At 69.4% G+C, this 56,065-nt stretch carries 57 protein-coding genes and 2 pseudogenes (2 of these 59 running past the window's edge); 23 read left to right on the plus strand and 36 right to left on the minus strand.

Going from position 1 to position 56,065, the window contains the following annotated elements; translation table 11 throughout:
- The 9 genes and pseudogenes from H4W31_RS31685 to H4W31_RS31725 all read right to left on the minus strand — a co-directional run.
- Positions 1–97: the 5' end (the start) of a PadR family transcriptional regulator gene (locus H4W31_RS31685; protein ID WP_192769980.1), read on the minus strand. It extends 488 nt beyond the left edge of the window; only the first 97 of its 585 coding nucleotides appear in the window; it begins with the start codon at positions 95–97; the stop codon falls past the left edge of the window.
- A 43-nt stretch (positions 98–140) separates the two neighbouring features.
- A complete protein-coding gene (locus tag H4W31_RS31690; protein ID WP_225945774.1) occupies positions 141–464 on the minus strand; it encodes a hypothetical protein in 324 nt (107 codons plus the stop codon).
- A gap of 360 nt (positions 465–824) precedes the next feature.
- Complete coding sequence (locus H4W31_RS31695; protein WP_192769981.1) at positions 825–1,547, minus strand: hypothetical protein; 723 nt, start codon at positions 1,545–1,547, stop codon at positions 825–827.
- A 161-nt stretch (positions 1,548–1,708) separates the two neighbouring features.
- Entirely contained in the window at positions 1,709–2,620 is a 912-nt protein-coding gene (locus H4W31_RS31700) for an NAD-dependent epimerase/dehydratase family protein (protein ID WP_192769982.1), read from the minus strand.
- Between the two features lie 47 nt (positions 2,621–2,667).
- Positions 2,668–2,904: pseudogene (locus tag H4W31_RS31705) on the minus strand (zeta toxin family protein); the annotation flags it as partial.
- An 11-nt stretch (positions 2,905–2,915) separates the two neighbouring features.
- Positions 2,916–4,886, minus strand: coding sequence for an ABC transporter ATP-binding protein (locus H4W31_RS31710; RefSeq protein ID WP_192769983.1), 1,971 nt, complete (start codon positions 4,884–4,886; stop codon positions 2,916–2,918).
- 727 nt (positions 4,887–5,613) lie between these two features.
- Entirely contained in the window at positions 5,614–8,211 is a 2,598-nt protein-coding gene (locus H4W31_RS44915; protein WP_404825638.1) for an endo-1,4-beta-xylanase, read from the minus strand.
- Between the two features lie 318 nt (positions 8,212–8,529).
- Positions 8,530–9,804 (minus strand): extracellular catalytic domain type 1 short-chain-length polyhydroxyalkanoate depolymerase, encoded by a 1,275-nt coding sequence (locus tag H4W31_RS31720; protein WP_192769984.1) that lies wholly within the window; start codon positions 9,802–9,804, stop codon positions 8,530–8,532.
- A gap of 113 nt (positions 9,805–9,917) precedes the next feature.
- Positions 9,918–11,528, minus strand: coding sequence for a glucuronyl esterase domain-containing protein (locus H4W31_RS31725; RefSeq protein WP_192769985.1), 1,611 nt, complete (start codon positions 11,526–11,528; stop codon positions 9,918–9,920).
- A gap of 641 nt (positions 11,529–12,169) precedes the next feature.
- On the opposite strand from H4W31_RS31725, the gene H4W31_RS31730 reads away from it, so the two are divergent.
- Positions 12,170–13,312, plus strand: coding sequence for a GDSL-type esterase/lipase family protein (locus tag H4W31_RS31730; RefSeq protein WP_318783518.1), 1,143 nt, complete (start codon positions 12,170–12,172; stop codon positions 13,310–13,312).
- A 67-nt stretch (positions 13,313–13,379) separates the two neighbouring features.
- Positions 13,380–15,068, plus strand: coding sequence for a glycoside hydrolase family 30 beta sandwich domain-containing protein (locus tag H4W31_RS31735; protein ID WP_318783519.1), 1,689 nt, complete (start codon positions 13,380–13,382; stop codon positions 15,066–15,068).
- A 197-nt stretch (positions 15,069–15,265) separates the two neighbouring features.
- Here H4W31_RS31735 and H4W31_RS31740 read toward each other — a convergent pair whose 3' ends face one another.
- Both H4W31_RS31740 and H4W31_RS43935 read right to left on the minus strand, forming a co-directional pair.
- The gene (locus H4W31_RS31740) at positions 15,266–15,637 is read right to left on the minus strand and encodes an ArsR/SmtB family transcription factor (protein ID WP_192769986.1); all 372 of its coding nucleotides are present in this window, start codon (positions 15,635–15,637) and stop codon (positions 15,266–15,268) included.
- A 39-nt stretch (positions 15,638–15,676) separates the two neighbouring features.
- A complete protein-coding gene (locus H4W31_RS43935; protein WP_264084279.1) occupies positions 15,677–15,889 on the minus strand; it encodes a hypothetical protein in 213 nt (70 codons plus the stop codon).
- On the opposite strand from H4W31_RS43935, the gene H4W31_RS31745 reads away from it, so the two are divergent.
- Entirely contained in the window at positions 15,821–15,970 is a 150-nt protein-coding gene (locus tag H4W31_RS31745; RefSeq protein ID WP_264084233.1) for a hypothetical protein, read from the plus strand. The two genes, H4W31_RS43935 and H4W31_RS31745, sit on opposite strands and share 69 nt — an antisense overlap.
- On the opposite strand, the gene H4W31_RS31750 is transcribed toward H4W31_RS31745, so the two are convergent.
- Both H4W31_RS31750 and H4W31_RS31755 read right to left on the minus strand, forming a co-directional pair.
- Positions 15,961–16,938 (minus strand): transposase, encoded by a 978-nt coding sequence (locus H4W31_RS31750; protein ID WP_318783520.1) that lies wholly within the window; start codon positions 16,936–16,938, stop codon positions 15,961–15,963. The genes H4W31_RS31745 and H4W31_RS31750 overlap by 10 nt on opposite strands.
- Before the next feature lie 128 nt (positions 16,939–17,066).
- On the minus strand, positions 17,067–18,161 hold the full coding sequence (locus H4W31_RS31755) for an IS630 family transposase (protein WP_192769988.1): 1,095 nt from the start codon (positions 18,159–18,161) through the stop codon (positions 17,067–17,069).
- A 116-nt stretch (positions 18,162–18,277) separates the two neighbouring features.
- On the opposite strand from H4W31_RS31755, the gene H4W31_RS31760 reads away from it, so the two are divergent.
- Both H4W31_RS31760 and H4W31_RS31765 read left to right on the plus strand, forming a co-directional pair.
- Complete coding sequence (locus H4W31_RS31760; protein ID WP_192769989.1) at positions 18,278–18,994, plus strand: hypothetical protein; 717 nt, start codon at positions 18,278–18,280, stop codon at positions 18,992–18,994.
- Positions 18,995–19,040: 46 nt separating this feature from the next.
- A pseudogene (locus tag H4W31_RS31765) lies at positions 19,041–19,533 on the plus strand (IS5 family transposase); the annotation flags it as partial.
- A gap of 87 nt (positions 19,534–19,620) precedes the next feature.
- Here the strand turns inward: H4W31_RS31765 and H4W31_RS31770 are convergent.
- The 4 genes from H4W31_RS31770 to H4W31_RS31785 all read right to left on the minus strand — a co-directional run bounded on the left by H4W31_RS31770 (position 19,621) and on the right by H4W31_RS31785 (position 23,345).
- The gene (locus H4W31_RS31770) at positions 19,621–20,076 is read right to left on the minus strand and encodes a response regulator (RefSeq protein WP_192769990.1); all 456 of its coding nucleotides are present in this window, start codon (positions 20,074–20,076) and stop codon (positions 19,621–19,623) included.
- 2 nt (positions 20,077–20,078) lie between these two features.
- Positions 20,079–21,479 (minus strand): PP2C family protein-serine/threonine phosphatase, encoded by a 1,401-nt coding sequence (locus H4W31_RS31775; protein WP_192769991.1) that lies wholly within the window; start codon positions 21,477–21,479, stop codon positions 20,079–20,081.
- A 2-nt stretch (positions 21,480–21,481) separates the two neighbouring features.
- Positions 21,482–21,817 carry a type II toxin-antitoxin system prevent-host-death family antitoxin gene (locus H4W31_RS31780; RefSeq protein WP_192769992.1) on the minus strand — a complete coding sequence of 112 codons (336 nt, stop codon included), beginning with the start codon at positions 21,815–21,817 and terminating at the stop codon, positions 21,482–21,484.
- 421 nt (positions 21,818–22,238) lie between these two features.
- Positions 22,239–23,345, minus strand: a complete 1,107-nt coding sequence (locus tag H4W31_RS31785) for a COG1361 family protein (protein WP_192769993.1) — start codon at positions 23,343–23,345, stop codon at positions 22,239–22,241.
- 96 nt (positions 23,346–23,441) lie between these two features.
- Between H4W31_RS31785 and H4W31_RS43940 the strand changes: the two genes are divergently transcribed.
- Positions 23,442–23,573, plus strand: a complete 132-nt coding sequence (locus tag H4W31_RS43940; RefSeq protein WP_264084098.1) for a hypothetical protein — start codon at positions 23,442–23,444, stop codon at positions 23,571–23,573.
- 27 nt (positions 23,574–23,600) lie between these two features.
- Positions 23,601–23,753: a hypothetical protein gene (locus H4W31_RS31790; protein WP_192769994.1), complete on the plus strand. Its 153-nt coding sequence runs from the start codon at positions 23,601–23,603 to the stop codon at positions 23,751–23,753.
- Here H4W31_RS31790 and H4W31_RS31795 read toward each other — a convergent pair.
- Complete coding sequence (locus H4W31_RS31795) at positions 23,746–24,249, minus strand: SigE family RNA polymerase sigma factor (RefSeq protein WP_192769995.1); 504 nt, start codon at positions 24,247–24,249, stop codon at positions 23,746–23,748. The genes H4W31_RS31790 and H4W31_RS31795 overlap by 8 nt on opposite strands.
- A gap of 201 nt (positions 24,250–24,450) precedes the next feature.
- Between H4W31_RS31795 and H4W31_RS31800 the strand changes: the two genes are divergently transcribed.
- From H4W31_RS31800 to H4W31_RS31815, 4 genes are all read left to right on the plus strand, one after another.
- Positions 24,451–25,422, plus strand: a complete 972-nt coding sequence (locus H4W31_RS31800; protein WP_192769996.1) for a hypothetical protein — start codon at positions 24,451–24,453, stop codon at positions 25,420–25,422.
- Positions 25,423–25,454: 32 nt separating this feature from the next.
- A complete protein-coding gene (locus H4W31_RS31805) occupies positions 25,455–25,697 on the plus strand; it encodes a hypothetical protein (protein ID WP_192769997.1) in 243 nt (80 codons plus the stop codon).
- Complete coding sequence (locus H4W31_RS31810) at positions 25,694–25,876, plus strand: hypothetical protein (RefSeq protein ID WP_192769998.1); 183 nt, start codon at positions 25,694–25,696, stop codon at positions 25,874–25,876. Before H4W31_RS31805 ends, H4W31_RS31810 begins: the two co-directional genes overlap by 4 nt.
- Before the next feature lie 171 nt (positions 25,877–26,047).
- Complete coding sequence (locus H4W31_RS31815) at positions 26,048–26,206, plus strand: hypothetical protein (RefSeq protein ID WP_192769999.1); 159 nt, start codon at positions 26,048–26,050, stop codon at positions 26,204–26,206.
- Positions 26,207–26,265: 59 nt separating this feature from the next.
- Here the strand turns inward: H4W31_RS31815 and H4W31_RS31820 are convergent, their stop codons facing one another.
- The gene (locus H4W31_RS31820) at positions 26,266–26,946 is read right to left on the minus strand and encodes a lytic polysaccharide monooxygenase auxiliary activity family 9 protein (RefSeq protein WP_192770000.1); all 681 of its coding nucleotides are present in this window, start codon (positions 26,944–26,946) and stop codon (positions 26,266–26,268) included.
- Positions 26,947–27,452: 506 nt separating this feature from the next.
- Here H4W31_RS31820 and H4W31_RS43290 point away from each other — a divergent pair.
- On the plus strand, positions 27,453–28,184 hold the full coding sequence (locus H4W31_RS43290) for a carbohydrate-binding domain-containing protein (RefSeq protein ID WP_225945775.1): 732 nt from the start codon (positions 27,453–27,455) through the stop codon (positions 28,182–28,184).
- A 347-nt stretch (positions 28,185–28,531) separates the two neighbouring features.
- Here H4W31_RS43290 and H4W31_RS31830 read toward each other — a convergent pair whose 3' ends face one another.
- The 3 genes from H4W31_RS31830 to H4W31_RS31840 form a co-directional block, all read right to left on the minus strand.
- Positions 28,532–29,347 carry a YwqG family protein gene (locus H4W31_RS31830; protein ID WP_192770001.1) on the minus strand — a complete coding sequence of 272 codons (816 nt, stop codon included), beginning with the start codon at positions 29,345–29,347 and terminating at the stop codon, positions 28,532–28,534.
- A gap of 202 nt (positions 29,348–29,549) precedes the next feature.
- Positions 29,550–30,290 (minus strand): ABC transporter permease, encoded by a 741-nt coding sequence (locus H4W31_RS31835; protein ID WP_192770002.1) that lies wholly within the window; start codon positions 30,288–30,290, stop codon positions 29,550–29,552.
- 164 nt (positions 30,291–30,454) lie between these two features.
- The gene (locus H4W31_RS31840) at positions 30,455–30,964 is read right to left on the minus strand and encodes a hypothetical protein (protein WP_192770003.1); all 510 of its coding nucleotides are present in this window, start codon (positions 30,962–30,964) and stop codon (positions 30,455–30,457) included.
- Between the two features lie 169 nt (positions 30,965–31,133).
- On the opposite strand from H4W31_RS31840, the gene H4W31_RS31845 reads away from it, so the two are divergent.
- Positions 31,134–31,799 (plus strand): ABC transporter ATP-binding protein, encoded by a 666-nt coding sequence (locus H4W31_RS31845; protein ID WP_192770004.1) that lies wholly within the window; start codon positions 31,134–31,136, stop codon positions 31,797–31,799.
- 9 nt (positions 31,800–31,808) lie between these two features.
- On the opposite strand, the gene H4W31_RS31850 is transcribed toward H4W31_RS31845, so the two are convergent.
- Positions 31,809–32,468 (minus strand): response regulator, encoded by a 660-nt coding sequence (locus H4W31_RS31850; RefSeq protein ID WP_192770005.1) that lies wholly within the window; start codon positions 32,466–32,468, stop codon positions 31,809–31,811.
- Entirely contained in the window at positions 32,465–34,024 is a 1,560-nt protein-coding gene (locus tag H4W31_RS31855) for a HAMP domain-containing sensor histidine kinase (protein WP_192770006.1), read from the minus strand. Before H4W31_RS31855 ends, H4W31_RS31850 begins: the two co-directional genes overlap by 4 nt.
- Positions 34,025–34,255: 231 nt before the next feature.
- Here H4W31_RS31855 and H4W31_RS31860 point away from each other — a divergent pair, with 231 nt between their 5' ends.
- The 3 genes from H4W31_RS31860 to H4W31_RS31870 all read left to right on the plus strand — a co-directional run bounded on the left by H4W31_RS31860 (position 34,256) and on the right by H4W31_RS31870 (position 36,775).
- A complete protein-coding gene (locus H4W31_RS31860) occupies positions 34,256–35,365 on the plus strand; it encodes a peptidoglycan-binding protein (protein WP_192770007.1) in 1,110 nt (369 codons plus the stop codon).
- Positions 35,352–36,548, plus strand: a complete 1,197-nt coding sequence (locus H4W31_RS31865; RefSeq protein ID WP_192770008.1) for an ABC transporter permease — start codon at positions 35,352–35,354, stop codon at positions 36,546–36,548. Before H4W31_RS31860 ends, H4W31_RS31865 begins: the two co-directional genes overlap by 14 nt.
- 65 nt (positions 36,549–36,613) lie before the next feature.
- Positions 36,614–36,775 carry a hypothetical protein gene (locus tag H4W31_RS31870; RefSeq protein ID WP_192770009.1) on the plus strand — a complete coding sequence of 54 codons (162 nt, stop codon included), beginning with the start codon at positions 36,614–36,616 and terminating at the stop codon, positions 36,773–36,775.
- 324 nt (positions 36,776–37,099) lie between these two features.
- On the opposite strand, the gene H4W31_RS31875 is transcribed toward H4W31_RS31870, so the two are convergent.
- Both H4W31_RS31875 and H4W31_RS31880 read right to left on the minus strand, forming a co-directional pair.
- A complete protein-coding gene (locus tag H4W31_RS31875; RefSeq protein ID WP_192770010.1) occupies positions 37,100–37,762 on the minus strand; it encodes a response regulator in 663 nt (220 codons plus the stop codon).
- Positions 37,750–38,919 carry a sensor histidine kinase gene (locus H4W31_RS31880; RefSeq protein WP_318783521.1) on the minus strand — a complete coding sequence of 390 codons (1,170 nt, stop codon included), beginning with the start codon at positions 38,917–38,919 and terminating at the stop codon, positions 37,750–37,752. The genes H4W31_RS31875 and H4W31_RS31880 overlap by 13 nt, the downstream gene beginning before the upstream one ends.
- A 131-nt stretch (positions 38,920–39,050) precedes the next feature.
- Between H4W31_RS31880 and H4W31_RS31885 the strand changes: the two genes are divergently transcribed.
- From H4W31_RS31885 to H4W31_RS31905, 5 genes are all read left to right on the plus strand, one after another.
- Entirely contained in the window at positions 39,051–39,476 is a 426-nt protein-coding gene (locus H4W31_RS31885; protein WP_192770011.1) for a DUF6069 family protein, read from the plus strand.
- A gap of 220 nt (positions 39,477–39,696) precedes the next feature.
- On the plus strand, positions 39,697–40,698 hold the full coding sequence (locus H4W31_RS31890; RefSeq protein WP_192770012.1) for an aldo/keto reductase: 1,002 nt from the start codon (positions 39,697–39,699) through the stop codon (positions 40,696–40,698).
- Positions 40,699–40,884: 186 nt separating this feature from the next.
- On the plus strand, positions 40,885–41,325 hold the full coding sequence (locus H4W31_RS31895; protein WP_192770013.1) for an SRPBCC domain-containing protein: 441 nt from the start codon (positions 40,885–40,887) through the stop codon (positions 41,323–41,325).
- Positions 41,303–41,665 carry an ArsR/SmtB family transcription factor gene (locus tag H4W31_RS31900; RefSeq protein ID WP_192770014.1) on the plus strand — a complete coding sequence of 121 codons (363 nt, stop codon included), beginning with the start codon at positions 41,303–41,305 and terminating at the stop codon, positions 41,663–41,665. Before H4W31_RS31895 ends, H4W31_RS31900 begins: the two co-directional genes overlap by 23 nt.
- Positions 41,662–42,069, plus strand: coding sequence for a VOC family protein (locus tag H4W31_RS31905; protein WP_192770015.1), 408 nt, complete (start codon positions 41,662–41,664; stop codon positions 42,067–42,069). Before H4W31_RS31900 ends, H4W31_RS31905 begins: the two co-directional genes overlap by 4 nt.
- A gap of 47 nt (positions 42,070–42,116) precedes the next feature.
- Here the strand turns inward: H4W31_RS31905 and map are convergent, their stop codons facing one another.
- Positions 42,117–42,935, minus strand: coding sequence for a type I methionyl aminopeptidase (map, locus tag H4W31_RS31910; RefSeq protein WP_192770016.1), 819 nt, complete (start codon positions 42,933–42,935; stop codon positions 42,117–42,119).
- A 90-nt stretch (positions 42,936–43,025) separates the two neighbouring features.
- On the opposite strand from map, the gene H4W31_RS31915 reads away from it, so the two are divergent.
- The gene (locus H4W31_RS31915; RefSeq protein WP_192770017.1) at positions 43,026–43,292 is read left to right on the plus strand and encodes a helix-turn-helix domain-containing protein; all 267 of its coding nucleotides are present in this window, start codon (positions 43,026–43,028) and stop codon (positions 43,290–43,292) included.
- A gap of 21 nt (positions 43,293–43,313) precedes the next feature.
- Here the strand turns inward: H4W31_RS31915 and H4W31_RS31920 are convergent, their stop codons facing one another.
- The 5 genes from H4W31_RS31920 to H4W31_RS31940 all read right to left on the minus strand — a co-directional run bounded on the left by H4W31_RS31920 (position 43,314) and on the right by H4W31_RS31940 (position 52,131).
- Positions 43,314–46,088, minus strand: coding sequence for an ABC transporter permease (locus tag H4W31_RS31920; RefSeq protein WP_318783522.1), 2,775 nt, complete (start codon positions 46,086–46,088; stop codon positions 43,314–43,316).
- Complete coding sequence (locus H4W31_RS31925; protein ID WP_192770018.1) at positions 46,085–49,279, minus strand: FtsX-like permease family protein; 3,195 nt, start codon at positions 49,277–49,279, stop codon at positions 46,085–46,087. Before H4W31_RS31925 ends, H4W31_RS31920 begins: the two co-directional genes overlap by 4 nt.
- Before the next feature lie 16 nt (positions 49,280–49,295).
- On the minus strand, positions 49,296–50,000 hold the full coding sequence (locus H4W31_RS31930; RefSeq protein ID WP_192770019.1) for an ABC transporter ATP-binding protein: 705 nt from the start codon (positions 49,998–50,000) through the stop codon (positions 49,296–49,298).
- Positions 49,997–50,920 carry an ABC transporter ATP-binding protein gene (locus H4W31_RS31935; protein WP_404825738.1) on the minus strand — a complete coding sequence of 308 codons (924 nt, stop codon included), beginning with the start codon at positions 50,918–50,920 and terminating at the stop codon, positions 49,997–49,999. Before H4W31_RS31935 ends, H4W31_RS31930 begins: the two co-directional genes overlap by 4 nt.
- Positions 50,921–51,111: 191 nt before the next feature.
- A complete protein-coding gene (locus tag H4W31_RS31940; RefSeq protein WP_318783523.1) occupies positions 51,112–52,131 on the minus strand; it encodes an alpha/beta fold hydrolase in 1,020 nt (339 codons plus the stop codon).
- 137 nt (positions 52,132–52,268) lie between these two features.
- Here H4W31_RS31940 and H4W31_RS31945 point away from each other — a divergent pair, with 137 nt between their 5' ends.
- The gene (locus H4W31_RS31945) at positions 52,269–53,084 is read left to right on the plus strand and encodes a helix-turn-helix domain-containing protein (protein ID WP_192770020.1); all 816 of its coding nucleotides are present in this window, start codon (positions 52,269–52,271) and stop codon (positions 53,082–53,084) included.
- 125 nt (positions 53,085–53,209) lie between these two features.
- On the opposite strand, the gene H4W31_RS31950 is transcribed toward H4W31_RS31945, so the two are convergent.
- From H4W31_RS31950 to H4W31_RS31965, 4 genes are all read right to left on the minus strand, one after another.
- Positions 53,210–53,560, minus strand: coding sequence for a hypothetical protein (locus H4W31_RS31950; RefSeq protein WP_192770021.1), 351 nt, complete (start codon positions 53,558–53,560; stop codon positions 53,210–53,212).
- Between the two features lie 173 nt (positions 53,561–53,733).
- Complete coding sequence (locus H4W31_RS31955; RefSeq protein ID WP_318783272.1) at positions 53,734–54,936, minus strand: IS110 family RNA-guided transposase; 1,203 nt, start codon at positions 54,934–54,936, stop codon at positions 53,734–53,736.
- 352 nt (positions 54,937–55,288) lie between these two features.
- Positions 55,289–55,684, minus strand: coding sequence for a hypothetical protein (locus tag H4W31_RS31960; RefSeq protein WP_192770022.1), 396 nt, complete (start codon positions 55,682–55,684; stop codon positions 55,289–55,291).
- Positions 55,685–55,716: 32 nt separating this feature from the next.
- Positions 55,717–56,065, minus strand: partial view of a hypothetical protein gene (locus H4W31_RS31965; RefSeq protein WP_192772551.1) — the end only. It continues 1,661 nt past the right edge of the window; only the last 349 of its 2,010 coding nucleotides appear in the window; its start codon lies beyond the right edge, outside the window — the gene reads right to left on this strand; the stop codon is at positions 55,717–55,719.

The following is a 56,065-nucleotide window of genomic DNA, read 5'->3' on the forward strand; positions in this document are numbered from 1 at the left end:
GTAGGCGTGTCGTGATGTCGTAGCCATGCGCCGGCTGCTCGACGAGGAGTCCGAGGATCGGCAGCACCAGGCTGTTCCGTGACGCGTCCAAAGGCACCCAGGCAACCTATAGGCGTATACGTCTAACTGCAAGGCCGAGGTCAGTTCCCTGCAGCAGTGCGTCGGCCGCTACGCCACTTGGTGCCATACGGCAGCAGGAACAGGTACAGACCGGTGAGCAGGAGCAGGACGAGCGGGAGCAGCGGCATGTAGAACACCCATGCGGCGGGCTCCTCCTGGACCAAGGCGACGAAGGTGCCAATGATGGTCAGCGTGAAGGCGATAGACAGCCAGCGATGGACCTGGCGGACCGATTTGCTCCAGTTCCGATGAATCCCGATCTCCATGGCGGTCACGCTAGTCGCGGCGATCCGAACCGAGCTTCTCGATTCCTGATCGATCTGGCTGCCTTCCTCGCCACTCATGACGGTGTCCCAACCGTCGGGCGGGTTGTCCGGTGCCAGTAGATGCCGAGCCACGTTCGACCAACTCGACGGAACGCTTGTCGGCACGGCGTAACAGCGCCACCGCACGCTCGGTAGGCGGTCATCGGACAGGCGTACGGCTTCTGCCGCCGTAGGCACGGTCCGGCGAAGACCAACCGCGGCTGGCCCGAATCCGGCGACGTGGCACCGCAACCTCACGCCGCAGCGCGAGGACCTCGACCAGCAGCGCCCTGCCGCCCGCAGATCAGCGGCCCTACGCCGCTGGATCGGCCGGCGAGCCGCCCGACTCGTACGACGTCGAGCCGGCCACCGAACTGATGGTGCGCGCGTCGACGGCGCCTACCGCAGCGCCGCGCAGCCGGGCTCGTCCGGCAGCAGCGGGCGGATCACCAGGCTGACCTGCCGATCCCCCGCCCGCCAGCTCGTCTGGTGATCGGCCGACCGGGCGGCGGCGAGCAGGTCCCCGGCGGCGGCCGCATCGATCTCGAGGCACGGCCGTGCGGGCCAGCCGGGCACCTGCTCTGGTGGCACGGGCAACGGCCAGGGTCGCACCGGTTCCCGCCCGGCGGCCTCCGCCAGCACGACCACCGCGTACCGGTCCGGCGCGTACTCCCCCGCCTCGGTCCCCACCTGCTCCGCGGCGGCGGCGAACTCGACGATCCGTCGGCGATCGTCGCCTCCCGTCTCGGACTGCAGGCCGGCTTGAGTCCGGAAGGTACCTTCGGTGGACCGGATCCGCACGCTCAGCGAGGCGGCGTCCAGGACATCGAGACCGTACGCGTTGTCCTCGAAGAGGTTCGCGCGGGCCGCCTGCTCGAACAGTCCCGACAGTTCGCCGTCGGTCAGCATGCGGCGCCGCGCGGTGAACACGGCACCCTGGTCCTGGCCGGCGACGATTGCCGACCCGTCGCCGTAGACGACCAGCGCCGGCACGCGGTACCGAGCGGACAACGGCCCGAACCCGCCGCTCCGATCGATCCGCAGCACCGCGGTCGCCGGATCGTCGGGCCGGTCCGGAGGGGTGGCCACACAGCCGGCCACCGACCCGACCATGACCAACACGAGGCATCTCCGAAGTCGCATCACGACGGTTGGACGTGGGTCGGTCACGGGTCGTTCCGTCAGGTGCGGGTCATCGAAGATCGATCCACGGGCAGGGCTGGGCGTCAGGCGTCGAGTCGGGTGCCGCCGGCAGTGGGGACCGTTCGGTGGCGATCGATGCGTCAGCCGCCGGTGGGGTCGACGTGGTCCCGCCACGAGTGCTGGGGCTGGTAGCCCAGCAGCCGTCGGGCCTTGTCGATGCTCAGCAGTGTCTCGTGCTCGCCGAGCTTCTTGCGGACCTCGACCCCCGGATGGACCTCGCCCATGAGGCTGGCACTGGACCTGCTCATGACGGTGTCGGCGTTGGCGATGATGAAGACGTCGGCGCCGGGCCGATCGTGGGCGAGCGCCCGCTCGACCGCCTGGGCGCCGTCGCGAGCGTCGATGTAGCCCCACAGGTTCCATCGGCGCAGCTGCGGGTCGGCGTCGAAGGACGGGAACTGGGCGTAGTCCTCGACGTCCATCACGTTGGAGAAACGCAGGCCCACCATGACCAGATCGGGGTCCCATCGGCAGAAGTGGCGCGCCATTTCCTCCTCGAGCGCCTTGTTCAGGGAGTACGTCGATTCTGGGCGCGGTGGATACTCCTCGTCCACCGGAACGTACGGCGGCGGGGTGTCGAACGGCAGCCCGAGCACCGTCTCGCTCGACGCCCACACCACCCGCTTGATCCCTGCGGCCCGAGCTGCGGCGAAGACGTTGTACGTCGCCGCGGAGTTGTTCGCGAACGTGGTCGCGTTGGGCAGCAGCCCAGGGGCGGGGACCGCTGCCAGATGCACCACCGCCTCGACGTCGCCGGCGTGCTCGTCGGCGCCGCCGGTGAACGCCTCCACCACCTGCCCGTAGTCGGTGAGATCCACGAGGAGGAACTCGCCGTCGACGTCGCGGGGATCACGTCCGCCAGCGCGGTCCACCGCCAGCACGTCGACACCCACATCGCGCAGATGCGCGACCACCGCACGACCGAGCTTGCCGGTGGCCCCGGTGACGACAACGCGCCTGGGGAGTGCGGATTCGAGAACAGGGTCGGTCATGGTCACATCCTCTCCGGCGGTGCGCCGCGCCCCGCAAGGGGGGTGCAGCCTGGATCGAGCGCGGTGCGGACGGTCGCGGTGATGAACACTGGCGCGACCGGCTGGATGTGGGCGCTGTCGTGCTCCCGGAGCACGGTCCTGCGGAAGTAATCCTGTTCCACGAGGGCGGCACCACGTCCGAGACGCCGGGCCTCGCGGGCGGCCGTGGTCTTTCCGCTGCCGGAGTTTCCCCGGATGATCACCAACGTGGGCGAAACGGGTGTTGTGGGAGTCGACGTCGTCATGGACTGCTCTCTCAGGCGGTTGTGCTCTGTCGGGGCATCTGCGCGGTGGGCGCGGTGGTGTCGTAGCCGGCGGCTTGGAGGGTGAACAGTTCGGCGTACCGGCCGCGGGCGGTCATGAGGTGATCGTGGGTGCCGGCCTCGACGAGGCGGCCGTGGTGTAGGACGTAGATGCGGTCGGCGTGACGGACGTTGGCCAGCCGGTGGGTGATCAGGATGGTGATGCCGCGCCCGTGCCGGTCGCGGATGGCTTGGAACAGGGCGTCCTCGGCGCGGGGATCGAGTGCGGAGGACGGCTCGTCCATGATGAGCACGTCGGCGTCGCGCAGGAACCCGCGGGCGGCGGTGACGCGTTGCCATTGCCCACCGGAGAGGTCCTGGCCGCCGGCGAAGGTGCGGTCGAGCAGCGTCTCGTACCCGTGGGGCAGGTCGTTGATCATGTCGTGGGCGACGGCGCGGGCGGCGGCTTCCTCGATGCGGTCCTGGCCGGGTGTGGTGGTGATGTCGCCGATGGCGATGTTCGTGGCGGCGGTGAACGGCCACTTGTGGTACTCCTGCGTAACGACGCCGATCCGGCCCCGTAGCGCGGCCATGCCCCAGTCGTCGATCGTGCGGCCGTTGTAGTGGACGCTGCCGCCGGAGGGGGCGCGTAGGGTGGCGATCATCATGGCGAGGGTGGACTTGCCGGAGCCGTTCTCCCCGACGAACGCCACCGTCTGCCCCGCTTCGACGGTCAGGCTGACCTGGTCGACCGCCGGTGTGTCGCGGTCGGGGTAGCGGAGACTGACCGCCTCGACGGTGATCTCCCGCAGCCGCTGCGGTGTTCCGGCGCGGCCAGTACAGGTGCGGGGTTCAGGGAGATAATCGGCGGCGCGGGCCATGAAGCCGGTGTAGTCACGGAAGTGCTGCCCTTCGGTGTAGACACGGTCGATCTGGAAGGTGACCACGGAAAGGGACCGTTGCGCGGACTGGACGGCGATGACGCAGGTCGCGGCAGCGGCGAGGGGGATCTGACCGTCGATGAGCAACAGGCCGAGCAACACGTAGACGGCAGCGGTGGCGATCCCGCCGATCATCGCGCCGACGGTGGTGGTCGTGGTGACCCTGCGGGCAAGTGCGAGTTGGATGCCGGTCTCGACGCCCATCACCCGGTCGTACTGGTCGAGCAGGAAACTACGCAGGCCGTAGGAGCGTAGTTCGGGGGCGGAGTCGCGTTCAGCCATCAGCCGGTGAAGCAGCCACAACCGGCGCCGCCGGACCGATCCGGCCGCGTAGGTCTGATAGCGCAGGTGCCCGGCCCGCAGCGACGCCCACCCGTTCGGAACGGTGGCGACCAGGAGCGCAGGCAGCAGTAGTGGATGGACCACCACGACAGCGACCGCGACCGCCAGCACGCCCGCGAGGCCGGCGAGCAGGTTCATCGACGCCTGCACAAGCCCGGTGGTGGAGTCGGCACCACGGGAGGCGCGTTCCATGTCGTCGGCGAACGCGTCGGCATCGAAGGCTTCAAGTCGTACGGCGGTAGTCACCTCGAACAGCCCGCGTTCCACCTTCTGGTCGACCTTCGGGCTCAGCCCGTTCTGTGCATATCCCATCGCGGTGGCCATGCCGGCGCGTAGCGCCGTGACGGCGGCGAGAGCTGCCAAGGCGGGCAGCGCCGCGACGACCTTGTCGGCGGTCGGCCCGCCGGCGAACAGTTCCACCAACACCCGCTGCACCGCGAGGAGCCCGAACGCCGACATGACCCCCGCGCCGACCGTCGTCACCCCCACGATCAAGGTACGGACCCGGTCAGCGTGCCAGCTCACCCCGAGGGCGGCCCAGACCAGTCGGGGCAGCTCGGACAGCACGGCGAACGGGCCCGCCTGCGCCCGCGCCCGCACCCCTGTCTCCCACCACATCTCCCGTAACTCCGGCAGCACCGACTCCCCCTGCGTCGACACGGGCAGGTCGGGCGTCCGGTCTGGCTGGTCGGTTGTGGGCATGCAGGTACCTCCCGAAGGTGAGCAGGGTTCGCCGCCGTGGCGGTACGTCGACGGCGGACAACGCGGGGCGTCGCCTCCGGCGGTGACGCCCGGTGTCGCTGGCCGGGGATCCGCCGGAATGCTTCGTCAGTCGGCTCGACCGGTAGGACCCGCCGGTTCGGGTCGATAGGTTGCGGAGCCCGTCCAGCCGCCCGCGGGGCAGGTCAGCGGTGATGCCCGAGTGTCCGCAGAACATGGACTCGACCGTAGGACGCCTGCCGTCCGACACGCCCGTAGCGGCTCTGTCTCACATTCGGGATGCTGTTGGTGATCTTGGTTCATTGATCGGTCTGGGCGGGGCGGTGCCTGCACCGGAGGCGCCTCGGTGTTGAAGTAGTGAAATGTCGATGAGTCGTGGTTTGGGTTCGGCTGTTCCGGTGGAGACGGCTCCGGGCAGCTGCGATGGCGGGAGGCGAGGGTGTCCAGAGCTCGTAAGAGCCGAAAGGGCACCACACGGCGGCGTTCGGGCGGCACGACGGCCGACGACGATGCGGAGCCGCTCGAGTGCCGTGGTCTCGGGTGAAGGTCATGTCGACGCCAGCCGGGAGCTGAGGAAGGCCGTCGAGGCCTACTGGGCCGAAAAGATCGACGCCTCGAAGTGCCTTCGACTCGAGCAGCGACCCGCCCCAAACATCCACAGACCCCCGCGACGGAGGGGTTCCCGCCGCGGGGGTCTGTGGTGTGGGCGTCAGTTCGGGGCGTGTACCCCGTTGGCCGCATAGTCCCTGGTGGCACCACGGACGTACATCTGGGTGGATGACTGGTTGCCGGAGAGGTACTGCTGGATGGATCCGGCGAATGGCGTGCTGGAGGCGTTGCGGCCGTACACGTCGGTGTAGACCGTGGTGGGGCCGCTGTTCTGCACCGAGAAGGTGCCCGTCCGGTACTCCCGCAGGGTGCCCTTGAACGGCGAGCGTGGGTCGTCCCAGGCGAGGTTCTGCCCGGCCTGGCGGGCCTGGTTGCAGTAGTCACCACCGGCGAGGTTGGTGTAGCACAGGTCCACGATCCGGCCCAGGTTGTTCGGCTTGGTCGGGTCGTAGTAGCGCGACGGGTTGACCACGTAGAACAGTGGCGCGAGTCGGAAGTTCAGCCCGGGACCCGTCACCTGGACGTCGGAGAACCAGAAGTCGTCCATGTCGGAGACGGTGAACGGCACCGGGTTGGGGTAGAGCGGGTCGTTGTGGGTACGGCCTTCCCGGATCGCCTGCACGCAACCCGGCTCGGTGATCAGCCGGCCCAGCGACCGGGTCTCCGAGGGTGAGTCCGCCGGCACCGGGGGCGCGACGTTGATGAACTGGCCGCCGAAGCCCGGGCATTCGCTGGGGCTGAAGCCCCCGGCCCGCCCGAGCGGGATCATCGCGTTGTACCGGGCCTCGACGACCTGCCCGTTGGTCTGGGAGCAGCGCTGGTTGAAGAGCAGCTCGTGGACGTTGTTGGTGAAGGCGTCCGGCGAGTGGGTGCCCTGGTGGAACTTGAGCAGTACGTCGCAGGTCGCGATCGTGGTGCCTTGCGGCGGGAAGAGGCTGCTGCCGTTGTCACCCTGGATCACGTTGACGTTGTTGACCGAGAGCACCTTGTGTCCGACGTGGTCCTCGTGCCGGTGACTGTGCTCGGGCATGCTGTCCAGCATCACTTCGCTGGTGTAGCCGAAGGCCGGCCAGCCGGCGGTGGAGAACAGGTCCGATGGACGGGGGTCGTCACCGTGTTCGTGGCCGAAGTTGCAGCCACTGGGATCCCGGTTCGGGTGCCAGGTCGGGTAGACCTTGCCGTCCGGTCCGTACGTCCAGTAGCGGGCGTGGATCTCGACGGAGCACTCCCCCGACCGCGGCAGGTAGCCCTTTTCGTTGGCGGTGGCGATCAGGGTGTACGCCCGGCTGGCGGCTGCGCCCGCTGGCGGCAGCGCCGTTCCCCAGGTGGGGTTCCCGGGCGGTGCCGAGGTCGGCGGCGAGGTGGGCTGTTGCGTCGGCCCGGTGGTGGGGTTGGGACCCGACTCTCCGGCGCAGGAGCTGATCTGGGGTCGGGCGCTGGAGTTGCCGTTCGTCATCGTGGTGAAGCCGAACGTGTTACCGCTGCCGTTGGAGCGCATCGTCAGCACGGTGCCGTTGCTGTTCAGGCTGGCGCTGCCGCTCCAGGTGGTGCTGATCCGCTGTGGCGCGGTGACGGCCACCACCACGGTCCAGCTGCTGGCGCCGCTGACCGTAACCGAGGTGTTGTACCGGTCACCCCAGACCGTGCCGGCCGCCGTCGACGCGGTGCAGCTACCGCCCGGCGGCGGGGTCGTCGTGGGCGATGTGGTCGGCGGCGTGGTGGTGGGGTTGGGGGTGCCGCTGTTCAGTGCGGCGAGTACGGCGTCGTACGCGGCCTTCTTGCCGCCGCTGCTGTTGAACAGCAGTGGGCTTTCGCCGGAGCGCCAGGAGTCCGAGTCGCGGATGCCCCAGACGGTGATTCCGGTGCAGCGGGGCACGGCGAGGCAGTCGTTGGTCGTGTTGCGGTACGCGTCGCTGGGTGCGTTGCGGATGTCCAGTTCGGTGATGTGGACGTCGACGCCGAGGGCCGCGAAGCTGGACAGGGTGGTGCGGAAGTTGCTCGGGTAGTTCGAGCCGCCGGTGAAGTGGGCCTGGAAGCCGACGCAGTCGATCGGTACGCCGCGCTGCTTGAAGTCCTGGACCATCCGGTAGACGCCCTGGGTCTTGGCCGCGGTCCAGTTGTCGGTGTTGTAGTCGTTGTAGCAGAGCTTGGCGTTCGGGTCGGCGGCGTCGGCGGCCCGGAACGCGGCTTCGATCCAGTCGTTGCCGGTGCGTTGCAGGTTGGAGTCGCGCCGGGCGCCGCTGCTGCCGTCGGCGAAGGCCTCGTTGACGACGTCCCACCAGGTGACCTGGCCGCGGAAGTGGCTGGCAACCTGGGTGACGTGGTTGAGCATGGCCGAGCGCAGGGTGCTGCCGCTCAGGCTCTGCATCCAACCGGGCTGCTGGGAGTGCCAGGCCAGGGTGTGTCCTCGGACCTGCATGCCCTGGCTGCGGGCGTGTTGCACGATCCGGTCGGCGTTGCCGTACGAGAACTGGCCGCGTTGCGGTTCGGTCGCGTCGATCTTCATTTCGTTCTCGGGCGTGACCTGGTTGAACTCGCGGTTCAGGATCGTCGTGTACGCGCTGTCGCCGAGCTTGCCGGCTGCCACGGCGGTACCGAAGAACCGGCCCTGCTCGGCAGCCGACGCACCCAAGGTGGTGGCGGCCTGCGCCGAGGTGGTCACCACCACCGCGGCGCCGGTAGCGAGTAGCAGGCTCATAGCGCCCAGCATCAGCCGGGACGGGCGGATCCGTCTCAACGTGAGGCGCTCACGCGTCCCAACCGTCTGGTTCATCATCCTTGTGTGCCTCTCTCTGAGGGCTGACAGGATCCACGGATCAAACATCGACGTTGACGACTCGGGCGTAGTCGGTCTTGGTTCTCCTGGCGTTGCTGGGAGAGAACCACGCCATTGGAGTCTCGCGGTTGGAACAGCTCAGGACCGGTCCGCCACAGGATCGTCGGTTCTCCTCCTGCTGCCGGCCGTGCACGGTTGTCTGGAGGGGCCGTGCACGGGGCAGCGGTTGTTCCTTGCGGTCTAGCCGGTGGTGCAGGATCTGATCTGGGGGCGGGCGCTGGAGTTGCCGTTTGTCATGGTGGTGAAGCCGAAGGTGTTGCCGCTGCCGTTGGAGCGCATTGTCAGTACGGTGTTGTTGCTGCTCAGGCTGGCGCTGCCGCTCCAGGTGGTGGTGATCTGCTGTGGTGCGGTGACGGCTGCTACCACGGTCCAGCTACTGGCGCCGCTGACTGTCAGCGAGGTGTTGTACCGGTCGCCCCAGACCGTGCCGGGTGTTACCGACGCGGTGCAGTTTCCACCGGGCGGTGGCCCTGTGGGCGACGTGGTCGGCGTAGGCGTAGGCGAGGTGGTCGGCGTGGGCGATGTCGTCGGCGGCGTGCTGGTGTTCAGGCCGAAGAAACGGATCGCCTCGGCGGCGTTCACCGGAAGATTGTGCGGCACGCCCTGCAAGCTGATCGCCTCGACCGGGGCCTGCCCGCCACTGCCCCCGTACCGGGTGCGGGTGTAGCCGGACTGCGGGGTGTCGGTGAAGGTGGGTGTCTGGCTCAGCCCGTGCAGGTTGGTCCACTGCTTGATCTCTTCACCGAAGTTGGGATAGCGCAGCGTCTCGTCGTTCGTGCCGTGCCACAACTGCATACGCGGCCGGGTACCGGTGTAGCCCGGGTACGCGTTGCGGACCAGGTCACCCCACTGCTGGGCGGTACGGGTGATCTGGCCGTTGGCGCACTCGCTGTTCCAGGTCGAGCTGCCGGTCGTCGCGAAGCAGCCGAAGGGCACGCCTGCGAACGCGGCGCCGGCCTTGAACACGTCCGGATAGAGCCCGAGTAGGACGTTGGTCATCATCGCGCCGGACGAGGTGCCGGCGGCGAAGATGCGGTTGGGGTCGGCGTTGTAGCGCTGCTGCACGTAGCTGACCATCGACCTGATCGAGACCGGGTCGCTGCCGCCGTCGCGTCGTAGTGCCTGTGGGGAGTAGACGTCGAAGCACTGGCCGCTGCGGGTCGCCGACGGGTATATGACGATGAAGCCGTACTGGTCCGCCTGGCGGGCGAACTGAGTGCCGGAGTAGTAGGCAGGCCCGGTGCCGGTGCAGTAGTGCACGGCCACGAGGATGCCCGGATTGGCTTGGACCCGGTCCGGTACGTACAGGTGCATGCGCAGGTTGCTCGGGTTGGTGCCGAAGCCGGTCACCTCGGTGAGCGTGGCCGCGGATGCCGGTGGCGCGATCGTGAGCGTGGCGGCCACGAGCGCGATCGCGAGGCCCGCGGCGCCGGTCAGGAATCGTCTGAGTCTCATATGGGTTGGTCCTCCCGAACCGTTGGGTGCCGGTTGGCTGAAGGGGTGCGCTGGCCCGCTGGCCGTGCGTGGTTACCGAAGGGCCGCGCACGGCCAGCGGCGGTTCTTAGGGTTTAACCGGCGGTGCAGGAGTTGATCTGGGGTCGGGCGCTGGAGTTGCCGTTCGTCATCGTGGTGAAGCCGAACGTGTTACCGCTGCCGTTGGAGCGCATCGTCAGCACGGTGCCGTTGCTGTTCAGGCTGGCGCTGCCGCTCCAGGTGGTGCTGATCCGCTGTGGCGCGGTGACGGCCACCACCACGGTCCAGCTGCCGGCGCCGCTGACCGTCACCGAGGTGTTGTACCGGTCACCCCAGACCGTGCCCGGGGAGGTCGACGCGGTGCAGCTGCCACCGGGCGGTGGTGTGGTCGGCGGCGGCGTGGTCGTGGGCGGAGGGGTCGTGGGCGTGGGGCCGGTGGGCGGTGGGGTGGTCGGTCCGTCGGTGAGGACCGGGGTCTGCCAGTCGCGCCACTCGGCCAGGTTGCCCTGTTTGCGGCTGGAGATCCGAATCGTGCCGGCGGCGTTGCCGGTCTTGAGCAGATGCTTCTGGATGTTCTGCTGCAACGGGGTTCGCCACTCGGAGCGGCTGGCGCAGTGGGTGCCGTCGGAGACGTCCGACCAGTAGGTGATGTTGTCTCCCGCCCCGAGTGCCTTGTAGATCTCGGCGCCGGCGAGGGCGGCGTTGCTGCCGGAGCGGGCGGCGAGCCAGTCGATGTGTGGGTTCTCCATGACGAACAGGCCGCGGGGTGCGACGAGGCCGATCATTTGGTGGGTGTCGACCGGCAGCCCGCTGGGGTTGCTGGTGTAGGCGCTGAACGCGTCACCGAGCCAGGGCTGCTCGCCGTAGGCGCTGGACAGCGGTTGGGAGCCGGACTCGCCGGGGATGCCGCGGAAGATCGGGGCACCGCCGGAGCCGGACTCGATCGGCATGGTCAAAGCGATCCGTTGGTCGAACGCGCCGATCACGAACGCGCCCTTGCCGTAGCGGGAGCAGCCGGTCACCCCGGTCGCGTCGGGGCGGAGGATGGTGCCGCCGGACTGTTCGATGACGTCGATGATCCGGGACACCCCCCAGGCCCAGGCCATCAGGATTCCGGTGCTGCTGTTGGCGCCATAGAGCGTGTAGAAGGCGCCCTGCTTGTTGTTGCGGGGGGTGCCTTCCCGGCCGACGGCCAGGGGGTCGTAGTTGATGACCGCGGCGCCGGCGTTGCGGATGGTGGCGGTGTCGGCGCCGAACCCACCCAGGACGACGACGGCCGGGAACGGGCCGGTGCCCGACGGCAGTTGGACGCTGGCGGAGAAGCTGGCGTTGCGGCCCTGGTCGGACACGTTCACCTGGATGCTCGTGTTCGAGACGGTGCCGCTCACGGTGGCCGGTTTAGCGGGCTTCTGCCCGTACACGGTCCGCTCGGCCAGTTCCCGGGTCTCGGCCCGCCGGCATCGCCATTCGGCTTTGGTGGTGATGCGCGTGCCATCCAACTTCCGGAACGGGTCGGGCAGCCGGGAGCTGGCCGGTACGGACGTGTTCGGCACCGGGCAGTCGGCGCCCTCGTCTTCCACCGTGGACGCGGCGTGCGCGGGTGTGGTCCGGCCTATCACGGTTACCGTCCCGGTGACGGTGAGCGCCGCAACCGCGAGCGTGATGACCGCTGAACGTAGCTTCGAGCGGCCTGGGCGGAGTGTCATCGTGGCTCTCCTTTCAGGGTTGGCAACGGACGTTGAAATTGACCTTGAGGTACGTGGTGGGGGTAGCTGCGCCCGACCGCCGCAGCCGACACGTGCGCGGCTGCGGCGGGTAAAGCAGCGGGCCCGGCTGGATCCGGTCCGCCGCCGAGCGGTACGTGGTGCCCAACGCGGCCTCCTTGGGGTGACAGTCGTGGGGTGCGGGTGGGGCCCGACGCCGGTTGAGCTGAGGCATTGACCTCGCGCCACCCGTAGGCCGGAAGGTTACGGAAAGGTTTCGTGAAATTCAAGAGTATAGATTTGGGTGTTGACCTGGTCTTCCGCTACGAAAGACCAGGTCAGGCGTCGATCCTGCGGAGTCAGATGGGGCGATAATTTCCGCTACTCACCCGCAAAGGTCGGCTGCCTCGACAGCGAACACCGACCTCCCGAGGTTTCGTGACTATGTCCGACACGATCGCGCCTACGTCGACCCGTCGACACATCACTAACTGCCGGTGGTCTCGCCAGCGCGTTGAGCAGCTTAAATCAGTTGTTCAGCGTGATGTTCTTCGATGCCTGCGGCGGCCGTCGGCTGGACAAGCCACCGGAATCCAGGGTCTTGGATATTTCGGAAAAGTTTCGTAACCTAGGCCCCAGATGGCTTGGCACTCCCTCGCGACGGCCGGACCTGGCACACCCCCGACGGCAACATGAGCCGGCCCGCCGCCCGCCCCGTTGATCCGGAGGAGCAGATGCGCAAAAGATCGACTAGACCGCTACTGGCCGTTCTCACCGCGGTGGTGGTGGCGCTCGGTGGAGCCGTCCTCGCCGATGGCGCGGCCAGCGCCGAGTCCAACGGCGGCGTCCGCGTGATGCCGCTCGGTGACTCCATCACCGACGGGCTCACCGTGCCCGGTGGCTACCGGATCGGTCTCTGGCAGAAGCTCGTCGCCGGCGGTCACACCGTCGACTTCGTCGGCTCCCAGTTCAACGGGCCGGGCAGCCTCGGCGACCACGACCACGAGGGCCACTCCGGCTGGCGCATCGACCAGATCGACGCCAACATCGTCAACTGGCTGCGCACCACCACACCCCGCACCGTGCTGCTGCACATCGGCACCAACGACATGTTCGGCAACGCCGCCAACGCCCCCGCGCGGCTGTCCGCATTGCTCGACCGGATCACCAACACCTCACCCGGCATCATCGTGTTCGTCGCGACCATCATCCCGTTCCCCGCCGCCGACTCCGCCGTGCGCACGTTCAACGCCGCGATCCCCGGCATCGTCCAAGGAAAGGTCGCCGCGGGCAAACGCGTCCACCTGGTCGACATGTACCGCGCGCTGACCGCCGCCGACCTCGCCGACGGCGTCCACCCCAACGCGGGCGGCTACGAGAAGATGTCCACCGCCTGGTTCAACGCGCTGCGCTCCGTCCCGGACAGCCTCACCAACGGCACACCCTCGCCGACCCCCACCACCTCGCCTACGCCTACGCCGACCACGTCGCCCACAGGGCCACCGCCCGGTGGCAACTGCACCGCGTCGGTAACACCCGGCACGGTCTGGGGCGACCGGTACAACACCTCGCTGACAGTCAGCGGCGCCAGTAGCTGGACCGTGGTAGCAGCCGTCACCGCACCACAGCAGATCACCACCACCTGGAGCGGCAGCGCCACCCTGAGCAGCAACAACACCGTACTGACAATGCGCTCCAACGGCAGCGGCAACACCTTCGGCTTCACCACCATGACAAACGGCAACTCCAGCGCCCGCCCCCAGATCAGATCCTGCACCACCGGCTAGACCGCAGTGCACGCGCTGACCATCGACCCGTTCAACGCTGGTGCCGCACGACCCACTGGAGTGAACCGTGAAGAAATCCCAGATTATGGTGGTGGCCGCAGCGACCGCGCTGGTCAGCGTGGCGGGAGTTCTGACCGCCCCTCCCCTGTTGGCCGCAACGCCCGACATCACCGTCAACACCGCCTCGTCGTACCAGACGATCGACGGGTTCGGGGCCGCGACCCCGATCTTCAATGGCTCCGGCAGCCCGTGGACCACCGGCGAAACTCAGACACTCGTCGGTACCGGCCAGGGGCAGCTCGGCCTGTCGATCGTCCGGACCGTGGTGTCGCCGGTATCGAGCGAGTGGGGCCTGTACGCGAGCAGCCTGCAGACCGCGAAGTCCTACGGCTCCGACGTCAAGATTCTTGCCTCGCCCTGGACAGCCCCGGCAAACTTCAAGACGAACAACAGCAGAGTCAACGGCGGAAAACTCCGGACCGACTACTACGACGACTACGCGACACACCTGAACAACTACGTGCAGTACATGAAGAACCAGGGTGTCACAATCGACGTGACCTCGGTCCAGAATGAGCCGGACTGGCACCCTGACTACGATTCGATGGACTGGACCGGCGCCGAGATGCGGAACTTCGTCCGCGACCAGGGCACCAAGATCACCGATACCAGGCTCATGGTTGGCGAATCCTTGAGATTCGCCCGCCAGTACTCCGACCCCAGCCTGCAGGACGCCACCGCGCGCAACAACATCGGCTACGTCGGCGGCCACCTCTACGACGCCGAGAACAGCGGAAACCTCTCCCCGTACCCGCTCGCGGCCCAGTACGGCAAGAACCAGTGGATGACCGAGTGGAACCTGCACGCGGCCGACGGGAATGGTTCGAACATCTGGGGCAACCCCAGCAACACGACTGTCTGGAACGAGACCCTGGACGACATCATGCGGACCGTACACAGGTCGATGGAGTCCGGTTGGAGCGCCTACGTCTGGTGGTACGGCCGCCGCTTCTACTCCTTCATCGGCGACGGCGAGTCGCAGTACGGGACCACGAAGGGCGCCGTTCTCAGACGCGGTAACGCGTTCTCGCAGTACTCCAAGTACGTCCGACCCGGCGACAAGCGGGTCGCCCTCTCGAAAAGCTCAAGAGCTTCCTCCCTGGAGGTCACCGCCTACCAGGGCAGAGGCAAGGTCACACTGGTGATTCTCAACCGCTCGAACAGCGCGGTCAACAATGCCGTCATCCAGACCCCGCAGAGCATCTCGAACGCCGAGTACACCGTCACCTCACAAAACCTGGGCGCCGCGTCACAGCCGGCGAATCTCGACGACGGACAGGCGACCATCAGCGTCCCTGCGCGAAGCATCTCCACGATCACCCTCACCAACGGCCCGACCACCCCGCCGACCGGCCAGCCCACGACCAACCCGACCACCCCACCGTCGACCACACCCCCGCCCACCACCCCACCGGCCGGCGGTAGCTGCACCGCGTCGGTCACCCCGGGCACCGTTTGGGGCGACCGGTACAACACCTCGGTAACGGTCAGCGGCGCCAACAACTTCACCGTGGTCGTAGCCGTCACCGCACCACAGGCGATCACCACCAGCTGGAGCGGCAGCGCCAGCCTGAGCAGCAACAACACCGTACTGACAATGCGCTCCAACGGCAGCGGCAACACCTTCGGCTTCACCACCATGACAAACGGCAACACCAGCGCCCGACCACAGATCAGATCCTGCACCGCCGGCTGACCACACCAGGCCCTGTCCCACCCGGATCGCCGAGCTGCCCCGAGTCTTCTGACGTCATCCTGGACATGTCCGTGCGACCCGGGCCCGAAGATCCGGGCCCGGGCGTACGTTACCTACGCTTCGTGACTCGTGTTGATCACAGTGCGTCGGGTCGGTGCCGGGACAGAGTTGGCGGCACCGGTCTTCGACGCTGCCGGTCAGCGAATCTTCTTCGTCGCCCGCTTGCGGGGCGGCGTCAACAGCTCGGCGATCGCCGCGATCGCCGACGGCACCAGGCGGTAGTACGCCCAGACGCCGCGCTTCTCCCGCTCGAGCAGGCCGGCCTCGGTGAGGATCCGAAGGTGATGACTCACGGTCGGCTGGGAGAGCCCGAGCGGCGCGGTGAGATCAGACACTGACGCCTCGCCCTCCGGAGCGGCCTGGATCAGACTGAGCAGTCGCAGCCGGGCTGGGTCGGCAAATGCCTTGAGCACTCCCGCGAGCCGCTCGGCATCGGCCCGCTTGATCGGTTCGCCAGCGAGCGGCGAAATGGCAGGCGTCGTAGTTTTCGCAGTTCCCACGTCTTGCATCGTTGCAGCAACGCCACCGGTGGGCCGGTGAAACGAGTGCTAAATCACCGTCAGCTCGGTTGGGAGCCTCTGCATCCGTTCGGGCTGGGCCGGCATGATGAGCTGCGGATCGAGGGCGGTGCCGGTGTGCCCGGGTTGGTGGTCGTCGGGGTTGGGCAGGCTGGCTTGGCGGCGGGCTACTACCTGCGCCGCGCCGGCCCGGCTCTCGTCATCCTCGATGCGCAGGCGCGGCCGGGCGGCGCGTGGCGGCATGACTCACGTTCGACCCAGCACCTGCCCGGCGCAACTTGCACAGACCGGGAGAGGGTCGCGAACCCGACAAGCTACCGGTAGCCGTCAAGGCCGAGTAGCGGTCCGAGCGCCTGGGCGGCCATGACGACGCCGACGATAAGGACCAGGGTCGCGGTGGCCCATGGGGTGACGGCGGCGAGCCTCGCTGAAGCGGTGCCGATCCGGTGGGCGAGGCGTCCGTTCAGGTGGACGAGGAGGAGTCCGGCGGCGGTGAGGGCGGTGGCCATGCCCAGGCCGTAGGCGATGACGAGCAGGACTCCGAACCAGGTACGACCCAGCGCGATCGCGCCGAGCAGCGCGATCAGGGCGGATGGGCTCGGTACGAGGCCGCCGGCGACGCCGATGCCGATCAGTCCTCGGAGGATTCCGATGACGAGTACGCCGATGGTGTGGGTGGCAGTGACGGTGATGCCGACGGTGATCGCGTCGCGGTAGGTGCCTTGGCGGCCGGCGATGTAGGCGGCCATGACGGTTTTGCCGTGCCCGGGTAGGGCGGCGTGGGCGGCGCCGAGGAGGAGGGCGAGCAGGATGCCGAGTAGTCCGGCCAGCGGGGTGAGCTGGTCCGAGCCGACGAGGGTGTTGAGCCGGTCCCCCGCTGCGCTCATCGCGCGGGTCAACGGCCCTGCGATCGGGACTAGTGGTGGGGCCATGGCATCGGTGCCGGTGGTGCCCGGGGTGGTGCGGAGTTCGACTGTTCGCTGGTCCAGGGGCGAGGCGAGCAGGTCATCGGGGTGGCTGCGGAGTTCGTCGCTGATGCTCGTCGTGGGAACCGGGGGATCCCTGATCGCTACCGCGTGGCTGGTGGCAGTGATCTCGTGCCAGCCGATCCGGTCCGGTTGGTAGCTGTCCCGGAGGGTCACCGTGGTGGGACTACGTAGTACGGCGGCAGGCGGAACGACGACCGGCAACTGCCGCCAGGAGCAACCGGTCCGTCGCACGTACAAGATCGCGTCCACGACCGACCGCCGTGAGTTCTCCTCCGACCGGCCGAGCCACCTGGGCAGCGGCACTTAGGCTTTCGTTGGTCTTGATCTGGCTCACTTGGTGGCCGTCGACCGTGGTACGTTTCACGCCGAGCAGGGTGAGATCCGGTCGTGGTCCACTTCTGTACTGGGCCCCGCGATGTACGTCCGGTGCCCTAGTGTCCTGAGTCTTTGATTCGTTTGCAGTACGTCGCGAGGCTGGTCAGGATCTCGTCCGCGGTCTTGGTCCAGACGTACGGACGTGGCTGCTCGTTCCACACGGTGAGCCACGCCCGGATGTCCTTCTCCAACGCCACCACGCTGCGGTGGACACCCCGGCGAATGAGCTTGTTGGTGATCTCGGCGAAGAACCGTTCGACGAGGTTGAGCCAACTCGCGCTGGTCGGGGTGAAATGCAAGTGGAAACGCGGGTTACGCAGCAGCCACCGCTTCACCGCCGGGGTCTTGTGGGTGGCGTAGTTGTCCAGCACCAGATGCACGTCCAGGTCTGCGGGCACCGAGGCGTCGATCTTCCGCAGGAACCTCAGGAACTCCTGCTGCCGATGCCGACGGTGCACCGACCCGATCACCGTCCCGCTGACCACGTCCAACGCCGCGAACAGACTCGTCACACCCGCCCGCAGATAGTCGTGACTACGCCGCTCCGGGACGCCGGGCTGCATCGGCAACACCGGCTGCGACCTGTCGAGGGCCTGGATCTGCGACTTCTCATCAACACACAACACCAACGCCCGCTCAGGAGGATCGAGATACAGGCCCACCACGTCACGGACCTTGTCGACGAACAACGGATCCGTGGACAACTTGAACGACTCGGCCCGCCACGGCTGCAACCCGAACGTGCGCCAGATCCGCGACACCGTCGACTGCGACAACCCCGTCGCCGCCGCCATCGACCGACTCGACCAGTGCGTGGCATTACGCGGCATCGACTCCAACGTCTCCACGATCACCCGCTCCACCTCAGCATCACCGACCCGCCGTGGCCGACCAGGCCGAGGCTCGTCATACAACCCATCAACCCGATGAACGACGAACCGCGACCGCCACGTGCCGACCGTCGGCAACGAAACACCGAGCAGCCGCGACACCTCACTGTTCGACAGACCCCGCCCGCAAGCCAAAATGATCCGCGCCCGCATCGCCAACGCCTGCGCCGTTGACCGCCTTCGCGTCAACGCCTCCAACGCATCCCGCTCCGCACCCGTCAACTCCAGCAGGGCCAACTTCGGCCCACGACCATCACCCATACCAGAACTAACAGGAAACTACGGACTCAGGACACTAGGCCGTGTCTGACAAAGCCTAGAGCTGAGCAGCATCCCCTTCAGGACTGGTCCCGGTGTGATTCAGGGATACTTCGCGTATGCGCCGCCATGCCTTCGCCTTGATCCCCTGCCTGCTGCTGGCGGGCTGTTCCGCGGGCGAGGCCGCCGCACCGTCGGCGGCTCCCGCCACGACCGCGTCACCGGCCCCATCGCCCGCCACGTCGGCGCCGACACCCGCGACGACCGCGATTCCGACCGAACCGCTCCGGCTGACTGTTGAGATGACCCGGCCTGGGGCGCGACTGCGGTTCGGCGAGAAGGCGATCGTGCCCGTCCGCCAGTATTACCCCCTGCTGAAGACCTACGCCGAGGGCGTGCTCGGCATCGTGGTGCAGCGCATCCAGACGACCCCGGGTTCGGAGGTCCAGGGCAACTTCGGCGGAGACAGCAGGGCGGTACTGAAGCGCCACACCGCGTACTACGCCAAGATCATCATCACCAACGAGAGTGGCAATGCCTTCTCGCCGGACACGCCGCGCTTTACCGGCGAGTTCGGCGACTTCGGTCCCGCCGTCACCGTGACCGGCGAGATGCGGCTGCCGAGCTGCCGAGCTGGGCACCCACCCGATTCCGACGAGTTCGATCGCAAGGGCGCCGAATGGAAGACCTGCTTGCTCGCCGTGTCATCACGTTCCCGCCCCATGACGGAGGTGCGGTACGACGACCCACCGTACGGCAAGGAGATTCAGTTCGAACAAGACCCGTCACCGGACTTCAACAAACACTACGACCTCGGAGCGATCGCCTGGTCCTAGGCACTGTCGGTTAAATGATCATAGTGGCGAGAGCTGGTCCCGCTGGATGATCGTTGTGGTTCGTCGTGGAGAGTTGACCGACCGGGCATGGGCGCTACTGGAGCCGTTGATGCCCGTTGTCGATGGCAGGGGTCGTAGGTGGTGGGATCATCGGCAGGTGATCAACGGGATTCTGTGGCGGTTGCGGACCGGCTCGCCGTGGCGGGACGTCGCGGAGCGGTACGGGCCCTGGCAGACCTGTTACGAGCGGTGGAAACGCTGGGACCAGGACGGCACCTGGGCCCGTCTGCTGGAGGTCATGCAGGTCAAGGACGACTCGCTCGGGACGTTGGGCCTGGAGGTGATCTCCATCGATTCCTCGATCGCCCGCGCTCACCAGCACGCCGCTGGGGCGCGGAAAGAGAGGGGGCCGGCCCTGCGTGGGGACGACCGGACAGGTTGATCAGCAAAGCGGGCAGGACGCCCAGGCACTGGGCCGATCCCCTGGTGGAGCGCTGCTTCTCCAAGTTCAAGCAGTTCCGAGCCATCGCCGCCCGCTTTGACAAACTGGCCAGCCGCTACCGCAGCGGGCTACTGCTGGCCAGCCACATCCTGTGGCTCCGCCACACCGAATTGCCAGACACCGCCTAGGTCGAGGCGGCGTCGGACGTACGGCGGGGTAGGGACGCGATGTGGCCGTAGAAGTTGCGGATCTCGATGACGACGCGGTCGAAGTCGTCCAGGTTGATGGGTTTGGTGACGTACGCGTTCGCGTGGGCGGCGTAGCTGGAGACGATGTCGCCGGTCGATGACGAGGTGGTGAAGACGATCGCCGGGATGGAGCTGAGGTCCTCGTCGGCCTTGATCTGGTGGAGGACCTGCCGGCCGTCGACGCGAGGCATGTTCAGGTCGAGCAGGATGAGGTCCGGTCGTGGCGCGTCGGCGTACGGGGCCTCGCGGCGGAGGAAGGCCAGGGCGTCGGCGCCGTCGGTGACGTGGTGCAGGGTGCTCGGGATGCTGTGGTCGGCGAAGGCGTTTTCCACGAGCGCGAGGTCGCCGAGGTCGTCTTCGACCACGAGTACCTGCAGGAGCGGAGGATTCATGGTTACGGCCTCGCTTCCTTGCTGTTGATCGTCCCCGGGTGCGGCGGTGATCCCTGGGTTGCGGTGTCGCCGGGCATCGGAACGTGGATGACGAGGATGGCGGTGTCGTCGCTGACGTGGCCGTCGGTGAATGTCATGACGGCGTTGTCGATGGCGGTGGCGAGCTGTTCACCGAAGGTCGCCTGGGTGTCGGCGAGCACCTGGTGGAGGCGGTCGGGGCCGAACATGTCCCGGTCACCGGCGCGGTGGCCCTCGGTGACACCGTCGGTATACAGCACGAGGCTGTCACCGGGCCGGAGCAGGGTCCGCTGATCGTGCAGGGCCGGGTGGGGCAGCCAGCCGAGGATGAGGCCGTGTCGGCCCAGTGGCTCGACCGTACCGTCGGCGCGGCGGATCAGCGGGGCGTCGTGGCCGCCGCAACTGACCCGGGCGGTTACCCCGTCCGGGTGGGGGCGCAGAGTGGCGTAGACCGCGGTGAGGTACTGGCTGCTGTCGGTGTACCAGGCGCGTAGGGCGGTGTTCAGCGTGGCGAGGTTGGTGCTGGGCGTGGCGCACCGTACTGCGGCGGCGCGCAGCGTGTAACGGGCCAGGGCGGTGGTTTTGGCTGCTTGTGGGCCTTTGCCGGAGACGTCGCCGACCACAGCGGCCCACGCCCCGCGTACCGAGGGGAACACGTCGTAGAAGTCGCCGAGCACATCTGTGCCACCGGCACCGCGCCGGTACCGGACGGCAACCTCGACGCCGGGCACCTGCGGCAGGTGCGGCGGTAGCAGGCTCTCCTGAAGCGTGTCGGCGAGTTGGCTCGCCTGCGCGCCGACCTCCTCGGCCAGGGCTGTCGCCGCCTCGGCGATCGCGGTGGCGTGCTCAGCCTGGGCGGTCGCCGCCCGCGCCACGTCGACGGCCTCCCGTAGGGCGATCTCCCCGGCCGCCGCCTGCGCCAGGGTGGACAGCACATCGACGTCGCGCCGGGTCCACTGCCGCACGGCGGTGTCGACCGCGCAGAACGTGCCGAGGACCTGCCCGTCCGGGGAGTGGATCGGGAAACCGGCCCACGCGGCGACGCCCATCAGCTCGATCGACGGGTTCCCTGCCGTGCGCACGTCTGAGCGGGCGTCCGGCACGATCAACTCCGTGCCGGAGCCGATGACGTACTGGCAGAACGACTGCTCGACCCTGTTCTGCCGATCGGCGGGATCGTCACTGTCCACCCCGACGCAGCTCTTCCAGAACGACCGCGTGTCGTCCGCGATCGTGACGAACGCGAACGGCGTACCGAGCAGCGTGGCCGCCAGCCGGGTCAGCCGGTCGAACGCTTCCTCCGGCCCGGTGTCCAGCAACCCCGTCCGGCGCACGGCGGCCAACCGGCCGCTGTCGAACACCAACGCCGGTACGTTCGTCGACACCGTCACCGTCCCAGCCGTTCCACCCGCGCCGGCCCGATCACGAGGCCGGCGGGGGCGCCGGAACGGATGCGCGTCCGAGCGTCGTCCACCGTCGAGTCCTGACCACGAGGGCACACCCGGTCCAGCAACTCCCACAGCTGCCCCACCGTGGCCCGCGCACCCGCGAGGTCGGCACCCACAGCGGCAGGCACGATTGCCGCAGCCGGCCGACCGTGCTTGGTCAGCACCGTGACCTGACCCAGCAGATCGGCGCGGGCGACCAACTCCGAGAAACTGGCCTTCGCTTCCCGTAGCGGCACCCACACCATCGCACCGCTGTCACGATCACCGCTCGCCATGTGGTCAGTATGACCCCAACCGAAGAACACCCAAGGATCACTATCTGCACCTCAGTCAACACCGGGTAGGAAGCTGACCCCTATTGCCTCAGCGGCGAGAGATCCGCCGCCCAAGGATGTGCCGAAAGCACACCAGACGTACCTTTGAGATCGCCTCCGAGGACTTTCGATCTGAGCGAAAAGTCCCGCCGCCGCCGGGCTGCTGCCCCCGCCGTCGCCGGGGCACACGCGCGGCGCGGACACTATGAACTCGGACACGACGCGCCACCGGCGCTAGGGATCGCCGCGGCGTCCACCGAACTCGCCCGAGCGATCTGATCCCCATCGGATACCGAACTCAGCGTGTCCATCGAACTGAGAATGCAACAGCGCCTCGCGAAGAGGCTACGACCGCGCGCCACGACGTGCAGCCCCGCCCGGGCTAGCAGGTCCGGGCAGGGCTGTGTCCGGCAGCGGGGCTGCCTCCGGGTGGATCGATCTGCCAGGTGCGCTCAGGAACCGAACCTGACCTGGTACGTGGTCTCGGCGCCGCTGCCGGGCATGACCCTCCCCTCCTGGTCCGAGGCAGCGTCGACCGTACGGTCACCGGGCCGGACGGGACCGCCGACTCGGTCGAGAACATGAACGTGATGGCGCGGTTGGCACCGGGCAGGAGCGGCTCCGAGATGCAGAGGATCTTGTCCGGACGGCGCAGCACCATCGGGCATGGCCAGGTGGCCGACCAGTCCTGGTTCTGGCCGTCGACCGGGAAGGTGATCATCGGGCTCGCGGCGGTGGCGTCACCGGTGTTGGTGATGGTCACCGTGGTGCTCCCGGTGCGGGAGCCAGATCCGCCCACTGGTCCGTAGACGAGGTCGGTGGCGGCGATGCCGAGTGTGGTGAACCCGGCCGGCGGCATCGCCGGTCCGGAGATGTCGATGTCGAACGAGAGGTTGTTGTTCGCGGGCGTCTTCTCCGGCACCACTCCCGTGCCCTCCCACCGGGTCTCCAGGTGGCCGCTGGCCCGCACCACGCCCGGCTCGGCATCGGCCGGCGCCTCGAAGAGCAGGTCGAAGGTACGCTCTTCGCCCTGCATGAACGATCCGCCCGGTACGTCGCAGCTGTCATGGCAGGCCACGGTTACAGGGTCGGTGCCGACGAACCGGACGCCGGGTGCGGACGCGTCGACCGAGAGCCGGTTGTTCGCGGCGTCGCCGTCGTAACGGACCGTCGCCCGGACGCGGCCCTCGAACCGGCTGTTGGACTGGCGGACCAGGGTCACCTCGTCGTCGGCGAGCGTGATGGACGCCTTGGCGACGGTGTCCTGCTTGTACGTGCGCGGGTTGTGCAGGCTACCGGTGGTCGACCGGAACAGCGTGGAGAAGTTGCCCCACCGGCTGTACGGCGCGCCGACGCCGTCGGCGATGGCGACCCGTCCGCCGTCGACCTGCATGGCGTACGGCCGGGTCTTGGTGAGGGCACGGAACTTGATCTGGAACGTCTGGCTCGACTTCGGCGCGATTCCGCTGAGAAAACAGTCGTAGGTCAAGCGCGATCCGGCGGAGTCGAAGTCGGGCTGACAGAACGGCTCGAGCGCGAATGTGTCGTAGGACCCGGCGACCGGCTCCTGGAAACACAGCCGGAAGTGCCCGGCCTCCGTACCCTCGTTCTTGACCGTGATCTGCAGGGCGGGGTGGACGCCGCGATCGCCTCCTCGGTGACGGCGATGGCGGCGATGGCGGCGTACTCGTGGTTGGCCGATGAGTCGGTGGCGTGATCACCGGCAGGTCATCAATACAATCTGTTGGATGGAGTGGACTTCGACAAACTCGCCGTCCGGTACCAGGCCACTGTCCACCTCCTCGCGATCAACGAGTGGTTCCACCACCACTTCACCCCCATATCCGCAGCCCACGCCTGCGGCACCCGGCAACGCCTGGATGCCGAGTTCAGTTGAGGTCGGCGAGGATGTCGCGCAGGTTCTTCATGGCGTGGTGGGTCTGACTGGTCACGGTGCCGGCAGAGCAGCCGAGCATGAGCGCGGTCTGTTCGACGCTGAGATCCGCCCAGAACCGCCAGGCGATGATCGCCCGTTGTCGCGGCGCCAGCTGGTTGACCGAGTCGATCAGTGTGCTCCGGTCGACCACTGCCTGGTCGAGATTGCGGTCACCCGGCACCGCCGCGACATCCTCCGGCAGTTCGCCCTGCGCGATCTCGTATTTCCACCGCTGTAGTCGACGTTCGCTGACATAGGTGTTCCGCAATGCCTGCCGGAGGTACCCGGTCAGCTTTTCGTGCTCGGTAAGCCGGTCCCACCGACGATAGAGCTTGTGCAGGGTCACCTGCACCAGGTCTTCGGCGAGGTGCCAGTCGCCGCACAACCGGTAGGCCTCCCGGTGGAGCCATGGACGGACGGAGCGGGCATACGAGTCGAAGTCAGCCTGGCTACTCATGATCTCCCCGTGGCGCCAGTTATGAGGTTCTAGGTGGCGCGATGCAGTGTTTTCGGCATCGACCGCGTGTAGGTGATTAGAAGGGCGTAAGCGAAGCCGGCTCACATAGACGTTATTGGGGAAGGCCGGCGTTTTGGTCGATGTGTCTGCTTCGCGACGCCACGGTCAAGTACTCCAACAAGCACTCACGGGGAGGGCTAAGTGACAACAAGATTGATCATGGCTGGTGGGTTGGTCGCCGCGATGGTGGCCGTCGGCACCGGGCTGACCGCCGCGCCCGCGATGGCCGCCGCGAACGACCCCGCCGCCATCACCTCACTGGCTGCGGCCGCGGCCGACCGGGCCGCCGCCACGGAGGGTATGAAGGCCGCCGCCACGCCGGGCACCAAGGTGGAATTCGCGGTGCCGGTCGTCGAGGGCCGGGTGGACGTGCGGTTGCCGAAGGACGCCACGGCCGCGGTGACGATCCAGGTCGGCTCCGCGACCATCGCGATGGAGTTGCCGAGCGTGGGGGCCGCCAAGGCACACCGGACGTCTGCCGACACCACCGTCCGGGACGGCCGTAAGACGGATCTCGTCCTGCGCCATGCGGCCGACGTCGCGCAGGTCATGACCGTCCTAACCGACGACACCGCGCCGACGTCGTACGTCTACCGGTTCCGCGGTGCCGAGCTGGTCGCGCTGCCGCAAGGCGCCGTCGCGGTGTTCCAGGACAACCAGGCCGCTGGCGTCAGCGGCCACGCCGCACTGGTGCGCGCGCCGTGGGCGACCGACGCCACTGGCAAATCACTGCCCACCAGCTACGCCGTCGAGGGTGAGTACCTGACCCAGCGGATCGACACCACCGGGGCGGTGTTCCCAGTCGTGGCGGACCCGAGCGTCGACGTCGAGTCGGTGCTGCCGCCGGTGGCCGTCATCACCCTGAACCCGGCGGATCAGCGCATCATCCTGTCCTCCGGCGGGGCGGCGGTGGGCGCGGGACTCGGCGCCCTGATGTGCTCGTCGTTCCCGGTCGTCGGCCAGGCACTGTGTGCTGCGGCGGGCGCGCTCATCGTCACGGCCGTCAGTGAGGCGTTCAAGGAGTACGGCGTCCACGAGGGCTGCGACTGGAAGGTTCGCTATGAACTGCTCGGCGGCGGCGTGACCGACCTCTGGCGCGAGGGCAGCTGTTAGTGTGACAAAGGTCCGTTTTTCTGGAGGTGCACATGCGCATCAGTGAAAGGCAGAACCCAACCGTCAGGTCGCGATCCATGGCGAGGTTCGTGGGCCGGTTCGTGACGATGCTCGGTGTCGTGATCCTCTTCAGTGGGATTGCCGCCACCGCGGCGTATCTGTCACAGGCGTACCGGGAACCGAACCCGCGCGGTCTCGTCACACTCACGCTGGTCGCCCTCGCCACGACGATTTTCGGCCTCTGCGTTCGCCAGCGCCTCCAGGACAACCGATGAAGCTCAACCGGACACAGATCTTTGGTTTGTCCTGGATAGGCTTCAGCCTGTTCTTCGTCTTCCTGCAGTACCTGTTCAACGACACGACAAGCGGTTTCGCGATCTTCCTCAGTGCCGTGGCGGCGATCCCGGTGGCGGCTCTGTTGGCCTACCGGGCGCGCCGGGCACGCCAGCGCTAGTTGGTGACCGAACCGACGGAACGCAACGGTCCCTAGGGGAATACTCCCCTAGGGACCGTTGACGTCGGACGATTTCCTGCCGACCACCGCGCTGCATCCCCATGACCACGCGCCTTCGCGAAGTGGGTCAGCTGTAACGAGGCCAGCAGACCCACGGCCAGCGGACCGAAGATGGTCGCCTCCACCTCCTGGGTGGGAGCGCTTGCCAAGGCCGCCGGCGCCACCGACATCATCGTGGTGGCACCGGGCAATGCGCAGCACCCGCCGGATTACGACCCAAAGCCGAGCGCCCTGGCCGCCGTCACCGACCCGGCTTCGCCGCGAAACTGATCCAGCCCAGGACGCCAAGGTCCTGGGCCGGAGTAGTGCCACGGCTGTCGGCCGTGCGATCAGGAGATGTTGATGTCACTGCACCACATGTAGGCCTGGTCGAGGTGCGACGCCTGCCAGATCACGAACAGAACGTGAGCTCCAGTGCGTCCGGAGGTCGAGACGTTGAACGAGATGTTCTGCGCCGGCGCGTAGCGCCCGGTCGTCGTGATCAGGTCGAGGTTTCCCCAACCGACGCTCTGGGTGGCCGGGTTGAACCCCTGCTTGGTGACGTAGACCCGGAAGTAGTCGGCACCGTGGCTGGCCTGGTCGTACAGCTGAACCGTGAAGCTGCGGCCGACGTTGCTCCTCTTCCACGCACCGGCCCGGTTCACGCTGTTGTTCCTGGACAGGCCGTTGCTGCACAGCTGTCCGTCGGGGGTACGGGCTTGGAACTGTCCACCGAGACCATCCCGCAGCGCGCTCATCCAGTTCCACATGGTGTCCGGGTTGGCCTGGAATGCCTGGTAGCACATGGGGTCCTGTTGCTGCATGGCAGGGTTCGTGTGGTTGTTGCCCCAGTCCTGCCAACACTGGTAGGCCCGAGACCTTGGGTTGATGATGGTCCCGTGGGCTTGGGCTACGCCGGCCCAGGGCAGTACGCCCACCGTCATGGCGAGTACCAGGGCAAGCACTCGGACGGGCTGGCGGACGGCCGACCGGAATCGCCCACCGGGTTGATCGAGGTTGCGTGAACGCATGATGCCTTCTCCGTTCTTCGGCGGCGGGAATCGCCGTGGGAGCGCTTCCGTGAGTATCACATCGACGGACTCCGATATCAAGAATGATCTGATTGATATACGTGTGCGTTGAGTTGCCGGAGTCACCGTTACGCCGATGAGCCGGCTCGCCGAGGTGCCCGTTGCGCTCACGTGCCGATCACCCCGGAATACCGCCTGGACCGCTCCGGCACAGCCGCGCACCTCCGGTCGGTCCGCTCGTCGCCGACCTCTCGGGCGATGCCGGCCACACCATCAAGCGGGACGCAGCCACGAGCAAGGGGTCGAGGACGCACTCTAGACTGAACCGTTTCACACAGTGGACGCCGAGCAGCCCGACCGGGTTTCATCTCTGCCGACCTTGGGGTGTCGCCGACACTTCCGGTGCCCGGAAGTGCCGACATCACCCTCTTGACTTAATCGGTTAAGCAAGGCAGGCTGCCGATCCATGACATAGATGTCTCTGGATCTTTTCAGGGAGGTTACGGATGGGACATCGAAAGCTGCTCACCCTCGGCGCCGTGGCGACCGCCTTCGGGCTGGCCCTGGTCGCGGGTCCAGCTCAGGCGGAACCCGCGCCGAATGGGTACCCGTACTGCAACAACGGCAGCGCCAGCGATCCCGACGGGGACGGCTGGGGCTGGGAGAACAACCAGTCCTGCGTCGTCCGCGGAAGCCGCGCCGATCCCGCCGCAGGCACCGGCGGCGGCAGCAGCGCCGCCTGCCCCTCGGGTGCTACCTGCGGGTCGTACACGGTCAGCGGGCTCGGCAACCGCAAACGGGCCATCACCGGCGCCGGCGGCGACACCCTCGACCTCGCGATCGCCATGCTCGAAACCGAGAACATGACCACCAACTACCCGTACGGCGACAACAAGAGCGGCGACGCGGCAAACTTCGGCGTCTTCAAGCAGAACTGGCACATGCTGCGCAACGCCTGCTCCCGCTTCCAGGGGCAGTCCTCCGGCAACTACAACAACGGCGCCGCGCTCAACAGCAACCTGAGCGCCGACATGCAGTGCCTCAACCAGGCGCAGGGTTACTACGGCATCGACCACTGGTTCGCCGGACACCGCAACGGCGAGACCGGGTTGAACAACCCCAACACGGCGGACATCCAGCGGTACCGCACCGGCGTCCACTGGATCCGCGACCAGATCAACGCCAACGGTGCGCAGGGCAACGACACCCGCTACTGGGTGAACGTTCCCCCGATCTGACTCCACGATTCTGCTTCCCATGATGGCGGCCCGGGCGAACTCGACCTCGCCCGGGCCCTTCGCTGCCCACCAGGAGTTCCCGCACGGCTGTACAAGCAAGGCACGTGGCGACGGCCACGACAACGGTCGGTGCGGTCCTCTCCGCCAGCGCCATCTTCGCCGCCTCGGCCTGTGCGGCGCCGGGATGCCCGCTACCGGCTCGGCCGCACATCCGCCGACCTACTGAACGGCTCCCGGGCCTGCCGGACCGGTCCGATCCGCCCAGGTCCGGCGGGCACCCTTTCGACCGGCGAGCCCGGTTCGGCGTTCGCGATCGCCGCGCCTCTGCCGTCCTGCCGATCCGAACCTCAGGGGTTCCAGTCCACGAGAACCTGCACGCGGCCGAAGCGTTGCGCGATCAGGTCATCGCGTTGGATCGCCCAGAAGATGCTCGCGCCCGCGCCCGGCCTGCTGACGTTGCACTCGGCCAGTAGGACCCAGTCCTCGGCGTTGGGTGATGTCGTGCCGGCGGGTCGGTAGCCCGACCGCTCCGCCCTGATCGCCACGCTGGCGGCTGTCCCGACAGGATCGCCGCCGTTGTAGTCCGTGCCGTATCCGCCCAACAGCATCGGCGCTCCGCCCCACTGGTTCTCCCACACTTCGGCCAGTTCCTCGGAATGGGGATGTCCAGGGACCGGTGCCGCCCACGGAGGTGCCTGGAGCTCGACCGTGCCGACGAAGGGCAGCGAGACATCGACCGTAAGGTGCAGCTCGCCCTCTGGAAGCTCCCGGTAGACCCCGGCATACTCCGGCTCGTCGGGCGGGAAGGCGGAGGGGTACTTCTGTCGCTCCTCGACGGCCGCGCCGGCCGGCACGTACACCACGTCGCCCATGCCGTCCTCGTCAGGCCAGCCGAAGAAGAGCAGCCGGCCGTCAGACGGCAGCGGAAGATCCGTCACGCCCGTCGGAAGGGCCGCGCAGTCGATGGTGGCGAGAAGGGGGCACTCGGGGTCCTCGGCGTCGGCAGGCAGCATTACCGGACCGCCGAACCGCCCCACGACCGGGCCATCCCCGCCCTCCGTCAGGAGCGCGCACGGGCGGACGAGGTCCATCCATCGCTCCACGTCGGCGGCCGGGATGTTCCTCCGCAGCGCCTCGGCGCGAATCTGGTCGAGGATCTTCACATTTCGCGAAATCACGGGAGAACGATAGAGCAGAGGCGCGACACTTTTCGGTGCCCTGCAACGGCTACGGCGACGAGCGGCGCTGTTGCGTGGCGGATGGATGGCAGCGCTGAGCCGCGTCGGGAGTGGGGTCAGGTCGCTCGGGCCGGGTCACGGGCTTCGGCTCCGGCGGGATCTCGGTACCGACGGCGGACCGCCCGACCTAACGGCGGAGCACACCTCGGGCGATCAGCTCGACCGTGGCCGCGATGGCGGCGGTCTCCACCGCCAGCAAGGCGATGAGGATCAGCAGCTGCGTTGCCCCGGCCTGGATCGGGCTCGCGCCTCCGAGCAGCACCCCGACGAACGCACCGGGAAGCGTGACAAGCCCGACTGTCCGGGTCTGGTCCAGCGCGGGAACCAGCGCCTGACCGGCGGAAGTCCGGCAGACCTCCAGGACAGCGTCCCGTTCACCGAACCCGAGCGCGAGTCCCGCCTCGTACTCGCCATGCCGGGCATGCAACTCGTCGAGAGCGCGTCGACCGGCCAGCGTGGTGGCGGTCATCGCCCCGCCGGTCAGGATTCCGGCCGTGGGTAGCACCGCCAGCGGTGTGGCGGGCAGCGCGTGACTCGCCACGAGCAGACCGAGGGCGGGAAACACCCCGAACCCGATCGGCACGGCCGCCGCCCACCGGGCACGCCTGGAGTTGATCCTTCGAGCCGAGGTAACCGAGGCCACGACGTACATGACGGCGATGAAGGCACCCGTGCTCCACCACGACGCGAGGACGGCAACGATGATGAGCGAGACCACGCCGAGTTGCAGGACGGCCCGCACCGCCGCCCGCGCGACGGCCGGGCCGGACCCGAGCCGGGTCAGCCCGAACACGGTCGCGGCGAACAAGGTCAACGCGGCCAGGACCAGGAACAGGACTGGCCCGACGTCGATCACGGTGCTGTCCATCGGCGCATTCTCGCCCATGACGAAGCCGTCACGCGGTGACGGCCGGCACCTCGGTGACGGGACACGGATCCCGGCGAGGGCTGGTTGGCCTCCGCGTCGCCGCCGCGACCGCCACTTTCACGCACCCCCGCAACGCTGCGGCCGGTCGTCTGATGTCGAGGACGTCAGGAACCCGTACCCGGGCCCGGCGATCCCTTGTCGGCCCTCGGCGGCTCGTACTGACGACATGCTTCTCGAGCGCCACGCATCGCCGGCCCGTTCTCCGCCGCTCGCAGCTGGTCCGACAGCGGGAAGTTCCCGTCCTCGTCCGGGTCGGGGAACTCCGGTACGCCCTTCTCACGAACGCACGCGGAGTACCGACGCCGTTGCTGCATCTCTTCGGCCGTCCGCCCGTTCTCCTGGTCACCCGCCTTCTGGTTCCTCACCAACCGCGCACACGGCTCCGGCACCTCGTAGTTGCGCAGAGAGTCGGGGAAGGTCCAGTTGTCCTCGTCGTCCCGGACCGGATCCGGAAAGTCGGGATAACCGTTTGCCCGCATACAGTTTGCGACGTCGAGGGCCGTGGGGCCCTCAGCGGTGGGTGAAGCGGTCGGCTGGCCGCCGGAGGCGCCAGTGCAGCCGGTCAGGGCGACCATCGCCACTCCGACCGCGACGAGCGTACGTAGCTGATTCATGTGCCCAGGCTCCCGACCAGGCACCCCAGCCCGCTCCCCCCAAATGTGGCGACCCCGCACCCCCATTGTGGGGACCGGTTGGCAGCCTCCCGCACACCCCCGAAAGTGGGCGGCCGGAGTCGACCGTGGAGGGAAGCATGACGCGGTCCGGCGTACCAGCATGAGGGCCATGACGGTGCTGGAGCTGCACGACGTACGCAAGACGTATCCCGGTGAGCCCCCGGTCGAGTCGGTACGTGGTGTGAGCCTGACCGTGCAGCCGGGCGACATGCTCGCCGTCCGGGGGCCGTCGGGATCAGGCAAGTCGACGCTGTTGAATCTGATGGCCGCCCTGGATCGGCCGACCGGCGGCTCGGTCCGGCTGGCCGGGCAACCCGTCGAGCAGTTGACCGACCGGCAGTTGGCCGGGCTGCGCGCCCATCGGGTCGGCGTCGTCTTCCAACAGTTCTTCCTGCTCGAATCGCTGAACGCGGTGGAGAATGTGGCCACCGGACTGCTCTACCGAGGGGTGCCACCCCGGCATCGCCGCGCGGCGGCCACCGAGGCGCTGCGCCGGGTCGGTCTCCGCCATCGGACGCAGCACCGGGTCCCCAAACTCTCCGGCGGGGAGCGTCAGCGGGTGGCCATCGCCCGCGCGCTGGTCGGCAGACCGGCGATCGTGTTCGCCGACGAGCCCACCGGCAACCTCGACTCGAGCACCGGCGCGGAGATCCTCGCCCTGATCCACGAGCTGAACGCGGACGGCACCACCTTTGTGATCGTCACCCACGAGGAGGCGGTGGCGAAGGCGTGCCGGACCCGGATCACAATGAGCGATGGCCGGATCGTGGCGTGACCGCTCGCGTCACTCCTCGTTGCGCAGTGCCTCGCCAAGCGGCACCAACCCCTGCTGTAGTCCGAAGATCGCCGCCTGGGTCCGGTCCTGGAGATCCAGCTTGGCCAGGATGCTGGACACGTACGATTTCACCGTCTGCTCGCCGAGTGAGAGCGCGCGGGCGATCTCCCGGTTCGACCGCCCCCGGGACAGCGCGGCGAGCACGTCCCGTTCCCGGGCCGACAGCCTCGCGAGTGGTCCGGTCCCGTCGTTGGCCCGGACGCTGCGGACCAGCATCGCGGCAACGTCCGGATCGAGTACGCTGCCGCCGCTGGCGGCGGCCCGTACCGCCGCCACGACCGTGTCGACGGCGGTGGTCTTCGACAGGTAGGACGCGGCACCGGCGCGGACCGCGTCCATTGCCCGGTCCTCGGCGGGGAACGAGGTGAGCACGATGACGGCGGTCGGGTCCGCCCGTTCGCGCAGGGCGTGCAGCACGGCCATCCCGTCCAGACCCGGCATCACCATGTCCAGCAGGACCACGTCCGGCCGCAGCGCGCTGATCCGGGTGAGCGCCGTCTTCCCGTCGGCGCACTCACCGACCACCTCGAAGTCGGGCTCCTGGTCGAGCACGAACCGCAGCCCCTGGCGGACCACCTCGTGGTCGTCCACGACCAGGATCCGGATCATCCGGCACCCGCCGGCAGCAGCACCCGTACCGTCGTCCCTCGTTCCGGCGCGCTGACCAGGTCCAGCGTTCCACCCAGCTCGCCGACGCGTTCGCGCATCAACGTGAGGCCCATCCCATGCCTGTCAGCCGTCGCCGCTGGGTCGAAGCCCCGCCCGTCGTCCTGGACCGTCACCGCCACCTGCCCGCGGATGGCGGCGACCCGCAGCTCTATCGTGCCCGGCTCGGCGTGCCGTACGGCGTTGCCGAGCGCCTCCTGGACCACCCGCAGCACGGCGTGCTCGACCGGGGCGTCGAGCCAGGGCGGCTCGATCGAGGTGGCGATCGTTATGCCGAGCCGCACCTCATACGCCCGGCACAGCTCGGCCAGCGCCTCGGCCAGACCGGCGTCCTCCAGGGCGACCGGCCGCAGCTCCAGCAGCATCGCCCGCATCTCCCGCATCGTGCGCTCCAGGGACCGCTCCAGGGACTCGGCCTGCGGTCGCAGTTCGGCACTCGTCCGCAGCGCCTTGCGCAGACCGCCCGCCAGCAGGCTGGCGGAGAAGAGCTCCTGTGTCATCGAGTCGTGCAACTCCCGGGCGATCCTGGTCCGCTCGGCCCGCCGCGCCTCGGAGCCCGCCGCCCTCCGTTCCGCCTGCCGGGCCGCCTCCAGCCGTTCGGCCATCGCGTTGAACGCCTGCTCCAGTCGACCCACCTCGTCGGCGCCGGAGACGGGGAGCCGGGCCCCCAGGTCGCCGCCGGCCATCGCCGAGGTGGCCCCGGCCAGCCGTCGGATCCGTCGAATCAGCCGACCGGTGCTGAACAGCCCGAACAGCGCGCCGACCGGAAGCAGCAGGACCAGGACGACCGCGCCGGGTAGGACCAGGGAACCGATTCCCGGAACGATGGCGTCCTCGGGTTTCCGTCCACCCTCTCCCGCCGCGCTGGTGGTTCCGTTGACCGGCTTGCTCGCGTCGCGCTTTCGAGCCGGGTCCGGGTCCCACAGCAGGGCGTACGCGATCCCGATCACCCGGCGGGTTCCCGTCGGGTCGGTGATCTCCACCGGCTCGGCGGCCCAACTCGCCGGCCGCCCGTTCGCCTCCGTCCGACCGCCGCGCGCCGAGTCGCTGATCGCCTCGGCGGGCAGCCGGAGGTTCCGGGCGACGTGGCCACCAGGCCCGCTGCCGACGACGCGACCGTCCACGGTCGCCAGTGCCCGCAGGTGGTCGCTTACCCCGTCTCTGTGTTGCTCCGGCTGCGACGGCCCGGCGACGACGGTCGCCGCCGCGACGAGCAGTTTCTCGTCCGAGCTGCCGAGCAGTCTGCCGGCGGCGGCCACGCTCGCATCGTCGCCCGCGGCGGCTGCGGTCTGCAACGCCAGGAACTCCGCCTTGCCCTGGCGGGCGGTGTCCTGGGCTTCGATCGCGCGCTGCCGCGCCTGCTCGAGGGTGTCGTTCGCGGCACCGATCCGCGGCACCATGACCGCCAGCACGGCCGTCTCGACGACAAGTACGGCGGCCGCCGAGACGAGCACGTACGACACGGCCATCCGGGACCGGAGACCGAAACGGGAGAACATCGACCGCCTCCAAGGGAACGGAGTCGTTCCGCGATCCAGGCTACCGAGCGGAGGCGGCGCTTCCAGTGCTCCGACCTCCCCGAATAAGAGGGGGCCCGGACACCTCTTCCGGGGGAAGTGCTCACCCGGCGAGGCGGGCCATCGTGGGCGGATGAACGGACGCAGCGATCGTGCCCGCCCGGCACGCGGCCACACCCCTACCCCGCGCCGACGACGCGAAGGGTCGGCGAGATGAGCCGCAGACGTACGACGGTGGTGACCGGGGTGGCAGTCGCCGCCGGCCTGGCCGGAGCAGCGGGCATCCTGGTGACGAACAGCCGGGCGCAGGACGTCGAGGGGCCTCCGGCGACCACCGTGAGCACCGGAACCGCCGAGGTACGCACCGCCGACCTGTCGGAGCGTACCCAGGTCAACGGCACGCTCGGCTACGCGGGCGCGTACCAGGTGATCGCGCCGGGTCCCGGAATCCTCACCCGGTTGCCGGCCGCCGGCCAGACCGTACGTCGGGGCAGGGTCCTCTACGAGGTCGACGGCAAGCCGGTAGTGCTGATGTACGGCAGCCGCCCCTCCTGGCGCACTCTCGAGATCGGCATCGACGACGGCGCCGACGTTCAACAACTGGAGGCCAACCTCAAGGCTCTCGGGCACGGCGATCGGATGACCGTGGACCGGCGTTTCAGCCTCGCTACCCACTACGCGCTCCGCCGCTGGCAGCGGGACGCCGGCCTGGCGGTGACCGGTGCACTACCACTCGGGCGGGTCGTCTTCATGCCCGACGCGATCCGGATCGCCGGCCACGACCTCGGACTGGGTACCCAGGTGCAGCCGGGCGTGCCGGTGCTACGCGGCACCAGCGAGCAGTCGGCGGTCACCATGGCGCTCTCGCCACAGCAACTGCCCAGCGCGAAGGTGGACGACCCGGTCCTGGTGACCCTGCCCGACGGGGCGACCCGGGACGGGAAGATCACCCACATCGGTGCGGTCGCCGCCACGTCCAGCGGGTCGGACGGCAGCGCCAACTCCGCCGGTGGCGACATCTCGACCGGGCCGACGGTGCCGGTGACGGTGCGGATGACCGGAGCCGTCAGCGGCTTCCTGGACCAGGCCCCGGTACGCGTCGCGATAACCGTCCAGTCCCGCCGCGGCGTGCTGACGGTACCGATCACCGCGCTCAACGCCGTACCCGGCGGCCAGTACGAGGTCGTCGTGGTCGACGGCGGGACGAGCCGGCGGGTGTCGGTACGGACCGGACTGTTCGACGAGACCGCCGGACTGGTCGAGGTGAGCGGGCACGATCTGACCCAGGGCCAGCAGGTGCGGGTGCCCCGTGACAACGCCTGATTCGCCGCGTAGCCGACTGCGCACCCGAGACCTGCTGCCGACCGGCACCCTGGGACTCCGCTCCCGCCGAGTACGCGCCCTGCTCTCCGGCCTCGGCATCGCGATCGGCATCGCCTCGGTCGTGTCGGTGATCGGGCTGACCCGGTCCAGCCAGTCCCATCTACTGGCCCAGATCGACCAGCTCGGCACCAACCTGCTGACCGTCGGCAACGGCACCGACTCCAACGGTGCCGAGACGCGACTCCCGACCAGCGCGACGCCGATGATCCGGCAGATCCCCGCCGTACGGTCGGTGGCGCCGACCGCGAAGCTGAGCAGCAACATCTACCGCAACGACCGGGTGCCCGCCGGCCGGACCGGTGGACGGGCGGTACGCGCCTGCGACGCCTCGCTGCTCGCCACGCTCGACGGGTCACTGCTCACCGGCACGTTCCTGGACGCCGGCCCGTACCCGGTCACCGTGCTCGGCTACCAGGCCGCCACGACGCTCGGCATCGACGACGTCAGCGCGGGTCCCCGGGTGTGGCTCGGCAACCACTGGTACACCGTCGTCGGCATCCTCACACCGTTCCCGCTCGCGCCGGAGATCGACCAGTCCGCCCTGGTGTCGTTCGCCTCGGCCGAACACCTCCTCGGGTACGACGGTCACCCGAGCCGGCTCTACCTGCGTACCGACCCCGAGCGGGTGACAGACGTCGCGGGGCTGCTCGCCGGCACCGCCAACCCGGTCGACCCGGCCCGGGTGGAGGTCAGCCGACCGTCGGAGGTGCTCACCGCCCAACTCGCGGTGAAGGAAGCCGGCGCCGGCCTGTTCCTCGGACTCAGCGCCATCGCGCTACTGGTCGGCGCAATCGGGATCGCCAACGTCATGGTGATCTCGGTGCTGGAACGGCGTACCGAGATCGGGCTGCGTCGGGCGCTCGGCGCGACACGCGGCCACGTCGCGGCGCAGTTCCTCACCGAGGCGCTGGTGCTCTCCACTCTCGGCGGGGGCGCCGGCATTGCCGTCGGCACCGGCGTGACGACGGCGATCTCCGTCCACCAGGGCTGGATCGTCCTGATCCCGCCCGGGGCGCTCTGGGGCGCGACCGCCGTCTCAGTCGCCGCCGGGATGATCGCGGGGCTCTATCCCGCGCTACGCGCCGCCAACGTCCCTCCCACCGACGCCCTACGGACATCCTGACCCACCGGATCAGCCGGATGCGGTGTTGCTCCCACCGGTCGTCGCGGCCACCGCCGCAAAGCTTGGTGCGGACCCGGTCTGCCTCCGGGATCCTGGACATCATCAGCCTCGTCGGCAAGCTCGACTCCCTGACGTCCACATCGAAGAGTTCCGCCAACGGCTTCGGCGAGATCAGCGGCGACTGCCCGCTGCCCGAACTGCCCACCGTTCCTGCCCTGCCCCACTGACACCGCGAGTCCCCGTCCCGCCGAGCTGCGAATTGGATCAACGTAGAGGTGACCCGATGAACGAACGACCGGCCGACGTCACGGTCGAGAGCCTTCTCGCCAAGTTCTCCCAAACCTCCTACGGCGAACTGCTGCACGACGACCAGCGCCGCCGGCACCTGCTGGCCACGATGATGGCGGACAGCACCAACCCGATCTTGAAGGAAATGGGCGAGCAGCTACGGGACGGAGTGACCACCCCGGGGCAGCTCATCTCCGTACCGGCGTACTGGGAAGAGCTTCAGCACGGCTACCGGGGTCTCGCGGAGGTCCCACAAACTGCGGTCAGGCGAGGCCGGCGTCGTGGGCGAGAAGGGCGATCTGGGTACGGTTGTCGAGGTCGAGCTTGGTCAGGATGTGCGAGACGTGGGTCTTCACGGTGGCCAGGGTCATGTTGAGTGCCTTGGCTGTCTCGTTGTTGTTCCGGCCCTGGGCGATCGCCACCACGACGTCGTGTTCGCGCGGGCTGAGCGCGGCGAGGGTGGCCCGGGCGCGGGCGTAGCTGCCCGCCTGGACGGCGACCCGGTCCATCAGGCGACGGGTGATCCGTGGCGACAGGATCGGCTCACCCGCGGCGACCTGCCGGATCGCCTCGGCGATCCGGGGTGGCGGGGTGTCCTTGAGCAGGAAACCGCTGGCTCCGGCGCGCAGCGCGTGCAGGATGTTCTCGTCGGTGTCGAAGGTGGTCAGCACGATGACCTCGGGCGGGCGCGGGCGGGCCCGCAGGCGGCGGGTCGCGGTGATGCCGTCGACCCGGGGCATGCGCAGGTCCATCAGTACGACGTCGGGGCCGTGTGCGTCGGTCGCGGCGGGGGCCTCGTCACCGTCGGCGGCCTCACCGACCACGGCGATGCCCGGGGCGCCGTCGAGCATCATGGTCAGCCCGGCGCGGACGAGCGCGTCGTCATCGACGACGAGCACGCGTACCGGCGGGGTCATGCCGGCCATGGTAGCGCCGCGTGCAGCCGGAACTCGCCGTCGATCGCCTGGTGGTCGAGCTGCCCTCCGGCCAGCTGCACCCGCTCGGTGAGCCCGACCAGGCCGGCGCCCCCGGACCACCCGGGCAGCGTCGTACGGTGCGGTGCCAGCGTGTTGCGGACGTCGATCTCCAGTCCCGCGCCGGGCCCGCCGCGCAGGTCGACTCGAACCTGCTGGCCCGCGGCGTGCTTGCGGGCGTTGGTCAGGCCCTCCTGGATCACCCGGTACGCCGTACGGGCCACCGCCGGCGGCGCCTCGGTCGGCTCGTCCACCGCCGCACGCAGCGACACCTCGGTACCGGCCTCGCGGGACTCCTCGACCAGGCGCGGGACGTCGGCCAGCACCGGCTGCGGGCGGATGCCCTCGCCGTGCGGCGGGTCGTCGTCGCGCAGCAGCGAAATCACCTCGCGCAACTCGTCGAGCGCCTGGTGCACGCCGTCCCGGACAACGCCCGCGGCCCGGGACAACCGCTCGGGTGAGGAGTCCGGGCGGTACTCCATCGCGCCGGCGAACGTGGCCAGCAGGGACAGGCGGTGTGCGAGGACGTCGTGCATCTCCCGAGCGATCTTGCGGCGTTCCAGCATGCGCGCCTCCGCCACCCGGCGGCCCTGCTCCGCCTCGGCGCGGCGGGCCCGCTCGTGCAGCGAGCCGATCAGGGCCGCACGGGCCTGTGCCCAGGCGCCCCAGCCGAGCAGCGCGCCGTAGCTGATGGCGGTCAGGACCAGCCACCATCCGTACGACATGCCGCCGTGAGACCGCCAGAGACCCTGGACCGCGTGCGCGGCGACCCCGGCCGCCGCCACCGCGATCGCGACCGGGGCGCGCCTGCGTCGCGCCACCTGCAGCGCGCCGATCGTGGCCGGTGGAGTGGCCGCCGGCGACACCGCGGCCAGCACGGTGAGGACGGCGGTGGCGGCGACCGGCCGCCACAGCGTCAGCGCCGTCACCAGCCAGCTCAGCACACCGACGGTGACGTCGAACGCGAGCAGCGGACCGGGTGGGCGGTCGCTCCACCATCCCAGGATCGTGACCGCGATCAGCACCCCGGACGGGCCCAGGATCGCGGCGAGGGCAGCGGTGCTGACGCGGTGGTCGCATTCCTCCGGCCGGGGCGCGATGCTGTTCACCCGGCGAGGCTAACCGTGGGCACCCGGAGCCGGCATCATCCGGAAGATGGTGGTCGGCTTCTCCTAAGACGGCATCGGCGCAGCTTGCGGGCCGATGCGGGCACAGGTCCCGCACCATGATGCTTCTCGGCATGACGAGCCAGATGCAACGAACCGACACGAACAGGACCATCACCCGACGTACCGGCCGTGCGATCACGGTCGCCGCCGGATCGGCCGGCGCGCTCCTGCTGTGGGCCGTCAACGACCCGTGGGGCGGCATCGACCTCGCCGTCCGGCAGGGCGGGGGTACCCGGCACATCGACCCGGCCGCCGTCGCGGTCAGCGCGCTGATCGCCGGCCTGGCCGCCTGGGGCCTGCTCGCGCTGCTGGAGCGCACCGTCGGCCGCCCCGTCCTGACGTACCGCATCATCGCGTCGATCGTGCTGCTGCTCTCGCTGGCCGCGCCGCTGGGCAGCGGCGTCGACACGAGCAGCCGGCTGGTGCTGCTCGGCATGCACCTGACGGTCGGTGCCATCCTGATCATCGGGTTGCCCCGCCGACTGAACTGCCGATGACGATGACAGCGCGACGATCGGATCGTCATCTCCGTCGCGCTCCTGGCGTTCTGCACCGCGGTGTCCAGCGCGGCCGGCCCGCCGTCCTGGTCCGGCGGGCGCTCGCGACCGGCACGGTGCCGCGGCGTGCCCTCTTCCCCGGTTCCGCTGATACGCCAACAAATCGATCATGGCGGGTACAGTCGTCGTACCCTCGCCGACCGTTCACCGGAGACGACAGATGCGCTCGCACGACCTGGTGCCGCTCGGGCGTAGCGGCGTCTCCGTCAGCCGACTCGGTCTTGGCTTGGCCCCCATCGGTGGCATGTTCGCTTCGGTCGACGGCGGGCAGGCCCGCGCCACCATCGACGCCGCCTGGGACCTCGGCGTCCGGCTCTACGACACCGCACCGGTCTACGGGTACGGCCGCTCGGAGACCCGTACCGGGCTGGCGCTGGGCCCCCGGCCGCGCGACGAGTACGTCCTGTGCACCAAGGTGGGCCGGTTGATCGAGCCGGATGGACCGGACACCCAGTCGATCTGGGCTGACCCGCCATCCGGCGTCGGCCCTCGTCTTGACTACCGCTATCCCGCCGTGATCCGGTCCGTGGAACAGAGTCTGGAACGCCTCGGCCTCGATCGGGTCGACGTCCTGCACGTGCACGATCCGGATCAGGACTACCCCACGGCCCTCGCCGAGGCGTACCGGGCGCTGGCCGATCTTCGCAACGCCGGAGTGATCCGAGCCGTCTCGCTCGGCGTGAACCACGCCGACGTGGCGGCCCGATTCATCCGCGAGGCACCCGCCCCCGGACCCGACTGCGTCCTGCTCGCCGGGCGCTACACGATGCTGGACCAGTCGGGGCTGGCCGACCTGCTGCCACTGTGCCGGCAGCGTGAGATCGCGGTGATGGCGGCGGGCGTATTCCAGTCCGGCCTGCTCGCCGAGCCGAGAACCGGCGCCGCCTACGGCTACTCCCGGGTACCCGACGCGCTGCTCTCCCGCGTCCGCGCACTCCGGGACCTCTGCCACCGGTACGACGTTCCGCCACTGGCCGCCGCGATCCAGTTCGCGTTCGGGCACCCGGCCGTCGCGACCGTGGTGGTCGGCGCGCGGAAACCCCACGAGGTGGACGAAAGCTCCGCACTGCTGGCGTATCCGATCCCGCCCGAACTCTGGCGAGGAATGAAGGACACCGGCCTGCTACCGGAAGACGTGCCGACCCCGTCCGGCGATAGCTGACCCGGCACCCGGGCGACCAGGAGCCAGACCCGGTGACTCGCGTACCGCCCGGGCTGCCCCGTGTTCGTGGTGCCGTCGTCTTCGGTCGACGGGAGACTCCTGATGTCGTGGCGCCTCCGACTTGTCGCAACCATCCGGTTGCGATAGTGTCTATCGCAACCGGATGGTTGCGAAGGAGCTAAGGGTATGGCTGTCCCTGACCGGATAGAACGAACTGTTGACCTTGATCACTCCCCCGACCGGGTGTGGGCGGCGCTGACGACGGCCGAAGGGCTGGGTAGCTGGTTCGGCGACAGCGCCGACGTTGACCTGCGTCCGGGCGGCGAGGCACACGTGCGTTGGGTGGAGTACGGGGCGCACACACTCTGGATCGAAGTCGTGGACCCGCCACGTCGCTTTGCCTACAGCTGGGCCGTCGACGGGCTCGGACCCAGTGACCCACGCCGTACGCACGTCGAGTTCAGTCTGGAGCCGATCGGCGCCGGCACCCGGCTGACCGTCGTCGAGACCGGCTTCGCTCAACTGCCGGACGAACTCGTCGACGCCTTTCACGGCAACGCCGAAGGTTGGCGGGACGAGCTCGCAGAACTGGTCGAATATCTCAATGCCGCCGCTGCCGAGGAATGAGGACGAAGCAGAGGCGGTCGCTGCCGCGGTGTTCACCGCACTGGCCGACTCGACCCGACGGCGCATTCTCACCGAACTGGCCTCCGGCGGCCCGGCCACGGCCACCGACCTGTCCCACCGCCTGCCCATCTCCAGGCAGGCAATCACCAAACACCTGACCCTGCTGTCGGACGCCGGCCTGGTCCAGACCCAGTCCGTCGGGCGGCGGATCCTCTTCCAGCTCCAGTCCCGGCCCATGGCCGTGGCGCAGTCGTTCCTTTCCGCGCTGAGCCGAGACTGGGATACCCACCTACGGGCTCTGCAACATCACCTGGATCAACAGTCGAAGGACAACCCATGACACCGCAGTTCCGCGGCGGCCAGAACATTGCCATGAAGCTGCCCAAGGCACAGTTCGAGCAGACGGTCACCTTCTACCGGGACGTTCTTGGCATGGACGTCACAGACGAGACCGGCGAAGGCGTGGAGGGAGTCGTCTCGCGCTGTGCATCCGTGCAGTTTGGCCCGGTGAAGCTTTGGCTCGACCAGGTCGACAACTACGCACGCGCCGACATCTGGCTCGAGCTGTTCACCGACGATGTGGCAGTGGCCACCGACCACCTCGCACGGCATGGCGTCATACCCCAGGACGAACTCGAGCCGTTCCCGTCCGGCCTGGCCGCCCACTGGATCAGCAACCCGGTTGGCATTCCCCACATCGTCCGGATCGCCGACCCGGTTCAGCCATCGATGATGGCGCCCTGAAGGCATGCGCCTAACCTCCGCCCGGACGGGCTGTGCCGGGCGATGGGTCAGGAGGCCGTGGCCGGCTTCTTGCTCGGATCGGCCGAGGCGGCACCGTGGGTGGGGCGGCGGGTCAGGACCTGGGGGCCGGATTCCGTGATGGCGACCGTGTGTTCGGAGTGGGCGGTGCGGGAGCCGTCGGCAGAGCGGATCGTCCAGCCGTCCTTGTCGAACTTGATTTTGTCGGTGGAGCGGCAGAACCAGGGCTCGATGGCGATGGTGAGGCCGGGGTCGAGTTTCACGCCACGGCGGGGGCGGCCGTTGTTGGCGACGTGCGGGGCCTCGTGCATGGTACGGCCGATGCCGTGCCCGCCGAACTCGGCGTTGACGCGGTAGCCGTACGAGTGGGCGACCTGGCCGATCGCGGCGGAGACGTCGCCGAGGCGTCCGCCGGGCTGGGCGGCGGTGATGCCGGCCTCCAATGCGACCTCGGTGGCCTCGATCAGCTTCAGGTCGGCCGGGTCCGGGGTGCCGACGATGACGGAGAGCGCGGAGTCGGCGACCCAGCCGTCGATGCCGGCCGCCATGTCGATGCTGAGCAGGTCACCGTCCCGCAGAACGTAGTCGTGCGGCAGGCCGTGCAGCACCGCGTCGTTGACCGACAGGCACAGCACGTTGCGGAACGGGCCCCGGCCGAACGAAGGAGCGTAGTCCCAGTAGCAGGACTCGGCGCCGCGTTCCTTGATCCGGCGGCGGGCCTGGTGCTCGAGGTCCATCAGGTTGACGCCGACCGCGGCCGCACCACTCAGCTCGCCGAGCAACTCGCCGACGAACTGGCCGGCCACCGCCATCCGGCCGATCTCCTCGGCGGACTTGAGCTCGATCACGACAGCCTCCCTCTCCGGATGCGGTATTTTTATACCAGTATTTTTATACCACGCCAGGTCGGGGACGCCCCGGAGGGATATCCTGCTGTCATGGTTCGCCAACCGCTCACCGCCGAACAGATCGCAGCGGGCCAACGCCTCGGGGCCGCCCTCCGGGTCGCGCGGGCCGGCCGTAGCCACGTCGAGGTGGCCCTGGCGGCCGGCATCTCCCCAGAGACGCTGCGCAAGATCGAGGCGGGCCGCCTTCCCGCACCGGCGTTCGGCACCGTGGTCTGCCTCAGCCAGGCCCTCGACGTCCCCCTCAGCGACCTGGCCGACGTCTGGCTGGCCGACATGCCCATCCGCCAGGCGTCCTAGAGACAGACCAGCCGCCCCGATCTAGCCCTCGCCTGCCCGAAGCACCTCGCCCAGCCGCCGGTGGCGCCGTACCGCGAACTCGACCTGCACCACCACGACGACCGCCACCAGCAACGCGACGGAGAGCAGGCCGACCTCCCACCACGGCAGCACCAGAGTGGAGTCGGCAACCTGCAGGGTGAGCAGCCGCAGGGCGAGCGGACCGATCGTCAGGCCGGCGAGTACCACCCCGAGCAGCGGACCGCCCACCGCGGCGACGACCACCGGCGGTAGCAACTCGCCGACGGCAATCCGGCGGGCCTCCGTCGGCCGCACGCCGAGCGTCCTCAACCTGGTCAGTGTCTGCCATCGCTCAGGTGCGCCCGCTGCCGCGCCGAGCGCCAGTCCGAGTAGGCCCATCGCCAGAAACATCACGATCGAGGCCGCCCACAGCCGCAGCAGCCCGGCGGAGAGCGGCGCGGTGCGGCGTTGCGCCAGCACGTCCTCGCGTACCACGACGTCGGCCGCGACCGCACTGTCGGCGACCGCCCGACCCGCGCCGGGGCCAGCCGCCCACACCGTGTTCGGAACGACCGGCACCCCGGCGGCGGCGATGGCGGCGGCGTCGACGATGACCACGTCGTCCGCGTCGCCGACGGCGGGCGCCGCACCGACCACCGCGAGTTGGAGGCTCGGACCGTCCTCGCGGCGCAGCTCCATCCTCGTGCCGGACCGGAGCCGGCCGTCGGCGGAGCGCACCAGTGCCGGGACGGAACCGGGAGCGGCGCCGGTCACCGCGAGCCGGTCGAGTTCCGGCCCGCCCGGCAGCGGCGTGGCGGCCCGGAGCCGCGCAAGAGCGGCGGCGTCCACGATCACCAGGCGGGGTGCGACGAGCGTCGAATCGACCGCGAGCCGCGCGCCATCGATCACCTGCGCGGCCACCACCTGCCGCACTCCGGGCGCGGCGGCGATGCGCTGGGCGAGGGCTGCGGTGGAAGCGGCGCCGGCGGGGCTCACGTCGAGTCGGGCGTCGGCGCCGACGGTGCGCCACGCGCCCTCGGCGAGGCCCTCGACGGCGGTGGCCCGGAGCGTGAGGGCGAACGACGCCAGCGCGACGGAGGTCACCAGGACCAGCAGTGGAAGGACGCGTGCCGACGTCACGGCCGCCCGCGCCGCGCCGAACACCGCGAGCGGCCGGCGTGAGCGCAGGGAGTGCCGCAGCGCGAGGCGGGTACCCAGGGGCAGCAGCCGCAGCAGTACCAGCGCGCCGGTGAGCGCCCCGAGCGCGGGGGCGCTCGCCGGCAGTGCCACGCCGCCGTCCTCCCCCGGCCCCGGGCCGGTCGGCGCGGCGGAAACGGCCGGAAGGATCCCGCGCTGGTGCAGCGCGGTGAAGGCGGCCACCGCGGCGACCAGGACCGCGACCTCCAGGGTGGCCCGGCGCAGTTGCCCGGTCCGGCGGATCCAGCGGCGCGCGCCCCGGTTGGCGGGGACGCGTCGGTCCCGGGTGGCCCGGGCGGCGGTCAGGGTACCGAGCATTGGGGCGGCGACGGCCGCGGCGAGGAGCACCGGCGCCGCCCAGCGCCAGGAGATGCCCGGTGCGACCGCGACCACCAGCCCGAGCCCGGCCACGGCGGCCAGCAGCGTCACCAACGTGGACTCGATCAGCAGTTCCGAGGCGAGATCCGGCAGGGCGGCTCCGCGCTGCCGGGCGGCCGTCAACGCCAGGGATCGGCGACGGACCAGCAGGTCGGCGGCGAGCACCAGCACGAGTACCGCGACGGTCAGTATTCCCACGAGCAGCACGGACGCCTGCGCGGTCGCGGCACCGACTTGGATCCGCGCCTGCCGCAGCACGGCGTCGAACCGGGTCTCCCAGCGCAGGGAGCTGTCCCGGACGCCGGAGGAGGCCGACAACGTCTTCAGGGCGACCACGGTCGCGGCGACGGCCTCCGCGGAGTCACGGGTGAGTATCTCGGGATCGGGATCGAACCAGACGACGCGCTCCAACTCCTCGTCCGGGAAGGCGAGCCGGGCGTCGGGCAGGGATTCTGCGGAGAGCAGTCCGGCGAGCCGCGTGCTGCCCACGCCGTCCACACCGGAAACGGGCCCCAGCAGCCAGGGTGCGAGCTGCCAGGCCGGATCGTCGCTGTCCGTCGGCTGGAAGACGCCGCTGACCAGGATGTGCTTCTCCCGCTTCCGCTGGTCCACCACCGGGATGCGGTCCCCCGGACCCACACCGAGAGCATCGGCGTCCGCCTTGGAGAGGCCCACCTGCACCGGCCACGGCGGACCGCCGTAGGGCACCTCGATACGGCTCTCCACCTCCGGGACAGCGGGCCGGGGGGCTCCGCCCGCGATCCAGGTCAGGCCCGGTCCCCCACCGGCGGGGTCGCTGCCGAGATAGTTGAGCTGGAAGGTACGTTGCACGCTGCCGTCTGTGATCTTGAGTACGCTGCTGCTGACGGTGGCGACGGGTGGACGCAGCACGGACCGCAGTTCGGATCCGAGTTCGTCCCGGGCCATCCCGCGCAGGTCGTCGACGGCCTCGGCGAGGTACGGGTCGCGGACCCGCCCGCCGCCCGGACCGGTGTCCGGCTCCCATTGGGCGTGCACCCGGACCGCGGCGTCGTCGCCGGCCCGGTGTACCGCGTCCTGCACGGCGTCGTCGGCGGTGGCCCGGATCAGCGGCGGCACGGCACCGGCGAACAGCACGACCACCGCGACGACGATCCCGGTCAACAGCAGCGGCCCGGCATCGGCGCGGGGGCGGCTACGAACGGTCGGCCAGTGCACCGCGGGGCGCCGCAGCCGGATCACGAGTTCATCCTCAGGTACCCGGCGTCGGCGCGGCGGGTCCGGACGGTGACCACGACCGCCACCGCGAGCAGGCAACCGGCCAGCAGCAGGGCGAGCAGCGCCGTCTCGGCCGCCCACGGCCAGTACGGCACGACGGGCGGGACCGGCGCGGCACCGAGGTCGGAACGGACCAGCGGGGGCGCGACGACGACAGTGGCGAGCGCGCCGACGGCCGCGCCTGCCAGGAGCAGCGGCAGCAGGAGGCCGGCGTACTGGCCGAACAGCACCGTCCGGACCTCCCGTCGGGTCATCCCCAGCCCGCGCAGCCGCGCCACCTCGACGGCCCGGGCCCTCAGGTCGACGAGAACATGCAGTACGACACCGGCGACCAGCAACAGGACGGTGGCCGGGACGAGCAGCCCGAGCGCGGCCGGCAGGCTGGCGCGCAGCGGCCCGCCGGCGAGCCGGTCGGTCTCGCCGGCACGGGTGGTGATCGTGCCGACGTGCAGGGCGGCGGCGCGGGCGGCGGCGTCAGCCCGCGCGGGTCGACCGACCCACCAGCCGTCGACCGGATACTGCAGGTTGCCGGCGACCACCATGGCCCGGGAGATGAGATCCAGGTCGGCCAGGATGGCGGCGGCACCGGGGGCCGACGGCACCTCGGGCACCACCTCGACGACGACCACGGAGACGGCCGAGATGCCGACGGTGATGCTCAGGGACGAGCCGGGACGTACCCCGAGTTCGTCGAGGAGGCGGGCCGAGACCGCCACGGGCACCGCCTCGGGTACGGGAAAGGCGGTCGCGACGAGGTCGCGGGCCGCCCCTTCGGGACCGGCGAGCTGGACGCTCGTCGTCATCCTCAGTTCGGTCCCCGAAGCGGTGCTGGCGAGCGCGGCGGCCGAATCCGTGAGCTGCTCGGGTGCGGGCGGCGCGGAGGTGGCCGTCCACGAGGGCGCGCCGGCCGGGGCGACCGCCCCCGGGGCCGTCAGCGTCACGGCGACGCGGCTACGGCCAGGGCCGGCCGGCCCGGCGGACGGATCGGCCACCATCGGCAGGGAGGCGGCGACCAGCTCCAGCCCGTCGGTCGGCACGCACTCCGGGAGTCGGTGCACCGCGCCGTCGAGCGGAACGGGCGCGCCGATACAGGTCGTCCGCAGGCCCGTGGCGTCCTGCAACAGCAACCTCGGGGTCACCAGGACCGGGGTCGCACCGGTCGACGTACCGGTCAGGGTCAGTGCGGATCCGGCCGGGAGGGCAACGCCGACGGCGCGGGACGACGGCGCCAGCGCGGCGCCCACCTGCGCCCAGCTACGGTCGCCGTCCAGCCGGCCGCGGAGCAGGGCCCCGGCCCGGCCGCTGTCCACGGCGACCAGCCGGGGTGCGTCACCGGCGGTGCCGAGCCACTGACCGATGGCGACGCCACGCCCGGCGACCGGGCTCACCGCTCCACCGGTCGCCGCGCTGACGGCCACGCCCTGCCCGGCGACCGGCGAGGTCGTCAACGCGATCGCCAGGTCGGTACCGACCGCAAGGTCGGCCTGGTCGTGCTGTGACCGTTCCCAGGTGGCGTCGAAGGCGACCCCGAAGGTGCCGGCTCCGCAGGCAAGGCCGATCAGCAGGCCCGTGGCGACCGCCTGGGGTCGGCGCGCAGCCTCGAACGCGGCCAGCGGAAGTGCCAGCCCACGGGCGCGGCGGGCCAGCCGCTCGACACCGTGCAGCGCGGGCGGCACCAGACGCAGGGCCAGCGAGGCGCCCGCGACCAGCAGCAGCGTGGGCGCGACCACCCGGACCGCGTCGAGCCGGGTGTCGGCGCCGGTGGTCTGGGCGTGCAACTGCCACAGGCCGACGGCGGCGAACGCCACGAGCAACACGTCGGCACCGGAACGGACCAGCAGCGCACGCAGGTCACGCCGGTCGCCGGCCGCGGCGGCGGGCCGTACGGCGAGGACCACCAGCACGGCGGCGAGCACCAGTACGCCGCCAACGACGACGAGCACCTGCGGGGCGGTCACGGTCGGTGGCCCGGCGAGGCCGGCACCCGCCAGCGGTGGTAGCCGGGTCAGGCCGGCATGCAGCAAAGACGAAGCGGGCAGCGCGAGCGCGGCGGCGACCAGTGCGAGCGCACCGCCCTCGACGGCCGTTCCGGCGGCGAGCCGACCACGGCTGAAGCCCAGCGTCAACAGCAGGCCGGTCTCGCCGGCACGTACCCCGGCGGTGAGCCTGCTGGCCAGCGCCAGGGCGACCGCGGTCAGGACACCGCCGAGCAGGGCGATCGCGAGCACCGTGGCGGCGGTCACCCGCTGCTGTTCGCGGGCGGTCAGCAACGTCTGCGGCAGCGGCGAGGCAAGGTTCTCGATCCGCACCCGGTCACCGAGGATTCCCGCCAGCCGGCGGTCGGCGTCGCGTACGGCCCCGGCGACGATATCCAGGTCGTGACGGGCGGGGGCGGACAGGTCGGGTCGGGCGGTGATCTCCATCCGGTCGACGGTGTGGCCGCCGGAGAGCAGATCGGCGAGATCGACCACGACCGGACCGTACGCGTGTACCAGTTGCGGCTGGCGCCCGTCGCTGAAGGCGAGGTTGTAGCCGGCTCCGCCGAGCGGGTCACGGTCCCAGCCGGTGCCGGGCAGCGGGCGTACGACGCCGACGACGGTCACCTCGACCGGCGGGGCGGGTTCGCTGTTCAGCTCCGCGCCGAGCCGGACACGGCTGCCGAGGGTGAGCCCGAGCAGCCGCGCGGTGGGTTCGAGCAGGACGGCCTCCAGCGGCGCGCTCCCGCCCCCGCCCGCAGCCCGTGGCCAGCGCCCGTCGACCAGGTCGGCGCGGGCCGGCAGGTCGTCCATTGCCGACAGGTACGTCTCGGTCGGGACGTCGGTCTGGCCGGCCAGGCCCTCCGGCACCGTCCGCAGCGCGGATGACGCCCGTGTGGTCGTCGTCGCGGAGAACGGGGCGAGGGTCGAGGTCACCAGTTCGCGGGTGTCGGCGGCCACGGTGCCGGCGTGCACCCCCGGCACCGTGACGATGTAGGCGGTGACGTCGACCTCGCCGGGGGCGGCGCGGGCCGCGGCGACCTCGTACGCGCGATCGGCGGTACTGGTGATCAGCAACGCACAGGTGCCGAGCAGGGTCGCGCCGAGCGCGACGACCGCCAGCAGCGCGGCGAGCAGCGGCCACTGTGCGCGGGCACGGAACCCGAGCAGCCTCAGCACCCGCCGCTCCGGCCGGTCACTCGGGGGCCGACCCGTCGGGCTCGTCGTCGAGCCGGCCGTCCTGGATCCGGATCACCCGGTCCGCCAGCGCCATCATCACCGGGTCGTGCGTGGAGACCAGTGCCGTGACACCCTCGGACTCCACCCCCCCACGCAGCAACGACATCACCGACAGGCCCGTCTCGGCGTCCAGTTGTCCGGTCGGCTCGTCGGCGATCAGCAGCCGTGGTGAGGCGGCGAGGGCCCGGGCGATCGCGACCCGTTGCTGCTGGCCACCGGAGAGTTCGCCGGGCCGCTGTCGGGCGTGGTCGGCCAGGCCCACCAGCTCCAGCAGCAGCGCGACCCGGCGTTCGCGGACCGGTGCCGGAGTACGGACCAGTCGCAGCGGTGCGCCGACGTTCTCCGCGGCCGACAGCACCGGGATCAGTCCGAACGTCTGGAACACGTAGGCGACCGTCGCGCGTCGCAGCCGGGAGAGCCCGTCCTCGTCGAGGGCGGTCACCTCGGTGCCGTCGACGACGACGGTGCCGAAGTCCGGCCGGTCCAGCCCGCCGACGATGTTGAGCAGGGTGGTCTTGCCGGAACCGGAGCGGCCGACCAGGGCCACCATCGTGCCGGCCTCGACCTCGAACGACACGTCCCGCACCGCGTGTACGACCGTCGGTCCGACGCCGAAGCTTCGCCGCACGCCGCGTACGGACAGCAGCGGGGCGGCGCTCATCCGCGGTCGACGCGGTCGGGGTGGATCGCGACGTGGTCAGCCTCCAGCGCGAGCCGGACCCGCCTGGTCAACGCCAGCGCCTCGCGGTACTCCCGGGGCACCTGGACCCGCCCGGCACGATCCATCACGGCGTACTCCTCGGCGACCACCCCCACGTCGCCATCGGCACCGGTCGTCGCCCGCCGCAGTACCTCACTGCTGGTACGCCCGTCGCGGATCGCCACGGTCCGCTCGACCTTGCCGCTGACCTCGGAATCGTGGGTCACGACGACGACGGTGACCCCGAGTTGCCGGTTGACGTCCCGTAGCGCCCCGAAGACCTCCGCCGAGGTGGCGGTGTCCAGCTCGCCGGTCGGCTCGTCGGCCAGCAGCACCCGGGGCTCGTTGGCGAGGGCGACCGCGACGGCGACCCGCATCTGCTGTCCGCCCGACATCTGCGCGGGACGCCGGTCGGCACAGTCCGCGACGCCGAGGGCGGCCAGCAGTTCGCCGACGCGGGCCCGGCGGGTACGGGCCGGTGTACGGGCCGCGGTCATCGGAAGGTCGACCATCTGCCGCGCGGTCAGGTACGGCACGAGGTTGCTCGTGCTCTGCTGCCGGACGAACCCGACGGTGTGGCGCCGGTAGCGGACGCGGTCGGCCCGGGACATCGCCAGCAGGTCCGACCGGTCGACGCGGGCCCGCCCGGCGGTGGGGGCGTCGATCCCGGCGAGGATGGAGAGCAGCGTGGACTTGCCCGATCCGGACGCCCCGACGATGGCGACCATCTCGCCGCTCTCCACGACGAGGTCCAACCCCTGCAGCGCCTGCACCTCGATCGACCCGGTCTGATAGATCCGGACCAGGCTCTCGCAGACGATCAACGCGTCCCGGCCGAATTCCGGTGCTCGCCGTGGTGGCGGCAGAGACAGCGGTGTGATGGTGGTACCTCTCCTCCTGCGCCCGACGCGCCGACTCTAGACGGTTTGGGGAAACCTGGTTGACCGGCCCGAGGCCGCATCCGCGGAGGCCGCGCCTTCCTAACGTCACGGGATGACGCCCCCGCATACCGAAACTCCGGGGTTCCTGGAATTCGTGACGGGCACCCCGATCCACAGGTCTTGACTATTCCTCAACTAATGAAGCTGAGGAGAAGTCCGGCTGTACGCGGAGGATCTTCGAGCATGGGTGAGTGGCCGACACCGCGCACCAACTCGACCTTCGCACCTGTGATGGAGCGGTACAACGCCGCCGAGGAGGACCGCCACCTCTGGTCGAGCTCGCCGAAGATGACCAGCAGTGGTGTGGCGAGGCTCGTGAGCCGATCCGGAAGTGGTCGCTGGGCCAGATAGTCCTCGGACGCCCGCGATGTTGCCGTGAGCGCGTGATAGGTCATGCTGCGCGTGTCGTCGACGAGCTGCTGCGGGACGTGGAAGCCTGGCGCGAACGCGGTGCTCAAGCCCCGGCGCAGAATCCCATCGGTCCGAAGTCGCCACAGTAATTGACCCAGCACAGGGACGAAGACGAGCTTGCCCACCGGCCCGTCCGAGATGAAGGTGTCCAGGCGAGGTCCAGTGTTGATGAGCGCGAGCGCGGTCACCAGGTCGCTTCGGTGTTCGGCGAGCGCGGTGGCGACGTAGCCGCCGGTGGAGTGACCGATCACTGTGGCGTGTTCGACGCCGAGCTGGTCGAGTGCCTGCCCGACGCGGCGTCCTTGCTGTGGGATCGCATAGCCGCCGCCGGCCGGTTTGGCGGACCGGCCATGTCCGAGCAGGTCGATTCGGATGACACGATAGGACGTTGCCAGCGTCGGGACTATCGGACTCCACCACTCGGTCGAGGCGCCGAGGCCGTGGATCAGCACGAGTGCCGGGGCGTCGCGGGGTCCGTCCTGGCTGACGTGGATGTCGCCGCCGTCGAGATGCAGGGTCGAGTCTCCGGTGGCGGGGGCGGCCTGCCAGCTCACCATTGCCGCGTTCGCCAGGAGCAATCCGACGACCGTGAGTAGGGTTGTCGAGGCGATGATGCGGGGCCGCCGGCGGACGCGACTCCTACGCGGCTGCTGGTCGGGCGAGCGCGGGTCAGCCTCGTCGAGCTGGTTGCCGGAAGCTGGCGATGTCGTCATGAGCCCACTGTCGTTGCCGTGCGGCACCGCTGGCTTGAACAAATGTTCTGGTCGACCGGCCCGGGTAGCATCCAGTGATGCGTTCCACCGTTCGCGGACGTGGCGGTGCGACCCCCTGGGAGGTCACTCGCCCCGCGCGGCCCAGCCGGGTGGCCGGTGTCAGCATGGCCGGATTTCGTGATCGCGGCGTGGCCGCGGTCGGCCAGCGGGTGATCCCACACCCGGCGGTGACGCTGGCCCTGGAGTTCGGCTCCGGCCCGCTCATCGTGGACGATGCCGCAGGGCGGCAACAACGGGGAAGTCTCGTCGCCGGGCTCGGATTCGGATCCGACGCGCTCTGGGTGCGCGGCGAGAATTTCGAGGCCGTGCAGGTACGCCTGTCCCCGGTCATCGCTCGCGCAATTCTAGGCGTGTCGCCGAGCGACCTGAACGGTGCCGTAGTGACCCTCGACGACGTGTGGGGCCGACAGGCGTCGCACGTGCGTGAGCAACTGTGCGACGCCTCGTCGTGGGAGGACCGGTTCGCGTTGGTCGACGCGTTGCTCGCCGACCGGTGGCACGCCGGCTCGCGTACCGCAGGATCACCCGTGGATCCGGAGGTGGCCTGGGCCTGGAAGCGGATCCTCGTCAGTCGTGGCCAAACCCGGGTCGACAGACTGGCGGCCGAGGTCGGCTGGAGTCGTAAGCGTATGTGGTACCGGTTCCAGTCGCAGATCGGCGCGGCGCCCAAGCGCGCCGCCAAGCTGGTCCGTTTCGACCACGCGATCCACCGCCTGGTCGCGGGTGAACACGCAGCCCGAGTCGCCGCCGATAGCGGCTACTCCGACCAGTCCCACCTACATCGCGACGTCGTAGCGTTCACCGGATCGACCCCGGCGACCGCAATCGGTCAACCATGGCTGGCGGTCGACGACATCGCCTGGCCCGATCGCAACGCAAGCCAGCGAAAAGCCGCTCACACCCCCGTGCAGCTCCAATAACGACCTCCCGGCACCGCCCACCCTCCTGGCGCTGAGAAAGCCTCCGCACCACCGAACGCCATGGTCATGTGGGCACTCATGCCGCGTGGCGCGCGTTCGCAGTCGGAGGCCGCGAAGGCGACGGGTCAGGCTTCGTCCCACCGCTCGGCGTCGGCCCCCCACCCGGACGGCGCTGCCTGACGTACGTCGTCTCGGCTCACCACCTGCAGGTCGACCGCTCGAACCTTCACGACTGGCACATCGAATGCGAACTCGACGTTCGACCCGTCTGCGAACGAGACCATCACGTGAGTGCCGGGACCTGCTGGATGGTTGTCCATCCATTGCACGTGGACGACCTCAGCCGTCAGGGATCCGTCCGGACGGACCAACACGCTTCCCTCGAGGTCACCCTGGACGACATCCGGATGGAGCCGCTCACGCTGCTCCGCAAGCTGCTGCTCTCGCCAGCGCCGTCGTGCGTCGGTGTTCGCCACGGAGTGCATTCTTCAACGGGCCACGCAGCCGCCAAACCCGCGGCCTGCACAGCCCTCGAAGTACGAACGTCCGGACATGCCGCCGACCGTGCGCGTCCCCACCAGCCGAAGTCGTTACGCTCCGTGGCCGGCTCCCGTGCCGGATCGCTGACCGGATCTGGCTCCCCTCTGTGTCAAGCCATCGTCGGGAGCGGGGTTCTAAGCTGGGTGGCGGCGGGTCCGGGAAGTGACTTCTCCGAAGAGCCGGCATGGGGATGTGAGCTGGTCACGCTGGAGTCAGTAGTCGTTCCTCGTTGTCCTCCCGGGCCCGTCACCTGGCCGGCCGTGGCGTCGTCGATCATCTGCCGGTAGACGATGTCGGACAGGCGTCGTTTCAGCGCCCGCATCGCTTCCATCGACGTCTTCCCGGCGGTCTTCTTCCGGTCGAAGTAGGCGCGGCCCTCGGTGGGGTTGCGTAGTTGGACGGTGGCCATGATGTGCAGGACTCGGTTGATCTGCCGGTTCCCGGCGCGGGAGAGCCGGTGGCGGACTTGTTCGCCGGAGGAGGCGTCGATGGGGGCGGTGCCGTTCCAGGAGGCGAAGTGGGCCCGGTTCGGGAACCGGGTGACCTCGCCGACCTCGACCAGCAGTCGGGCGGCGCCGGAGGGTCCGATGCCGTGCAGGTCCATCAGCGTGGTCCCGGTGGAAGCCACGAGCTCTTTCAGTTCCTTGTCGGCTTCCTTCGTGCGGCGGTAGACGCGTTCGAGGTCACCGATCAGTTCCGCGGCGACCCGGCGCCGGGTCTTGCCGACGACGTCACGGGGCCGGACCGTGGCCAGCAGTGCCTTGGCCTGGGCGGCGGACAGGCTCTTCTTCGCGCCGCCCGGTATGAGCTCCAGCAACAGTTGGTGCAGCTGGGACACCATCCGGGTGTGGTCCTCACCAAGCGACCGACGACGGTCGACCAGAATCCGAAGCAAGGCGAGCTGCTCATCGTTGACGACCGGACGCAATCCGGCCATCCGGGTGCCGACCAGCGCGATGGAGTGGGCGTCGGTGGCGTCGGTCTTGCGACCCTGGCCGGTCGCGAACACCCGCGCCCTGGCGGACAGCTTCGGCGGGACGTCGACGACCTGCTCACCGTCGGCCAACAACCGGTTGGCGATGTGCCGGCCGATGCCCTGGCAACCCTCAATCGCCCACACCCGGACCGGCCACTGGCCGGTGTACTGTCTCATCGCCGCGTAGCCGTCCCGACCGGTGTCGAACCGGCCGCCGCCGACGATGGTCTCGTCGCCGGCCATGACCTCGATCGTGGCAGAGCGCTTGTGCGGGTCCATACCGATGACCACACGATCCGACGTGACCTTCAACGCGTCCTCCGATGCTCGATCCACCTGAGTTGTCGAGCCGGGAGGGCAACGCTGCTTCGAGCTACGCAAACCCCTCTCGAGCCTCTCCCCGCCCTGGCGGCGCCCGGGACTGCGCAGGCCAAATGAGAGCCACACGACCAGCGTGGGCAGCCGATGTGAGAGCGACAGCCCGGGCACCTGGACCAAAGCCTGGCCGGGCTACGGTCCTACCGCAATGAAACAAGCAGCCGATGAGAGGGCGTCGCGTTCGCTGTCGTACCGATGTGAGTTCGCCGAGAAGTGGCCGTGGGCGCCGGCCTGGTCGCGCAAGTCTTGTATGGCGACCGTACTTCTCGGCGATGTGCGGGCCTGCTGGCAGACGCTGATTGTCGGCGGGCTACAGGTTGTTGATTCGGGCCAGCAGCTCTGCCTCGGTCAGGTTTTCCAGGACCGCGTCCTGCTTGCGGCCCAGGACTGCCAGCAGCTTTTCCTTCTCCAGTTTCTTGGCTGCCGCGGCCTTCGCCGACTGGTCCTCCGCTAGGCGAATGGCGATGATGTGCTTGACGACCTCCAGCTTGGTCTCCAAGGTTGCCTTGGCCGGATTGGTCTCGGTGGCCACGAACGACTCGGTGTCGATGGCCTTGAGTTCGACGTTGACCGCCTTGGCCACGTCGTCGAGGCTGAAGCCGGACTTGGCGGTCAGCGGAAGCTCCCACAGCTGTTCCGTGGTCAGCAGTCCCTTGGACGACGGGTAGCGGAATTTCTCCCGCGTGGCCTTCTCAAAAATGGTCACGATGGCCTCTCTCAGATTTTCTGGTTAGGAAATCAGAACTGGATACTGATGAGGTGGCGCCGGCCGTCGGTCATGGTCACCTTGGCGACCACAGAGCTGCGGACCGTGGAGCTGAAGCCGAGGCCGGACAGCTGATCCGGGGACGGCTCGCACTTGGTGCGATCGCCGAGAACCTCGAACACCTTGCGGTGCGGTTGCAGGTCGCCGCGGAGGAACTCGTTGTAGATTCCCCGGGTCGGCTGGTCGTTCACGCACCCTTTCAGGATGAAGAAGTAGTGGCGGTTGCCGACCTCGCTGTCGTCGAAGTAGTTCGGCGAGTACATGATGGTGGACACCGGCGCGAACTGTTCGGTGGTGATTCCCCACAGGTCCTTGCCTGCG

The sequence above is a fragment of the Plantactinospora soyae genome, assembly GCF_014874095.1.
Classification (GTDB): domain Bacteria; phylum Actinomycetota; class Actinomycetes; order Mycobacteriales; family Micromonosporaceae; genus Plantactinospora; species Plantactinospora soyae.

What these genes read in the sequence shown, in the direction of transcription:
- H4W31_RS31930 (WP_192770019.1), bottom strand. Translation starts at nt 50,000, where the DNA reads ATGAGCGCCGCCCCGCTGCTGTCCGTACGCGGCGTGCGGCGAAGCTTC.
- H4W31_RS31845 (WP_192770004.1), top strand. Translation starts at nt 31,134, where the DNA reads ATGACGGTGCTGGAGCTGCACGACGTACGCAAGACGTATCCCGGTGAG.
- H4W31_RS31810 (WP_192769998.1), top strand. Translation starts at nt 25,694, where the DNA reads ATGAAGCTCAACCGGACACAGATCTTTGGTTTGTCCTGGATAGGCTTC.
- H4W31_RS31915 (WP_192770017.1), top strand. Translation starts at nt 43,026, where the DNA reads ATGGTTCGCCAACCGCTCACCGCCGAACAGATCGCAGCGGGCCAACGC.
- H4W31_RS31945 (WP_192770020.1), top strand. Translation starts at nt 52,269, where the DNA reads ATGGCCGGATTTCGTGATCGCGGCGTGGCCGCGGTCGGCCAGCGGGTG.
- H4W31_RS31860 (WP_192770007.1), top strand. Translation starts at nt 34,256, where the DNA reads ATGAGCCGCAGACGTACGACGGTGGTGACCGGGGTGGCAGTCGCCGCC.
- H4W31_RS31835 (WP_192770002.1), bottom strand. Translation starts at nt 30,290, where the DNA reads ATGGACAGCACCGTGATCGACGTCGGGCCAGTCCTGTTCCTGGTCCTG.
- H4W31_RS31840 (WP_192770003.1), bottom strand. Translation starts at nt 30,964, where the DNA reads ATGAATCAGCTACGTACGCTCGTCGCGGTCGGAGTGGCGATGGTCGCC.
- H4W31_RS31905 (WP_192770015.1), top strand. Translation starts at nt 41,662, where the DNA reads ATGACACCGCAGTTCCGCGGCGGCCAGAACATTGCCATGAAGCTGCCC.
- H4W31_RS31710 (WP_192769983.1), bottom strand. Translation starts at nt 4,886, where the DNA reads ATGCCCACAACCGACCAGCCAGACCGGACGCCCGACCTGCCCGTGTCG.
- H4W31_RS31850 (WP_192770005.1), bottom strand. Translation starts at nt 32,468, where the DNA reads ATGATCCGGATCCTGGTCGTGGACGACCACGAGGTGGTCCGCCAGGGG.
- H4W31_RS43290 (WP_225945775.1), top strand. Translation starts at nt 27,453, where the DNA reads ATGGGACATCGAAAGCTGCTCACCCTCGGCGCCGTGGCGACCGCCTTC.
- H4W31_RS31755 (WP_192769988.1), bottom strand. Translation starts at nt 18,161, where the DNA reads ATGGGTGATGGTCGTGGGCCGAAGTTGGCCCTGCTGGAGTTGACGGGT.
- H4W31_RS31780 (WP_192769992.1), bottom strand. Translation starts at nt 21,817, where the DNA reads ATGGCGAGCGGTGATCGTGACAGCGGTGCGATGGTGTGGGTGCCGCTA.
- H4W31_RS31815 (WP_192769999.1), top strand. Translation starts at nt 26,048, where the DNA reads ATGGTCGCCTCCACCTCCTGGGTGGGAGCGCTTGCCAAGGCCGCCGGC.
- H4W31_RS31725 (WP_192769985.1), bottom strand. Translation starts at nt 11,528, where the DNA reads ATGACACTCCGCCCAGGCCGCTCGAAGCTACGTTCAGCGGTCATCACG.
- H4W31_RS31805 (WP_192769997.1), top strand. Translation starts at nt 25,455, where the DNA reads ATGCGCATCAGTGAAAGGCAGAACCCAACCGTCAGGTCGCGATCCATG.
- H4W31_RS31885 (WP_192770011.1), top strand. Translation starts at nt 39,051, where the DNA reads ATGACGAGCCAGATGCAACGAACCGACACGAACAGGACCATCACCCGA.
- H4W31_RS31875 (WP_192770010.1), bottom strand. Translation starts at nt 37,762, where the DNA reads ATGGCCGGCATGACCCCGCCGGTACGCGTGCTCGTCGTCGATGACGAC.
- H4W31_RS31820 (WP_192770000.1), bottom strand. Translation starts at nt 26,946, where the DNA reads ATGCGTTCACGCAACCTCGATCAACCCGGTGGGCGATTCCGGTCGGCC.
- H4W31_RS31770 (WP_192769990.1), bottom strand. Translation starts at nt 20,076, where the DNA reads ATGAATCCTCCGCTCCTGCAGGTACTCGTGGTCGAAGACGACCTCGGC.
- H4W31_RS31760 (WP_192769989.1), top strand. Translation starts at nt 18,278, where the DNA reads ATGCGCCGCCATGCCTTCGCCTTGATCCCCTGCCTGCTGCTGGCGGGC.
- H4W31_RS31740 (WP_192769986.1), bottom strand. Translation starts at nt 15,637, where the DNA reads ATGCAAGACGTGGGAACTGCGAAAACTACGACGCCTGCCATTTCGCCG.
- H4W31_RS31690 (WP_225945774.1), bottom strand. Translation starts at nt 464, where the DNA reads ATGAGTGGCGAGGAAGGCAGCCAGATCGATCAGGAATCGAGAAGCTCG.
- H4W31_RS31720 (WP_192769984.1), bottom strand. Translation starts at nt 9,804, where the DNA reads ATGAGACTCAGACGATTCCTGACCGGCGCCGCGGGCCTCGCGATCGCG.
- H4W31_RS31855 (WP_192770006.1), bottom strand. Translation starts at nt 34,024, where the DNA reads ATGTTCTCCCGTTTCGGTCTCCGGTCCCGGATGGCCGTGTCGTACGTG.
- H4W31_RS31890 (WP_192770012.1), top strand. Translation starts at nt 39,697, where the DNA reads ATGCGCTCGCACGACCTGGTGCCGCTCGGGCGTAGCGGCGTCTCCGTC.
- H4W31_RS31795 (WP_192769995.1), bottom strand. Translation starts at nt 24,249, where the DNA reads ATGAGTAGCCAGGCTGACTTCGACTCGTATGCCCGCTCCGTCCGTCCA.
- H4W31_RS31700 (WP_192769982.1), bottom strand. Translation starts at nt 2,620, where the DNA reads ATGACCGACCCTGTTCTCGAATCCGCACTCCCCAGGCGCGTTGTCGTC.
- H4W31_RS31900 (WP_192770014.1), top strand. Translation starts at nt 41,303, where the DNA reads ATGCCGCCGCTGCCGAGGAATGAGGACGAAGCAGAGGCGGTCGCTGCC.
- H4W31_RS43935 (WP_264084279.1), bottom strand. Translation starts at nt 15,889, where the DNA reads ATGCCGCCACGCGCCGCCCGGCCGCGCCTGCGCATCGAGGATGACGAG.
- H4W31_RS44915 (WP_404825638.1), bottom strand. Translation starts at nt 8,211, where the DNA reads ATGAGCCTGCTACTCGCTACCGGCGCCGCGGTGGTGGTGACCACCTCG.
- H4W31_RS31895 (WP_192770013.1), top strand. Translation starts at nt 40,885, where the DNA reads ATGGCTGTCCCTGACCGGATAGAACGAACTGTTGACCTTGATCACTCC.